We start from the raw sequence: 57671 nt of genomic DNA, 5'->3' as shown, positions 1-57671 counted from the left end.
CCTTACCGGCAAAAACAGAAGGGGATCCGGTCAGCGACGAGTTCCGAGTATTTATCGTCGCGTTTTATCTGGACAACAACCCGGGCAAGGCGTTTTTGTTAGCAACGGTGGTCCGCGAAACCGTCTATGAAAACTACGTTACCGAAAACAGCCGCGGTGTAAATCCGGGCAATGTCGTGTCTCAAAATGCGAGCTTCTCAAGTACGACGGACAGCTTTACCGCACAGGCCGGCAGTGGTCTTGCCGACTTCCTGTTTGTTATTGATAACTCCGGCAGCATGGGTGATGAGCAAACGGCGATCTCGCAGGTTGCAACCGACTTCCAGAACACCATCCAAAACTCCGGGTTAGATTACCGTATCGCGACCGTCACCACTGACAGCAGCACCTTACAGGACAATAACTCTGACGGTGGTATTACCACATCGCTGGAAGAGTTTGAAAATGATGTCCAACCGGGTACCGGGGGCAGCGGAACAGAGTCCGGCATTTACCATGCCGAGCAGGCACTGTTGTCAGTTGCTGAAGGCGATGCGTCCGACGGTTCACTGGCCCTGGAAACCAACCCGATGCCCCGGACAAACGCGTCAATGAACATCATCATGATGTCGGATGAGCCGGAACAGTATTACAGCTATGCCGGTAGCGAGTTTGATATCGACAATAACCTGTTTGTGGACCGCGGTTACGTTGTTCATGCCATTGTTGAGCCCGACACCGAGTACTACGATGCAAACGGCAAGTACAGTGATCTCGCCGGTAAGACCGGCGGCCTGGAAGGTGACATCAATAACCTGAACAGTTTCAGTCAGATGATCATCGATATCTCGATCATTGCCGGCGGCACCACCTCTTCATTCGAGCTGGCCCACAACCCGGTCTCCGAAACCGTAACGGTTAAAATGGACGGTTCTACGGTTCCGCGTTCGCAGAACAACGGCTGGGACATTCCATTCGGCAGCAATAAGATTGTGTTCTTCGGAACCTACGTTCCTGAAGGCGGGGAAAACATTGAGGTGACATACACTTACGTTTCTCCCTAAGTGATCTTAAACAGCCATCACAAAAAAAACGCAGCCATTGAGCTGCGTTTTTTTATTTCGCGGAGTTTTGTGAAGCATCTTCAGATCATTCTCAGGATTCGGCTGTGCGTATCTCCGGAATGATGTACTGGCTTAACAGCCGATGCAGTTGATCGCGATACCCGGAACGTCCCGAAGGCAGGGTTTCCTGTGAGGTAATGGCGACCGTCAGCTCCAGTTCGGGCAATACATAAATCATCTGCCCGCCATAGCCCCAACCATAATATCCCGGGACACCGGCAAAAGGCTGAATGAACCAACCATAACCATACTCACCCCGATGAAAGCGGGATTGGGTTCGCGGCGTCCAGCTCTGTTCAATCCAGGCTTCGGAAATCAGGCGTTCGCCGTCAGACGTCACACCTCCTCGCCGGTATAGCTCACCAAAGGCCAACAGCGATGCGGGCGTCATGCCAACCTGATTGCCGCCCATGGGAATGCCCTGCGGGTCCGTCTCCCAACTTTGTACGCGAACACCGGACCCTGCCAGCCAACGGTTTGCCAGTCGATACGTATGTTCGCCGCTTTCCTGCATCACAATGGCCGAAAGCAGATGGGTACTGCCCGTTGAATACTGCATGTTGCCGCCAACCTCTGCGACAAAGGGACGGGCCAGAGCATTCTCCACCCAGTTATCACTGACCACCCAACTGCCGTAATTCCGGCCGGACGTTCGCTCCAGGCCAGCCTGCATCGACAACAGATGGCCGACGGTAATGTCCTGCAACTGAGGGTCCGGATTGTCCGGCAGCTGATCATTCAGCAAGGCAGCAACCGATTGCTCCACGCCGTCGAGTACGCCTTTGTCGATGGCGATACCGACAATTGCCGACATCAGCGATTTAGAGGCCGACTTAATGTTCGTCACTGCATCGAGGTTTGCGCCGTGATAGGCCTTGGCCCAGACAACTTCGCCCTGGTGAGCGATCTGAATGGTCTTTAAATTCGGTAATTGCTGCGCCGCCTGATCCAGCTCGGAAAAATCGGCAGACTGAGCGTAAGCCCCCAACATCAAACCGAGACAAACCCCGCTGAACCACCCTACTTGAAAACGCCGGACACTCATGACAAAAACAACCTCAATACAGCTAAAAATTTCAACAATGGCATACGGCAAAAAACCGCATTGGGTTTATGCTGAATACATCGCCCGCAACTGTTAAAAGGTCACGACGATGACAACAACGAGCCCCACCACTTTAATTTTAGGGGCTTCAGGCTATATCGGAACCCACCTGACGGCAAAGTTAAGTAAAGATGGCATTCCGGTCCGGGCCGCCGCCCGACATCTGGATGCCCTCCGCGCACGAACACTGAACAATGTAGAACTGTGCCCTACCGATGCTGACGATCCAAAGTCGCTTAAACGAGCTCTGCAAGGGGTGTCTACGGTCTATTACCTGATTCACGCTATGAACCATGGCCGGGGCTTTATGGCGCGTGAACAGCAGTGGGCCGAGCATTTCTCCAAAGCGGCCAGCCAAGCTGGTGTTCAGCATGTGATTTATCTGGGGGCGTTGGCTCCGGATTCCGGGCCGTCCGAACATTTGCAAGCCCGGCGACTGACAGGAGATATCCTGCGACAAGCCGGCCTGACCGTCACGGAGATCCGGGCCGGCATCATCGTCGGGCCAGGTTCCGCGGCCTATGAAGTGATTCGGGATCTGGTTTCGGCTCTGCCGGTCATGATCACACCAAAGTGGGTACACACTCACTCGCCACCCATTGCACTGTCTAACCTGCTGACCTACCTCGCCAAGCTGCCGGAGCATCCGTCACTGCACGGGCAGATCCTCGATGCTGCCGGCCCTGAGTCGTTAAGCTATCAGGACCTGATGCGTCAATATGGGGCTTTGGTCGGCCGGCAACCGCGAATTCTTCCGGTACCGGTGTTAACGCCCAAACTGTCCTCCTACTGGTTACGGCTGGTGACCGCCGTACCGACTAATCTGGCCCGTGCACTCATTGACGGCCTGAGTCACTCGCTGAGTGCAAACGACGCTCCGTTGCGTTCCGCCATACCACAACAGCTGCTCACCTACCGGAAAGCGGTGCAGCAGGCACTGGATGATGAACAAAAAACCGAACTGCTCACCCGTTGGACCGAAGGCGCTATACAGTTCCGGCAGTATCGCAGCGACGTCAGTTTTTATGCCAAGCGTTGCGTTGTCGAGATGGTCGGTGATATCGATCGGGAGACCGTATGGCAACGCATCGCCCGGATCGGTGGCGATAACGGTTTCCCCGCCTGGAATGCGCTCTTTGTCCTGCGTGGCTGGTTGGATTGGGCCGTTGGCGGTCCGGGCCGGACCAAGGGACGGTCCCGGTCACAACCACATCTCGGCGATACCATCGACTCCTGGCGGGTGGTGGCACTGGAACCCGGACAAAGCCTGAGCTTGATGATGGGCATGAAAGCGCCGGGAGCCGGCATCCTCGAGTTTACCTGTCTTGAACACGGCAATGGCTGTCGCCTTCGCATTGCGGCCTATTGGCATCCGTCCGGCATTGCAGGTTTTCTCTATTGGTATGCGCTGTTACCGATACACCAGCCCTTGTTTCAACGCATGGCCCGCCGTCTCCTCGCCCTGTAAGGTCATTGTCGCAAGACAACGCTGGATTCGATCGTTGACCGATCCACTTTACATATCGGTTTAAACATATATATTAAATACCGAATATATAGCAACGTGTCCGACCCTTCATGTGCGCCCGATAATCATGTCGCACATCATCGTGCCTGACCGGGAGATTTCCTATGTTAAGCATCTTCACGGTATTTGCCGATTGGTTTGCCTTTCAACTGCTGTCACTGACACCCGATACCAAGTTGGGTGATTCGGTTCATTTTTTTGTTGAAGATGTCACCAAGATTTATGCCTTGCTGGTCATCATGATCTATACCATTGCGCTGTTCCGAGCGACGCTGAACGTGGAACGGGTACGCAACTTTCTGGTCGGCAAGCATCGGGTGTATGGCTACGTTTTCGGTTCGGCGTTTGGCGCCATCACGCCCTTTTGTTCCTGTTCAAGCATTCCGGTGTTTCTTGGGTTCACCTCCGCTGGAATCCCCATCGGAATCACATTGTCGTTTTTACTGACATCGCCATTAATTAATGAAGTCGCTCTGATACTGCTGCTCAGCCTTCTCGGCTGGAAGTTCACGGTAATTTATGTCGCCGTGGGCATGTTGGTCGGCATACTCGGAGGCGCTTTTTTGGATGCCATACGCGCCGAACGCTGGTTGCAATCCTTTGCGGCCAAAGCCCTGCAACAGGGACAACAAGCGCCGCAAGCCAATACGACCGAGTCAGGCGCCGGATCAACCCGGCTGACTCTGAGGGCACGTCATCAGTTTGCCCAGTCCGAAGCACTCGATATTTTCGGTCGAGTCTGGAAGTGGGTGTTGCTGGGTGTGGGTTTGGGTGCATTGCTGCATGGCTATGTGCCCGACGGTTGGATTGAGCAGCATCTTGGCGATGGCCAATGGTGGTCGGTCCCATCGGCCGTGTTGCTGGCCATTCCATTGTATTCGAACGTGACCGGGATTATTCCGGTCATGGAAAGTCTGCTCATCCACGGGCTGCCCATCGGCACCACCCTGGCGTTTTGTATGAGCACCGTCGCCGCCAGTTTTCCGGAGTTCATTTTATTAAAACAGGTCATGCAATGGCGGTTGCTGGCGACCGTTTTTGCCATGCTGCTGGTATCATTCACACTGGTCGGCTGGCTGTTCAACCTGATTGCTGTTTACCTTTAAGGAGTCATCATGCAAGACATCAAAGTGCTGGGCAGTGGTTGCGCAAAATGCGAAAAAACCGCAAGCCTGATTGAAAAACTGGCACAGGAACAAGGCGCATCGGTTACGGTCGAAAAAGAGACCCGTCCGGAAGCGCTGATCACCTATGGTGTCATGCGTACACCCGCTGTGGTCATCGACGGACAACTGGTTCACAGCGGCGGTATTCCCGCAACGACCGACATTGTCTCCTGGTTTAAGCAGAACTGACCCGAAGCGCGTTATTCACGCACGTTCATAAAGCGTTTGGCCCACTCGCGGTTCTCGTCCAGCGTGGAGTATTTTTCGGACAGTTCAGAGGCGTTGAGCGGGCTTTCATCAACGCCGCGTTGTTCGCGCAAACAGTCGTAAGTGGCTTTAATAGCAGCAAAATAAGCCGCATGGCCGTTCACAACGATGCGGACTCCGTTGCGAGCCAGGCGTTCCCGATCAGCCAGCTCCGGGTTGTCGTACGTTACCAGCATTAACGGCACCAACACATGCTGGCTGATCGCTTCAAGGTGATCAAAATCGCGAATGCCGACCATGCAGATGCCGTCGGCACCAGCCTGCTGATAAGCCTTAACCCGCTCAATGGCGTCTTCTGTCGACAGCTGACCTGCATTGGTCCGTGCAAAAATCGACATCGTTGGGTCAATACGTGCATCGATGGCGGCTTCAATCTTACCCACCGCCTCATCCAGCTCGATCAGATCCGTCGATTTGTGCCCGAACTTGGCCGGTAACAACGTATCTTCAATGGTCAGTGCGGCGACACCGGCGCGTTCCAGCTCGGTAATGGTGCGCATGACGTTCAGTGCATTGCCATAGCCGTGGTCGGCGTCAGCAATAATCGGCAGAGTCGCCACTCGACCAATCCGGGTTGCCTGTTCAACAAACTCCGACAAGGTAATCAGGGCGAAGTCCGGGGCGGCCAACACCTGAAGAGACGCAACCGAGCCACCCAGAATCCCGACTTCAAACCCCAGATCTGCCGCGATCCGTGCTGACATCGGATCAAAAGTGGATGCGGTGTAATAACACCGTTCGCTTTCCAGCAAATTACGGAATTCTTTACGTAGATCGTGTTGCGATGGGGTGGCCAAGTCAGTTCTCCAGAGATGTTCGTTTACGGATTTTCTATTGCCCTCATGATATCGAATGCTCTTCCCGGATAAAGGCCCGACGCTCGATTAAGACTTGTGAATGAAATTTAATTCCGCTACTTCCCGGGCTTTCAGCGCTGTCACAAACGTCTCAATCACTGAGACACCTGTGACATCACTTGTTCCACCCCAACACAAAGACCCTCACAAAGCCATCAAATGCTGATAATCCGGTCTCAACCCTCTTGAGGCTACTGGCGTTTTTTCCGTCTCAGGAAAATAGTAGGCCGTGACAACACGGGACCCCGGCCCGACTTAATTAAAAAGCCTAATCATAGGGACAAGGAGAGAGACGATGTCTACACATTCATGTGACCCAATCGGCCGCTACTGGAGCCGATTGTCGCTCGTAGCACTGATCAGTCTGATCACACTGGCGGCCTGTCAGCCCGATGCCACCGATAAAGGCAACCCGCCCTCAAACCCGGATACTTCCGAGTTAGATACAGACGGTGATGGTTTGTCCGATGCTGATGAGGAAAAACTCGGCACGTCATTAGTGCTGGCCGACACCGATGGCGATGGGCAAAGCGATTATGATGAGTACCTGCTTGGCGGCCTGAACCCCCTGATTGCGGATACACCAAAAGTTGCCATCACCGTGTCTTCGGCACCCACGCTGCAGCTGTTCACGTCGGAAACGACCGATACGAACGAGTCGTTTAACACGACCGTCCAGCTCGCAGAGGGACAAAACTCTAAACTCGCGCAAGCGAACTCGACGGCCACGGCCACAGCGACTGAGCGAGCGATTAAAATCGCTGCTGAAGTTCAGGGTGAGTACAGTGCACTGGGCTATAAAGGCAGTGCCAAGCTCAGTACCGAAGCCAGTGTTTCCGAGGCTGTCAGTCAATCCTACACCAGTAACGTCTCTTCCGAGTCGGCTACCAATGCCAGCCAGCAATATCAGGAACTTGTGGCTACAGCGGAAAACCGAAACGTCACCATCATCGGTTCACGGATCTCGACCAGTATTGAGATCAAAAATAACTCCAACCGAACATTCCGCTTAGCCAACATTGAGGTGCTGGCCAGAGTCAGGATCGCTCAGGCCTATCAAACACTGGCGACGTTGCGACTGGATGAAGACGACCTGGGTTCAGTGGAACTCGCTCCGGGAGGCAGCACCACCAAACTGATGGTGTCCGACGATTCCATCTCAACCGCACTGATGAAACAAATCATGTTGCAGCCACAAGGCATCCAGTTTGTTCCGTCCTATTACGAGATGTATTACGTCACCAACGGTAAGGAAGAAGACAGCTTTGCGGTGCGCGCGGAAGCCATCCAGGCATCCACCTCTCAAATCACCATCGATTACGGCACCGCGGCCAGCGCCTCTGATGCCACGACCAAACAGTATCTGGTAGCAACCAATGTCAACAAAGACCCCGAATCTCTGAAGAACCTGGGGCTTGCCTTTGATGAGACATTGACCACCCTGGGTCAACATCGGATTGAAACGAAGGTCATCGATATTTTCGATGAAGACAGCGGTGAGTTGCTTGGTACCAAAGAAGTCATTGCGAGCCTGGATGGCATCGTATCCGGTAATTCCCTGCAAGAAGGGGTCTGGTACGTGATGTCGTCCAGCCAAAGTTTGGATGATCCTCTGGTGAACATCAGCGACATTGTATTACAACCCAGAGACCGATTAATGGCGGTATTTATTAAAGATACCGACGGCGACGGGCTCCTTGACCGCGAAGAATACCGTATTGGAACTGACCCGAACGTTTATGACAGCAACGATACTGACCAGGACGGGATTGATGATGTCTATGAAGCTGCAGGATGGGAGAACACGGTCACCTCGAAATACTTAGAAAATGGCAACCTCATTGTTAACGAAGAGACCAAAATCGTTTACTCACAGATCGGTTCCAGCGACAGCGATAACGATGGTCTGACTGATGGCGAAGAGTTCATCCTCGGCACCGACCCAAGCAACGCTGACACCGATGACGACGGTCTCAGTGATCTCGAAGAAGTCACGGGCCGCATTACTATTGAAAACAACGGCCGCTACGTTGAGAACAGTAACACCATCCTGGCACGCTGGTCACAAACCTTCATCGATTCGGATAATCGCAGTGTGATGCTCGAAGCCGAAATCATTGAAACCATCGATGAAGAAACGGACTACTTTACGAATCCAAACTCAACGCATACGGATGAAGATTATTATTCCGATTATCAGGAGATTACTAACGAGGACGCCACTGATCCACGTCGACGGGATACTGACGGGGATGGGCTAGGTGACTATCAAGAGCAGGTCACCGGTACAACATATCGGGTCGATGGCGAGACTTTAACCGCTAACAGCAAGCCACTGGATTACGATTCCGATAATGACGGGATCAGTGACTATGATGAAAGTCGATTCTCCAGTAATCCCTTAGCGGTCGACACCGACGCCGATGGTCTCAGTGATCTGGAAGAGCGCGAAATAGATACGTTACTCTACAACAGTGACACGGATTCCGATGGCGTTAAAGACGGCCCTGAAACGTGGCTAACAACATCTCCTTTTGTCCCTGATGGTTGCTATGACCTTCGTTTTTCCAAGATCAGACGCGAAGAAAATGGAACTGACAATGTGGCACTTGCTATCCAAATGTATAAAACATCCTCGGGAAATGAAACAATGTTTTATAGCCGATACGATGAAAAATTTGAAATAAGCCATGTCGATACCTATTTGAACAACTGGCAAGGCACTTCAACCAAAATCAGTCAGGCACAAGTTCTGGGGATGTATGGGAATGTCCGTTATCTCCACAATGAGAATAATTCAGCATCGGATAGAGACTCGTATACGGGAAATCAACTGATCACTTTGACACAAGATGGTGTGATCTATACGGGGAAACTTGATATCAACGACAATAGAGGCTGGGATACCAAAATCTATTACACCTTTCACCGACAAGTGCCTTCGGTTGCGGACAAAGACATAACCATCCCTTGCGGGAACTGAGTCGATTAGAAAACCAGGTCGAGGGCGCTACTTCGCTCTCGACCATGGCACGTCAAGCAAATGAGCCACAGTTACTCAGATGGGCTTCGTCCCTCAGGAAAGCGTTGCCGATATAACCGGGAAAAATACCCCGGGCTGTTAAACCCGACCGCATGCGCGACCTCTGCGACGGTACGATAGGTTTGCTCCTCCATTAAGACTTTTGCTCTGGCCAAACGTTGCTCCCGGATAAACGCCGCCGGTGTCGTTTGCGCGAGTCGGTCAAAATACCGATGTAAGGTCGGCTTACTGACATGCAAAGCCTCTGCGAGTTGACGAGCATCGAACTTATCGTCTTTTATCCGCGCAGCAACAATGTCGTGTGCTTTGGCTAACCATTGTTCATCTGCACTGGGCGTCACCGATGATGCTTCAGCAGACTGAGGGGTTAATGACGGTCGTTTTACCAAGTTGTTTACACGCAATATCAGCTCTTCGCTATCAAAAGGTTTGGCCAGATAGTCATCGGCGTTGTTCGCCAAAGCAAGATTCCGATCGGTATGCTCTGAACGCGCCGACAGAACTAACACAGGCAGTTCCTTCAGCCGCTGATCAGCTCTTAACCTGTTTAATAAATCCATACCGTCCATAACCGGCATCATCAGGTCAGTGACCACCACATCCACCGATTCAGTCTGGAGAACCTCCCACGCCTGCAGACCATCGCCGGCCATCAATACCCGATAATCCTTTCGAAAGTGACCGGCCAGGTATTCGCGCATATCCGCCACATCATCAACCAACAACAAGCAAGGACGATTTTCCGTCTCACCGTCTTCTCTCAGCTCAGGCTGACTCAGTTCATTCACTGGTGGGGTAATCGGGTTTACCGAAAGGTCCATATCAATGACGTTCGTGGCAAACTCATCTTTACTGAAGTGCTGAAAGCCCAGTGGAATACGAACCGTAAAGCAACTGCCGCCCATGGTTGATTCCGTCACCAATACGGTACCGCCATGCATTTCAGTTAACTCGCGTACCAACGATAAACCCAAACCGCTACCCTCGGCACCACTGCGTGCATCTTTCTGCAGTCGATAAAATCGTTGAAAAACCTGTTCTCGCTGCTCCACCGGAATTCCGGGGCCGGTATCACTGACTTCAAACCGGTAAAACCGTTCGGTCTGATCGGCATCGCCTTCAACACTTAACTGAACGGTTATCGCCCCTTGCCTTGGTGTGAACTTTATCGCGTTGGATATCAGGTTATAGACCACTGTCTCCAGTTTACGAACATCGCAAAAAGCGACGGTATCCTCTGCCAGACACTCACAACTAAGCTTCAGCTCGCGCTCCTGGGCCTGGTACTCAAACAACGATACAATTCGCCGGCAGAAGCTGTTGAGCTCGGTGGACTGTACCTGAAGCTTTAGCTGGTTCGCTTCCAGATGCGATAGCATTAATAACTCTTCCATCAGCCGAGCCAATCGTTCTGCACTGCGTTGGGACGTTGCAATCGCCTGCAGCGTTGCGTCATTTTGCTCACCCAGATCTCCATTCAGAATCTGTTTCAGCGGTCCTTTAATTAACGTCAGCGGCGTCCGGAACTCATGGCTGAAGTTCGCCAGAAAGTGAGACTTCATTTGGTCCAGTTCTAATAGTCGATCGTTCTGATCGGATAATATTTGCTGTTTTTCATTCAGTTGGTCCGTACGTTCCTTGACTGTATTTTCCAACTGAATCGCATAGTCTTCTTTCAATTTTGCTTTATCGGTTAACTGGTCAATGACCTGTTGCCGTGCCTGTGCGGTTTGCGCTCGCAAGCCATCAATGTAACTGGCTAACGCTAACGCCAGAAAAAACACCTCAATAACCACACAACTGTATAAAAAATACTGTTCCATCCAGGGGATAATCTGACGGGCAAGTTCAGTTCCTATCATGCTTTGCCAGGGCAGTGAGTAAAGCGTTGTTTCAATACCATAGCCCACTGCGATGAAGATAAAGGAAATGGCAAAGTACACACTTGCCCGATGCCCTTCGCGTATGAGCGTTGCCGCAATGCCACCCAATGCAATAGTGAGCACCACGACTGTAATTTCAAGCCAAAAGCTCAACCAGCCGAAGTGAAACAGCGTCAACGGTAAAATCGCAAGCACCAACCAGATGGCCCGCTGATACCAAAGGCCCAGTTTGGGCCGGAAACGCTTCAACTGCAGAATATTCAGACCAAAGGCAATCAGGCAAATGCTGGCAACTAATGGCGCGATGGTCATGCCACTGATGACCCAGGCCGCTGGCGGTGGCTTGGGCAAATAAAGTAACAGACCTTCATAACAGGCGATGGTAAACACGAAAGAAAACAAATAGAGGCTGTAATAGATGTGACCCTTGACCCCGATACGGACATACAGAATGGCGTTGTACAGTGCCAGGGCTATTAACAATCCAATGAGCGCCGCAAAAGTGAGGTTTTGCGTCAATTGTGTCGACAAAAAGTCAGGCAGTGTATAAAGCCTTGGTGTCAACTCCAGTGCCGCATTGGCTTTGCTGGTCAGATCCATCCGTACCAGAAACTCGGAGGTAGACAGAGGCGGTAGCTGAAGCGAAAACGCCGGCTTACGATAGACAACCTCACGTTCAAACACCGAGTCGGCCAGGTCTATTTCATTCTGCAGCCGAACCTGCGAACCAATCCGTTGATAGAGCTGGGTGTTGTTAATAAAAATGTAGTCCAGATCGAGAATGTAGCTTTCAATCTGTTCCTTCGGGTTTGACAGTCTGAACCGTAGCCAATAGACACCCCGATTGTAGGGTAAGGTAAATCCTGTTTGGCGGTTCTCATCGATGGATTCAAAGGCTGCTATGGCATCATTTGCACTAAACACGCCAGACTCATCGTACAGTACCTGTCCTTGCTGGTTTATGGTTTGGGTACTGAGGCCAGATGGCGTCTGAGCCTGCCCACCAACAATGGCCAGGAGTAATACTCCCAATAACACATAATTTTGCCATCGTCCCATTGCACAGTCCCTCGTCCAGTCTTATGCCGTTCATGCTCACCACCTGCACTGAGCAAAGCGTATCCCGAAAAGCATAGACTTTGCCACGAAGCTCCGCGCGAAGCTATCCACAACCCAGATAGTATGCCTTAGCGACTATCAACGAACCCTTTACTTAACCATCAAAGGTGCCGTTGTGATCTGTCTCTAAAGATTGACAACCGTATCCCAACCAATAAATCGATTCGCTTTTGAACAACTTTATCAATGCTATCATAATGACCCGCTATCGCTGACAGCCCCGCATCAACGCACCTTGTGGCGATGGAACTTTCAGGAGAAAGGATGAAACGAACAGGACTTCTGGCAGCCGCAGTGCTGATACCACTGAGCGCGCCGAGTTGGGCAGCAGAGACCATTCCGCTGTTTGACACACTCAAGCATCAACCGGCTCAAACAACTCTGACGCCGGCGCCTCGACAAGCCGTTAGCCAGGGTACAGCAACGGACCAGATCATCGCGACTCTGCGTAATCGTTTTAACTTACCTGCATCACTGACTTTCAAACCCCTGAACCAGACCGAACAGGCTGGCCGTCGTTTCTATCGGTTTCAATTAGCTTACCAAGCCATCGACATTCTGAATCATGACATTCTGGTTACCGTAAACGATCAGGGCGAAATTACAGGTGGCTATGGCCGACTGTTAAACCACATTGAAACAGATATCCCAACACTGAGTGATAACATACCGCTCCCTACAACTGCCGAGTTACACGCCTTACTGGGCGACTCCGATCCGTCCACAGCGTTTTCGGATATAAATCACCGGCGAGTCATATTCATTGATGAGGCAAATCGGGCACACGATGCGTTGCTGGTTGATGTTACGTACATACGCACAAGTGACCAACATCGGGTTAACCGACAACTGATCCTTAACCAAACCGGTGGATTATTGCAGTCAACTCTCGGCCTGCACTCGATGCTGGAAGGGGAAGTTGTCGGTGGTGCCGGACCGTCCGGGAACCCTAACGCACCCCGGGAGGATTATGAAGCGACAGGACTTGCGTATAGTCCGCCAACAACCTTCGCATTGTCGCAAGAAGACTTTGGCAGCACACGGCTATGCAGCTTTGCAGCAAACGGCGTGATTACCATCGACGCCGGGAACCGCACTGAGGACCTCCCCACAGAACCCTATACCTTTGACTGCACAGACAACACGACCAACACGCACCGCCCTTACAATCATGCCAAGTCCCCGCTTAATGACGTGCATTACCGGGGCCAGATGACGACTGAGATGTATCGGCATTACCTTGGGCATTCGCCTTACTATGACGAGCCCATTCGCCAATACGTTCATTACGGTTACTATGTCGGCAATGCTTTTTTTGACCGGAACCTGGAATCGCTGTTCTATGGAGACGGCCACGAAGCCATGTATCCACCCGTGGAACTGACCATTGTCGCCCATGAGATCGCGCATGGTTTTACTTATGGCGTTGGTACTGAGTACAAAAAATGGATGTCCAAATTTGAGGCTGGCGCCCTAAACGAATCGTTTTCAGACATGGCCGGCCAAGCCGCTGAGTTTTATCTTTATGGCAGCAATACCTGGCAAACCGGCCAGGAAACAAACCGCAACGGGACTCCGGCGCGCTACCTAGACCGGCCATCGCTGGATGGCGTTTCAGTTGAGCACATCGATGACTACAACCGAGGCGTACCGCCTCACTATGCATCTGGCCTGTTCAATAAAGTCTTCTATACGCTTGCCACCAGCAAAATGACCGCACGGCCGACACCATGGAACACCCGCTATGCATTCGAGCTGTTTGCCAAAGCTAACCAGGCCTGTTGGATTGAATCGTCCCTGTTTGAAGAAGCGGCCGATTGCGTTGCACAAACCGTCCCACAGATGACATCGCGCTTTCTTAGTGAAGGCCTTCGTCAACCGGACAACCGTCCATGGACTAACCTCCAACTGGAAAACCAGATCCGCAAAGCCTTTTTGCATGTAGGCATTGACAATGCGATGCCTGAACTGGGCGTTGAAACCGGGTTCAAACCGACAACGCGGTTGTTGACCGTCGACTTTGAAAACCTGACCCGATCGTATGGGACGGCGGTTGCGTCGGACGCTTCGGGCTGGCAATGGCTGTGGGATTTCGGCCACGACGATGCTACCAGTACCGAGTTCAGTCCTGAGCACACCTTCCCCGCCGAAGGCGATTATTGGGTGACGCTGACCGCTACGGATCCGGAAGGACAATCGGATGACATTCGTATGCGGGTCTCTGTAACTGCAGATTACTGCACGGCCAACGGACTCCTATACTCACCAAAAGATGCGTTTACCGCCGCACTGTCCATGAACGGGCAAACACGAACCAGTGGTGCTGACGGTTACAGCGACTATTCCGATGATCCGATTTTCATCCTCCAAAACACAGATCCTGCTTTCCAATTATTGACCGGCGACCATCCGGCGCGTCAGGGCCGGACCAGACAGGTTTATTTCTGGCTGGATGCAGACCAAAACGGTAAGTTTGAAAGCACTGAACGCCTGATCGCTCAAGGCACCGATGGGCTGTTGAGCGGCACATTAGGCTTCATTGGCGAGCTCGATCAGGATTATCGTTTGCGCGTCATTACCGCCGATTTTTATGTTACAGGCTTGCCCTGTGGTGACATTAGATTTGCGGAAATCGAAGACTATACCTTGCGCTGGCAATCCAGCGCACCTGCACAACTCGCCATCGACGCCGTGCCGCTGGTGAATGCGATGCAGTTCGTCAACGCGACCAACCTGCCACAAATAGCTTCCTGGGTCTGGGACTTTGGCGATGGCAGTGACACCACGACAGCAACATCGCCCAAACACAGCTACGCCCAGAGCGGGGCCTATACTGTGACCGCACGTGGTCTGGACAACCAGGGCCAGGAAGTACAGCAATGGCAGGAGACCATCAACGTCGAAACAACCACGCTGGCGTCAATGGAGACGGAAAAGTTTGGTCAGTACGTCTCTGTTGATGGTACCGACTCTACCTACCCTGACAACTCCATCATGCATTGGGATTTTGGTGACGGCAGCGATGAAAAAACGGGGCTCCAAGCTGAACACCTCTACGCGTCTCGCGGTACCTATACGATCACGCTGACCATTACCAACCCCGACAATCCCAGCGGTGTTGTAACCACGGAAGACGTGAACCTGGCGGTTCCGGCGTTTAGCGGTTCAGTTCGTCACCGGACACTGAGCATGGCCGGTCAAGAGTACCAGATTGAACTGACGGTCGCCGGCACTGCACCCAATGACAAAAAATCGAACACTCAGGAGTTTATCTGGACACTCGGTGATGGACGCACCCTGACCACGCCAAAAAACCGATTGGAGACAACCTACGCCGCAGGAAGCTTTACAGGTTCAGTGGAATGGCGCTATCAACAAGCCATCGGACCAGACCCGGATGACTGGCAATGGCGATCCACCACCATGCCGTTTTCCTTAATCCTGAACAGCGACGAAGACTTCCTATACTGTGAATCGGCCCTGACAGGTAATGTTGACTACATCGCGTCCGTTGCGTTTGGTGACACCGAGTTTAACACCGCCAGTGCCAGCGGCCTGATTAATGCCGATTCACCCGTAGAGCTGTCTGCCCAACGCCAACCCATTAAGATTCAAGCCGGAACGACGGAAGATGATTTTGGACCCACCATGTATCGAGCCTGGGTGGATGCTGACAAGGATGGCAAGTTTGACGAGTCCGAGGCCGTTTTCAATCGATTCGATACCTCGGGTTTCGGTCTTGGCAGTGGTCAGGTATCCGGCTGGCTAGACCTATCCCAACTGTCTTTACCGCCCGGCCATTATGACCGCCGCCTGCGTATAGCCATGCAGTACAGCGAGCTTGGGCCACGGGACTTCGGTCCATGCGATTCGGTATATGGTAATAACGGCTATTTCGGAGAAGCCGAAGATTATCGAGTCCTATGGACGGTCTTACCGAATACGGTTTTACGGGCCGAACTATCGGGTGATGTTCTCGTTGTTCAAAACGACACCCCTTGGCATGATCAGTTGGTTTGGCAATGGTCATTCGGTGATGGCCAGTACAGCGCAGAACCAGCACCAGAGCATCAGTATCAGGCAAACGGCGTATATACGCTTTCTGCCAAAATCGAAGACCAAGACGGACACCTGCTTGATCAATGGCAACAAGAAGTCACTGTTGAACGACTAACGGAACCAACAATAGCGCTCAGCGTTGATAAGCGAACTCTCAGCTATGATGCCACGGACAGCCTGATCCCTTATGATTCTGAAGTTTTACTGAACTTTGGTGATGGGCAGTCCACACACAGCCTGCAAGGTCGTCATCAATATAAAAAAGGTGGCCAGTATGAAGTGACCTTGACCATCACCAACGCAGACTATCCTCAGGGGAAGTCAAACACCAGCATTGTCAACATACCGAAACAAAAAGGCGGTTCACTGCCCCCGGCGCTTTTAACGGTAGTTTTTAGCTTGCTCATCACTTTCCGGAAAAAGTCCAACTGACATTTCATCGTAAGCCCGCTTTTTCCCGCGGGCTTTTTAATTCCCTCCTAAAACACCCATAAAAACAAAACTGTTTAATGGATTTTTTAGATTAACCTCTAAAAAATCCAATACCATCTATTTCCTAACTTATTCAAAATTATTTTTCCCCCGCCGCATACCATAGAATTTTTTTTAGACGTTAATCTAAAAATAATTTCCAATAAAAATCACCCATTTTCACTCCATTAAATCCTTTCCAATTGCATCACAAAAACTGGCCAATAATTCATCAACCGTTCATTGTTTTAAGAAAAAAGGTGTTTGATACTGCGGGCGGTTTTGACATTTTCCATACGAACAAAAATCTTTTTGAAAATAACGCCGTTACAAAAAACGCGACAAAACCGTAAGCCAAAAGCTGAAAAGGATTTAACCATGTTTCACTATTTCACGCGGATACTTCACCCACCGCCCGTTCGTTGATGGCATTTTTTAGCGACATCTGAATAAAAGATTCGCGCACACTTCAAATATCTATTTTTTATTCATCACCTTCAGGGATGGACAACAGGATGCTTTTGCCCCAAAAAAATAAGTCAGTCGACATCTATAAATTTTTTCGTCATTCACTGTGTTGTCTTGGAGCCTTAGGCGCAGCGTCCTGGGCGAGTGAGCCATCGAGCATAGAGCGCATTACTAAACAACTGAGTTCAACAGCCAATATCGAATGGCAAGACGTTACACCCGAGCATACCTCTTCTGACATTCGTCGATTACAACCGCGAATGAACGGCAGGCCATTGCAGACCGGAACGATCTCAATCCGGGTGGACAATCAAGGCATCATTACAGATATCTATGGACAATTACCGACGGGGACTCTTAACTCAGTTGAGAAACACCCAAACCAACCAACCGATCAATCAACGTTAAACATTAACCCATCGTTCGATGGCGAAGCGATTGCGCAATCCTATCTGACGAGCCTCTCTGATGTTGGTCAATGGCAAATCGACTCCATTGACGTCAAACCGACGATAACTCTTATCGGCGGCCATGCGGTGTCCACATACGACATCTGGTTTTATGCTGAGAACTCAACCAGCGGTCTGTACACTCGCCCTCGGCTGGTTATCCGCCAGGACACTTTAGACGTTCTGCAAAAACACGAAACACTGAATCATGCGCAACAGGCTGGCAGCGGATTGGGAGGCAATGCCCTGATCCAACAGAGGAACTACTCCTTTATTGAGTCGGCAAATGATGCACTCAGTGCAAACACCTTCCTTGTGCAACGCAATGACGACCGATGCGTCATGCACATCGACTCAAACGGTAACAGTTGGAAAAACCAGGTTGAAGTTCGCCATGGGCAATACGCTACCGATGCCTTTGAGTACCTCTGTAATGCGCAAGGTTATCATGAAGAAAACCGTTTCAACGACATCGGCGCTTACTCACCGATAAACGACGCCGCGTTTCACGCGCAGGTGGCATTTAATTTATACGAGCGCTACGCCAAAACACGCGCCCGCGGTCCGTTAAACGATCCTAACCGTACGCTTCAGGTTCGCACCAGTTATGGCCCGATTGACTCCGCATTCTGGAACGGAGAGTTTATTGCCTTGGGGGATGGGTTTGAATTTTTCTACCCGATGGTTTCGGCCGATTCGCTCGGCCACGAGCTGGCCCACGCCGTTTTAGAAAACTACACCAGCCTTGATCAGACCACCGGCTTTTCATTCGGCATCGCTGAATCCTTTGCCGACATTGCCGGCGAGGCCACCGAATACGCCATCGCCGTGCAGCAGGGCTCAGTTAACGACTGGAAATTCAATGCCGAATCGTTCAAGCCAACCGCCGATGAGGCGGCGCGTTATTTCGCCGACCCGGCAGTCGATGGTCGCTCAATTGCCAGCCTCAAAGACTGGCATCCCGGGGTCATTGGCCATCATCTCGGTGGGGTGTTCAACAAAGCGTTCTACACGTTGGTGACTGACAATGATGGCTGGACCCCCATCATCGGTTATGACCTATGGATGACCGCTGCCACGGACTGTTGGAGCGGACTGATGTCCTTTGAAAGTGCGGCCGACTGTATTCTGGATTCAGCCAGTAACTTCCGCCAGAACAACAGCGACCTGCCCGCAGACTGGTCTGTCGAACGTATTGAAAAAGCCATCATCAACGCGTTTGCCAATGTTGATGTGATGACACAAACCAATCATGTAGATGCTGCGCTGTTCGACTTTACCCGATTTTTTGATCAATACATCCTGAGCAACCATTCGTCGACATCGAATAGCTCAGGCCCAAGCTGGGAATGGGACCTCGATGCAGATGGAGACTCCGATCAAAGCACCCATCGTATTGATCAAAGCGTCCGCCTGATTCGCGACCCGGATCAGGAAGCACAGACGGTCAGCCTGACCATGCGTCAAGGTCACAACGTCCAAACCTACAGTAAAGCCATCCCTCAGGCCGATCGCTATTGCCAACCCTCTGGCTTTGGAGGCAATACAGACTACATCAAGCAGGTCGCACTGAACGGGCAAGCCTGGCCAGCGTCGACGACACAACCCTCAGGATACGCGGATTACTCAGATCTCGCAGCGGTCGAAATGACATTAGGACAAGACAACCATCTGACACTGACACCGAACGACACACTCTACAGCCGGCGCTGGTCTGTGTTCATTGACCTGAACGGTGACGATGACTTCCTTGACGACGGCGAACGACTGATAAGTGAAAAGCAAAAAGGCGAATGGACCGCAACGCTTCAACTTCCGGAAAACGCACAGGCCAATGGAAAAACGACCCGCATGCGGGTTCTTATGGATTGGGCGAACAATACGCGGCCCTGTGCTTACGCAAAAGCCGGTGAATACGAAGACTATCGGGTTCGCTTTACTGAAGAAACGGCGCCTGCTCCTGAGATCACCTTCAATGCTGTGGCCGAAGGTCTCAACGTGACTATCAACAACACCTCTCAACACGTTCCGACCAATGCAGTCTGGGCCTGGAAGGTGAATGACAGCGATACACCCTTTGCCACCAGTTACAACGCCAGCATCACCTTCGAGTCACCCGGAACTTACCGCATTACGCTGGAAATGACCCTTGATGGAAAAACCAGCAAAGCAACCAAAACGGTTGAAGTCTCTGCAACCAATGATGATTACTGTCTGCCGGGTAGCGATTCCGACGATGTCCATCTGACCTTTGTTGCCCTGTCCGGTACCGGCCTTTACGACGAACTGAAAAGCGAAACGGCAGCCGATAACGGGTACCGGTTGTTCGATACCCAAAGCACGCTCGTTTTGACCAAAAAATATTACCTGGATGTAAAAATCGATAAGCCTACTTATGACTTTAATGCTTATAGAGTCAGCGCTTGGATTGATTTTAACCGGGACGGGTCATTCGCCAATGAGGAACGGGTTATGAACCGGAAAATCTCACACAGTCATTTTCAACAATTTGAAGTTCCAACAGAGAGTGGATTAGGCGAAACCCGAATGCGAGTTCTCACTCAGTCCATTGATGTCAGCAACCCAGACCCCTGTCGCTTTATCCCTGATGGCGAAGGCAGCGGTGAAGTCGAAGATTACCCGATCACGCTCAGCTCCGGCTGATTGAATTCCACCGGTCCGGACACTCAGGCAGTGCGTCCGGCATGGAATACCAGGAAAGCTCTGAACCTTTTGTTTTACGAGGCTACCGCTCCGGTAGCCTGTGGCGAACGGCTCAGAGCGGACCGGAAACTCACTCAATCTCAAAGGACAGACCCATGAACAAGAAAACTCTGGCGCTTGCGATTACCAGCGCAGCTCTCGGCAGCGCGCTGACTCTGACGTCTACGGCACTGGCCGGCGATTCCTCCGTTTCAGTTAAACCCTCAATGGGTGACCGGGAGGCCACTTACAAACACATCGCTCAACGCGGACAAAACGGCTTTCTGAACCCGGCCAACAATGAAGATTTCGCGATCATTATGGAACATCTTCGGTATGCTGGCGTCACCCCTGCCGAAGCGCCAATGCACTTCAAGATGGTTGAAGAAGCCCGGCGACAGGCCTTGATGAACCCGCAATTGTTCACCGAAGCAAGCCTGCTGGTGCAGGACCCTACGTTGCACCATTCAGTGCACATGCCCAAAACCGTGACCCATCCGGCTACGCTGGAGAACCGACTGATTGCGGCTGCAACTGTGAACGTCGCTGACAACCTTGTCTACGGATACACGACCACCGTGCTGAAGGATCCCAACGGAGTGCAGATCGGCAAACCGGGCGCTAAACGCGCCTACGCCGGCGAAGCAGACCGCTCTATCGCGCTGACTGATGTTGATACCGACTACATCGCCGCCAACTATGACCCGGACGATCAATTTATTCTGGAATCGTTCGCCATGACTCAGGATACCGACGGTCAGCGACAGTTCCACACCAGCAGAAACGTTATTTTGGCAAAAGCCCTGATGAGTCGCAGTTCCTCCAATGGTGACAACGGTACCCTCACCGTCGAAGCACCGGTGGTAAAACCGGCCCATGCCGGTAACAACAATATTAAAATCTGCCTGAACCGAGACCACGGTGACTGCGATTACCCGCAGATGTATCCAAGCAACACACCCAACTCGCAACTGAAGGTACGACTGCCCATTGCCGGTTCCATCGAAACCATCCACGAAATCATCAAGGTCTATGCTCCGGGCGAAACCGGACAAGGTGTGATTCAGGGTCTCGATACCGGCGTCTGGATTATGGCCGGTGACCCGAATGCCGATGGCGAATGGGCACACATGCGACACCCTGACGATCCTTCAACGACGTTTGTCGATTACGTCAACTTCCGTCCGTTCCTCGATGAGTTCGGCAACGTCACTACTGTCCTGACCTGGGACGTGCCAATGGAAGATGCACTATTCGGCGTTGGCGCAGATAACACTCAGGCGACGTTGTTCAAGCGCTTTGAAAACGTACAGTGGGAAATCCGCCTGCGGGTACAGGCACAGGACACCATTGATATGGATGGTGACTTAAGCACAACCGATGATCGTATTGTTATTGTGCCGCCTTACGACACCGTCTTTGTCGCTGAAAACGCGAGCCTCGATGACGAACTCGACCAGTGGGTTCTCGAGGAGAAACTGCCCTTCCTGTATTTCGAGTACAGCTGTGTTGCCAAGGGCAGCCTGATTGCCATGGCCGATGGTTCCGTGAAGGCCATCGAAGACGTGATGATTGGTGATGTGGTGCTGTCCGACGGCAAAGCCATGCAGGTCACCGATACGTCTATCGGTTATGAAGCCGAACCGATGATTGCCATTACCGATGACCTCGGTCACAACGTCTTACTCACCCGTACCCATCCGGTTCAAACCTCCAATCGCGGCGTCATCTGGGCTGAGGAGGTTCAGGCCGGTGACCAGTTGATGACACAACAGGGCAGCAGCACGGTGACCGCTGTTGAAGAGCAGCTGTTCAACGACACCGTCCATAACCTGGAACTGGAACCTGCCTCCGGCACCAATGAAACCGACGAGCTGATGTTTGCCAACGGCATTGCCATTGGTGACCTCGGCTATCAGTCATCGTTGACGTTTAAAGATAAAGCGCCGTCAACGGTCGAGGCCACACTGGAGCAACTGCCGGAAGCCTGGCATCAGGATTATCTGAACTCGCTGAAGTAATCCGCTCACCAAAGGGCGCCGGTCACCAGACCGGCCCCGCTTTAAACACTGCGCGGTATCACCAATGACGGAAGCGCAGTTGAACCATTTATCTGATAGGTGAATCCATGAGTACATTGAACAGAAAACGTCCCTGGTGCCGGACACTGCCAGGTCGCGTCTCAGCCTTACTGATCGGACTGGCCGGTTGCGCATCCCTGTCGACGGCAACTGAGATTCCAGGGACCGAAAACGATCACATCCCACTGGGAACCGCATATCACAGTGACAAAGCTGGATTTTACGGCTTTCAGAGTGTGAACGGTCAAATCGATGAAACCTACGGCAACACCGAGGCGGAAATCCAGTTCTCTCTCGACGCCGGTTACAAACAACTGCTGAACATGGTGAACGGCAGTGTGGACGCTTCAGTGAAACTGACCGCCGTCAGTGTCGATGCCGGAGGACAATACGCTTCACAAAATGCGGCCGATGAGTACACCGGTACCTACACTGTTTACATCAATCTGAAACCAAAAAAACGATTGCTGGTACCGGCCAATGAGTACGGCTACCAGGCAACCGCAGCGGCCGTAGAACTGGCAAACCTCTATCCGGGCAACAAGCCGGAAGAACTCGGCGATGAGTTTGTCACCGGCATCGAATACGGTTCTTATCTCATCGTCAATATGAAGGTGGAGTACCGCAGTGCCGAAGACAAAAGACGTATTGGCGGGTACCTGTCGGTTGATGTCAACGGCATCGTCAGCGTTGATGGCGATCTGAGCCTGATGGATGAAGACATCAAACGCTCAGTGAAAATCTCCATCTCGGCCAAGCAGGAAGGCGGCAATCCACTGGAGCTGGCAAAAATTATCCCCGATGGTTTGATGCAATGCTCGCTGAACAATCCTGAGCCTTGTTTCAATCTGTTTTCTGAAACTGTCACCTATTTAAAAACCGATTACATCAATCAGTTCCCAACGCTGGACAAATACAATCCGGTCAAGCTGTACACGCAACGCTATCAAACCTCCGGTCCGGGTCTGGCCGTATTGACACCGGTCAGTGGTTACGAAGACATCGGCTATCTGACCAAACTCACCATGAATCGGCTCAGTGACGCCTGGGTGTCTTCAATGCTCGATAAACGGCGCGCGGAGAACATCGTGAACTATTACGGTTCGGCGCTGAGCACGACGCAGAAACAACAGATTGAAGCCATTGTCGATAAAGCACGGGCCAACGCCTACCTCTATGCCGACACGGTCGCATACTGCAACCGAAACCCCTACGGCCCTTACTGTCGGGATCGGGAAACTGAACTGACCGATGGTGGCTACATTCAAACTTACGATGCCGACCTGCTCGATTTGAGCGCCCTTTAACCGGATTAAGGAACCTGACCCATGAAACTCATTAAATGGCTCTGCCTATGGGCTGCTCTGGTTGGTACCAGTGTGGTCGCAACCGCCGAGGACTACCCGAACTACGGCAAGTGGGACGATCAACTGACGCCCATCGAAGCCGTCGGACGTTTCCAATGGCTGCAAAAATGTTATGAAGGACTGCTGATTGAAACCTGGGAACGGATGTACGACGTGACGGACCCGACATCAACTGCCGATAAAATGAATGACCTCAGAAACGCATGGCTTTTTGAAGATGGCCGTTTGAAAACGCATGCGCAATATCTCACCTTTGGCGATGAAGACCATGAGAACCCGGAAAACTGGGTGGCGGGTACGCACCCCAATCAGGTCTGTAAAACCATTCCACGTGGTTATCAGGTGATCGGCCTGCAAACCACTTTCGACTACAAACCTTACTGTGCCATCACATCCGCCAGCTCCGACTATCTGGCCATCAGCCGGGTCACCATCGGTAACTACGAAAACAACAGCGACGCCTCAACCTACTCTAATTTTTCCGGACGGATTGTGACGCTCAATCGCGGCGACAGTTTCAGAGTCAGCGCGACGGAACTGAAAAGCCACGAACGCATCACGGGTACCTGGCATGTTTTTGCTGACTGGAACCGTAACGGCGCGTTGGATGATGCCGGCGAAATGATCGTTCGTAATCAAGCCTCTGCCGATGGCGAGGTGACTTTCAATCTGACTGTCCCGGACGATGCCACACCAGGCTTCACCCGGTTGCGCATTACGACGGATATCGCAGGCGGCTATGACAACCCCTGTTATGACATTCAATACGGTGAAGTCGAAGACTACACCCTGATGGTTAACTAAGGGAGATTCACCCATGACAATTTCATTCCGATCCGGACTGCTGGCAACAGCCTGTCTGCTCAGCGTCCTGACTTCTGCGGCCGACACAACGGTCCCGCAGCGCCAATCGCTGCAATCGCAACGGCTGGATACGTTCAGCAGCACCATTCCAGGCATGGTGAACGATCACATAATTCTCGGTACAGCCTATAACAGCGCAACCGAAGAGTTTCTGAATCACCAACCCATTGCCGGTACCGTAACCGAGCAATATGGTGGCGTTCAGTTTAATTTTACCTACGACACCGACACCAGCTACGACGAGATACTGAGCTCGTTGAATGGCAGCGTCGATGCATCGGTTGCCATTAATGTGGTACAGGTCAACGCTGGCGCACACATTGCAAAAGAGTCGGCCGAGTCGCAGTACAGCAGTTCGTACACCTTTACGGCGAACACCACACCGAAAAAGAAAGTGTTCATACCGGAAGACAGCAACGTTGGCTTTACGCTGAACCCAGTAGGTAACACCATTGCCAATGACTACCAAAGTGAACTCATGGAGCTCGCCGGTGATGAGTTTGTCACCAGCATTGAGTACGGTGCGCAACTGTTCGTTAACATGAACATTGAATACCTGAACAGTCAGGACAAGCGGGACATTGGGGGCTACCTCGGCGTGGATATTGCCGGCGGTGTGGTCAGTGTACAGGGCGAACTGGACTTTCTCGATGAAGAAACCAAAGAGTCGGTAAAGATCACCGTTCGCGCCATTCAGAAAGGTGGGCAGCCTGCTCAGTTGCTGCACATCATCCCCAACAACATCGTCACCTGCTCACTGGCAAATCCTCAGCCGTGTTTTGACCTGTTCAGTCAGGCCATTCAGTACGCGAAAAACGATTTCCGTCTGCAGTTTAACCAACTCTCTGACTACAACGTCATCAGTTACAAAACGACGCGTTACGACCGCTCAACCGCCGACGTTAAACGTCTGGCACCGGAGTATCAGGAAGTCAGCTTTGCACGAAATCAGTTGCTTTATGAACTGACCGATAAGTACAAAAAAGCGTTGATGGACGAGCAGCGGGCGGCCGACATCCTGGCAACCTATTTAAGCTGGGTGCCGGCCGATCAGCGCCAGGGCATTGAAGCCATCAAACGTGATGCGTACAAAAATGCCTGGCTGTATTACGACGCGGCGGAATACTGCCAGAAACATCCTTTCGGAGATCTGTGCGTAGACTACTGGGCAGAAATGCAAAATGTCTGCAACACTACCGGGGAAGGATGCCTGGCCGAATACGACCGGAGCCGTTTGGAAATTCCCGCCCAGGAACGCAAGGTGTACCAGTGTGAACTGGCCCGTCAGCAGGCAACTAACCGAGGGTTGATTTCAGAGCCGTTGTCCCTGTCGTATCGTAAGCTGCGCTGGGCACCGGTTTTTGTTGATGCGAGCCAACCGGACTATGGCATCGTGGAATGGACACCCTGTGAATTTGCTCTGACCACCTACGGTCTGACGTTCGAAAACTAAGGCCCACACACGGCTCTGTTTGCCTTATGTCAGACAGAGCCAACTGTTTACTTGCCAGCCGCCAGCCAATTGCGAGGGACACCATGTCACTGTTTAGGAACCTATGCCTGCCACTGTGCGGGTTGATGCTTGCCAGCACCCTGGACGCCACCGAATACGCGGGCTACCAGATTCAACCCGACCATCTGGGCGTTGGTTTTGACAGCGATATGGCAACCATGCGACAGGCCTGCCTGCAAGGCGATTGGATCGAAACCGGAAATGTTCGCGGTGAACTGAACTACCTCAGTTCTCAGACTGCCGAAGCGTTCATCGAACAAACCTATGGCAAAGTGAAAGGCGGCATCAATCTGATTTTATTTGCCGGTTCGGTCAGTACTTCGCTCAGCTCCCGCGTCACCGAAAACCGACGCAGTGCCTCCTCCAGTATTCGACTGATTTACGACGCCCGCGATCTGTCATTAGAAAACCGGACGCTGACCCCCTTGGGTCAGTCCATGGTTGGTGCCGACCCCATGACGATTCTCAGTACCTGTGGTGACGCCTTCATTCACCACATCAAACTGGGTTCCGAGATCTACGTAACGACGCGACTGCACTTTCGTTCGGTCGAAGAGTATCAGAAGTGGGTGACAAAAATTAAAGTGCGCTTTCTGTTCTATTCCAAAACCAAAACGAAAACCAAAGAATGGCTCAAACTGACCGAGAACGCCGTCTACAGCATCGACGTCAACACGCAGGGCGGTATGACACCAAGACTACAGGAGCTGCTGGATCAAAACCCACGTTACTGCCAAACCGATGCCATGACGGACTGTGAAACCACACTGGAAAAACTGTTCGACTATTTGTTCAGCCCTTCCGGGTATGCACAGGACATCGAAAGCGCACCAAAAACCGTGCTGTCTATGAACACCCAAACTTATCAGGCGTCGGCACACTTTGGACTGGTTGCCGACCCATTAGACCGCGGTGCTCCCTTTACATTTGAAAATGAGCGCCTGTCAGTTCGGTTCGTCAGTAATCAGCAGTCTATCGCTACGCTGGATGCGTTCATTGCCGTTGAAACCGATGACAGTCAACGCGAAGCCTACGAAAACACACGGGCAAAGGCGGTAGAAAACATCCAATGGCTGGATGAGGCGGCCGAAGATTGCCGACAGACAACCCTGCTGGCCTTTTGTCGTCAGCAGGTTGATGCGGCGCTGGCCCGTCAACACAATCTGAATGAGTTCTGAACCAAAGCCGGTGTCAGGGCGCTGCACACCATTGAGTTAACAATGCGTCCAAAGGGGTCGATGGGTTCCATAACTGAGCATAGTCCTTAGCCACTAAGGATTGCAGACGGGTCTCGTGCGACCCCATGACAAGGCTTTGCCCATTCAGAATGCCCTGGCCCACGACCGACATATCGACCGGTTCCAGGTTTGGGTTACTGCCCAGAAACTCAATGGATTTTAAAATAGACGCCCTGGCGGGCGGAAAGTATCGGGACATCACCATCGCACCCTGCCGCCCGGTTAGGTATTTTACGAACTCAATGGCTAACGCCTGATGTTCACTGTGCTGCGAGACAAACAAACCCGCACGCCCAACCATTTCTGCACCCTGCGGCATCGGTGCCAAGCCCCACTCAAAATCAACTGTCTGTAACTGAGACACATCGGAAATCTGGCCGTAGGTCACGGCAACTGATCCCTTAAAAAACTGACGTTCCTGATCCACCGGGACGGTGACATCAAAGCTTGTATAACTGTCCCGATACCAGTTCAGCAGCGCTTTAAAGGCTTCATCATTGAAAGCACAGCCTTCCGGTTGCCAATCTGGACCCAGATCGGATTGAATCAACAAATTGACCCATTCGAATGACCGGCTGCGTTGTTGCGAGCCACCGTGCCGGCCTTCAAAAGCATATACACCCGTCTGCTTTCGGGTATGCGCCGACACCGCCTCAATCATCGTCTGGAAACTTTCGAACTGCCCATCACGTAATGACTGAACCAAGGCCGCATTTAAGTGGTCCTGATTGTAGAACATAACAAAGGGGGAGTTAGAAAATGGGACCGCCAGCAGTTGTCCCTCATGCGAAAACTGCTCCAGCGATGCCAAGGTGTAATCTTCAAGATCATAACGTTCATCGTTTTGCAGAGCACTCATCAATGGAATCGCCAGACCTCGCTCGACCAGCTGAGGGAACTGGCTTTCTGAAACCCAGCCGATATCCGGAAGGCGCGTCGTTGTCGAACTGAACAGGTCGTTATAGTCGCCATAAGGAAGGTACTCCAACTGTACCGTCACCTCCGGATGGCGTTCATTAAAGCCTCTGATCAGTGTCTCCATCACCGCAACATGAGCGGGACGTTTGCTCCAGACCGTCAGGGTTAACTCAGCACTGAACACCAGGCTGCTGACACCCAGCAACAACAAAACCGTCAGTTTCCGTATCATCGTGAATGCTCCCTCTTTTCGGTTCATAAAAAAAGACGGTGCCGGGCACCGTCAAACACGTCAGAGTATTGCTGACTCCAGAGTTGTAGGGCGATTAAAGCCGGACACCATTTTCTTTCAGTGCCTGTTTAACCTCTTCGTAAGGAACGCGATTCACCGCACAGTGATGACGAGCGGCAACGGCCGCTACCGCGCCACTGGCTTGTCCGATAGACATCGCAATCGGGGTCACCCGAATGGCGGCGAAAGCCTCATGATCCGCACTGATCGAACGACCACTGAACACCAGGTTATCGACCTTGCCGGTGAATAGCGTTCGCATCGGGATGTTATAAACATGATCAGGCTGCAAGTGAGTGGATACCGTTTCGATTTTATCAGGTGAGTGGATATCGATCGGATAGGCACCAAACGCGACCACATCGTCAAACGGTCGCTGCTCCAGCAAATCGCTGGCGGTTAACACGTAATCCCCGATCGATCGGCGGGTTTCCCGCACACCCACCTGATAGGGTGTTGAAACCAATCGGGCGTTTTCAAAGCCTATGGCTTCAGATTTCAGGAACTTGAAAATCTCATAGCACTGGCGCCGCCCTTCAACTTCGGCCCGGGTCATGTCGAACGGATTAGTGCCGTCCATACCCTGAATCCGAGAGGAATTACAAACCACGGTACCCGGCTCGTTGGTTTCAAAGAACAGAATAAACTCTCGTGGAATACCCAACTGATGTTGATCACGATAAGCCGGCCAGGTTTTAGAAAACGCCTTCAAACTTAATCGCTTTGTTTCCTTGAGCCGCTTAATGCCTTCTTCGACGCCGAGGTCAAACTCGTAATTGTCCGGGTTGGCGTATACATCTTCCCGAATACGATCGACATCCACACCAGAAATCTTCAGATTCATTGTCATCGGTTGCGTGGCTTCGTCAGTCTCCCGGCCTTTTTTCTGCATAATGCCGGCCTGATTGGCAAGATCCCCATCACCCGTCGCGTCAATAAAATATTGGCCGACAATATCCACCAAGCCGGCTTTATTACAGACAGTGACTTTTTGCACCCTGGACTGGTCAAACGAAACCGAGGCCAGCATGGAGTGGTAAAGAATGTCCGCACCGGCGTCGATGACCATGGTTTCCATGGCTATTTTCATCGCCTCGGCATCAAAGGGCGTCACGGTTGAGCAATAGGTGATCGAATCGATCACATGCCCCGGTGACGCATCCATGGCGATCAGTTTATCAACCAATTCCTGGGCCAGCCCGAACACGACCTGATCGCCGCCAGGATTGTGAAACGTCATCATCGGACTGACGCCCATCATGGTCAACGAACCACCTAAAAAGCCACCGCGTTCAATCAACAGGGTTTTTGCTCCGGCTCGAGCAGATTGCACCGCCGCCATGACACCCGAGGGGCCACCACCTACGACAACGACATCGTACTGTTCTACTTTCATCTTTTATCCTTTAACGCCGGTCATCGCAAAGCTCTGCACAATGTGTCGCTGCGCGATAACGTAAATCAATAACACCGGAATCACCGCAAGCGATGTTGCCGCCATCTGTAAATGCCACAACGGTAAACCGTAGGCATCGGAAAAATTATTCAGTGCCAGGGGCACGGTAAACTTGTCGAGATCACTGACAAACACCAGTGGTTCAAGAAGCAGATTCCAGGAATGCAGGAAAGACAGGATTGCCACCGCCGCCAGCGCCGGACCGGATAGCGGAAGCGCAATGCGCCAGAACACGCCAAATCGGGACAGGCCATCCATAATGCCGGCTTCTTCGACTTCGTTCGGAATCGACATAAAGAACTGGCGCATCAGAAACGTTGCGATAATGCCCTGAGAGCCAAACACCGGAAGCAAAATCAACGGCACATGCGAGTTCATCAGATTCAATGTCGACATGGCAAAGAAGTTTGGGATAATGGTGACCTCTTCCGGCATCATCAGCCCACTGAGCAGCAACAGAAACACCAGATTTGCACCTTTGAACTTGATTTTGGCAAAGGCGTAACCTGCCAGCGAGGCGACAAACATAATTGAGATCGTCACCACCACCGCTATGTACAACGAATTAAAATACTGCTGTGCGAAAGGCTGGTATTGAAAAATTTCGACATAGTTCTCCCAGCGAAACGTTTCCGGAATGATGGTCGGTGGAAACGCGGTAATTTCACTTTGACTCTTCAGTGAACCTGACACCATCCAGATGAACGGAAATACAAAAGGCACCGATACCCCTAACAGCGTGGCATACCAAAGCACCCGATTCAGGTAACGCTTCCAGGGGACATCCGTCATCGCGGCATCTTTGCGATTCGATTTGGAAAAGACCAGGGTACTCATCTTATTGCTCCTTCTGCTTCAGTAGCCACTGACCGACGGTTAACACCAACGTCAAAACAAACAGGATGACCGCCAAAGCGCTGGCATAGCCGATTTCAAAAAACTCAAACGCACGTTCATAGATGTAATACGCCAAAACCAAGGTGCCGCTTTCGGGCCCGCCACCAGTCATCAGATAGATGTGGTCAAAGACTTTCAGCGAACCAACAACCGTCACGATGGAAATTACCAACGTCGTCGGCGCCAACAGCGGCCAGATGATGTGGCGGAACCGTTGCCAAGGTGTGGCACCATCCAGGGACGATGCTTCGACGTAATCAGGAGAAATGGATTGCAGCGCCGCCAGATACAAAATCATGTTCAGCCCCACGTTTTTGATAACCCGGGTCATGATGACGGCAAACATGGCCCAGTTCGGTTCACGCAACCAGTTTGGCCCATCAATGCCAATTAACGCCAACAGCTGGTTAACCCCACCGGATTCTTTCTGCAGAAGAAACGACCAGACAATCGCCCAGGCCGCTCCCGCGGTAATCACCGGTGCAAAATACACGGTGCGGAAAAACACCACGCCGGTAAATTTCTGATTCAACGCCAGGGCCAAAACCAAAGCCAGTGCGATGTTCAATGGCACCAAGCCACCGGCAAAGACCAAAGAGTTACGAACCACCAACCAGAACTCTTCATTTTCAGTAAAGATTTCCTGGTAGTTCTGCAGACCAACGAACGTTGAATCCTGGCTTAAAATGTTCCACTCAGTGACCGAATAGCCAAAAATAGCAATCACCGGAATAATAAAAAAGCAAAGAAAGCCAAACATCATCGGGCTGATAAACAGCCATCCCGACAGCGTTTCTCCGGAAAACAGATTCTTTTTCTGTGAGACAAGTGCAGACATCAGATCACCAAACGTTTTAAGGACGACCGACAGCATTCACCGCTGCCGGTCGCAGTGATGGGGTTATTTTCGAGTCAGTTGTTTGTTGATTCGAGAACAGGCTTCCGTAAACACCGCTTCGATGTCCGCATCCGCTTTCCACAACTTGTCGAAGGTTCCCCGTGTCGCCGATTTAATGACCGGCATGTTGACATGAGACGGCATAACGCTGCCGTTATTGATTTCATTCGCCACAATGCGCATGGCGGACGGCGTCAGCCGGCTGTTTGAGTTCAGGAAAGCATCCGACCCCAAGACCGAGGCACGTGCCGGCGGGAAGAACTCAGCCATACGTGCGACACCCGCTTCGTTGGTCATGTAAGCCAGAAACTCTTCAGCCAACGCCCGGTTTGGACTGTCTTTAAAGACGACAACTGCGGCCTGACCAATGATGGGGGCGCTACCCGCTTTACCAGATGGCATGGGTGCAATACCCCAGTCAAAGTCAGCCTCATCCAATTTTGACGCGCGGGAAATCTGCGTATAGGTCAGGGCGGCCTTACCATTAAAGAAGTCGCCCATTTCTCCCGGAGGGACCGCCGATTGATCTTTAAAGATCATGTCGTGATACACCTGAACGGCCTCAACCGCCGTTGCTGAGTTCAACGTGCAGGTATCGCCCTGCCAGACGTCGCCACCGTAGGATCGCACCAACGGCACCAGCACTTCCCACACGCGCCCGTCATAACCCTGGCCGTCCATGGTTTCAAAGCCATAAATACCCTGTTCAGCGTCCGCAAGGGTATCGGCCATGTCACGCAGCGCACCCCAGGTCCATTCGCCTTTGGCGTGCAGTTCATTCGGATTGTCCAGACCGGCGGCATCCAACAGGCTCTGGTTATAGAAAATCACAAACGGTGAGGTTGAGAACGGAACCCCGTAGACGGCATCGTCTTTCTGCCACAAACCCATTGCTGAAGGTGACAAATCCTCAAAGTTGTAGTTCGCGGTCGCCTGCAGTGTGTCGCTGACATCGGCCAGGATATTAGATTGAATAAAGGTGGGTGCCGTACCTTCCAGCATCCAGCCCATGTCCGGCGGATTACCACCACCGATCTGCAGGGAAATTTTCTGCACGTAATCGGCAAACGGGATGGTTTCGAAAGTGATATTGGTATTCGGATGCGTCGCTTTAAAACCGTCGGCAAATTCGTTCAGCATCGACAGATGGGCTTCACTGCCCGTCCATACGGTAAAACGCAAATCGTCAGCCTGGCTTACCCCGGCGGTCATGCCGAGAGCCAGAGCGGCGGTGGTGAGTTTGATAAAGCGCATAATCATTAAGTCCTCTAATTGTTTTTGTTACTACAAGCGCTGAGCTCGCTCTGAGTTTTTTATTGATGATTAAATCGGGGCAGGCCCGAGGGTCTTTCCAAGACGCAGCTCACACGGCAGCGTCAGTTGAACTTTTGAGTTGGTCAGGTTGGCATCGATCATCTGTATTAATGATACAAACGCCTGGTGACCCATATTGACTTTAGGAACATCGAATCCGCTCCACTCGATGGACAGGTCCATCGCACCCATAGGTTCACCCAAGATAGCGATAGAGATATCGTCCGGTACACGTTTCCCCTGCTGTGCCAGCCGATCAACCAGCTGTTCAGCCACTGGGGTTTCTTCGACAAGAACAGCCGTCAACTGATCGGCGTTGATCCGCTCCACCAGCTCGGCGACAAAGGTGTCGGTGTTTCCCCGTTCGATCCGGTTGTGGCGTTCATCCAACTGATGATCTTGCAGGAACTGTTTAAAACCCTGCTCTCGATCCAGTCGACGCTCCACCAACGGCACGTCGCCAACGTACAGAAACTTACGGTGACCAAGTTCGTAAAGGTGCTCACACAACTCGCAGGTTGCGCCGGTGTAGTCGGCGGCGACATAACTGATGGGCGTCTTCAGGTCCTGCCGGCCGATATAAACAAACCGGTAACCATCCTTCTGTAACCGAATCAGTTCTTTCGGATTGGGATCCCGTCCGAACAGAATGGCCCCATCGGCCATCACCAGGCGATTCACGTCGTTTTCATAAATCCGCTTCTGTTGGTTACGGTTTTTCGACGAGGTATAAAGCAGCAGGTCGTAGCCCATGGTTTCAGCCGCCGTTTCAACACCCAACAGAAAATCACGGAAAAAGTCGTTCGGGTCTTTTGGAAACACCGACTCGAAACTGAACAGGCCGATAATTTTCTTGCGACCTCCCGCCAGAGACTGCGCCACCATATTGGGCACATAGCCCAACTCCTTGATGGCTTTCAGAACGCGCTCCCGGGTTTCTTCACCCACACGGATATTACTGGAGTCGCCTTTGGACACCACAGCAGACACAACGGCCGAGGAGACTTTGGCCAGTCGGGCAACATCGGCTTGAGTTGGGCGTTTCTTTGTGTCCTTCATGCGACTGTGGCACTCTGCAAATTAACTTGATGAAAAAATGATAAAGCGCGTAATCAATTTTAGCAAGTCCCGCACGGAAAAAATCTCAAATAAGCAATAGAAACCACCTAAACCGTACGTTACACCCGAACAAGCTCTCCGCCCCTTCAGTATACGACTGCCAACTTACAGCTCTTAGCCGATCGTTCACTAAAACCAAATAAACCTTTATAAATCAATAATTTATTTAAACCCTACTCACCTAAAAAAGCTCAAACTACCGCTTTTCTTGATCTAAAAGCCCCTATCCCATACCAAACCGCGCCTGATTAATCCTGATCATTTGACAACCTAAGAATCGAACCGTAAGGTAATTAAAAGATTATGCGCATAATCATTTAGTCAAAGAACAGACTGACGGTGCGCTGATCGACTCAAGCTCATAAATACAAAAATAATGAAAACCATGCATCGATCCGGTTTTCATGAGACCTACCAAAACGGAGTCACACTCATGAAAAAACAACTGTCCGCCCTGCTCTGCAGTGCCCTCAGTCTGACGGCCACCTTGGCCTTCGCTGCCAAACCGACGTTCTACCATCAGGGCGTGGTCATCAACACTGACACACTGAACTACAACCCGACTGACGAGGTCATTTTTCCCAGCTTGTTAAAGGTGACCGACCACATCAGCGGTGCCCTTGGGAACTATTACCTTTACTACGCACCGCATGATGCCCCGGGTGGTATTGCGGTGGCTTATTCGAACACCATCGAAGGCCCATACACTGAGTACAGCAACTTGCCACTGATTTCGAACAATGAACCGTCCCGCTGGAATGTCAGCCACATCTCGAGCCCGAATGTGGTCTGGATGGAAGAGTACGGTAAATTTTTCATGTATTACCACGGAGAAAACAACACCACTCGCTGGGCCTGGTCCTGGGATGGACTGAACTGGAACATCGCGCAGGACAACGTTGCCGTGACAACCGCCGATTTTCATAACGCCGGTTTCAGCACTTCGATTTCCGAGACGTCCTATGCGCGGGTGTTCGACTATGAAATCCCAACCTGGGGTGACCGGTACACGATGGTGTTGATGGTCAATGACGGCGGCCAGCGAAAAATCGCTTTGGCCACCTCAGACGATGGTAAAGACTTTACCCCGCGCGATGGCTCCCTGGTGTCGCCGGTTCCCGATGGACAAAGCAATATCTCCGGCGCGTTTTATTGGCAGGACGCGGGCAAGCACTACGTGCTTTATCACGGCAGCAGCAACATCTACTACACCGAAGTCGGTGCCAACTTTAATTTGGAGAACCACCAGGGTGTGTTCTATGACCCGACATCCGGTGGGGCCGAACAGAACAAAGCCGCGGAACCGTATCTGGTGTACGACAATAACCAATGGCATATGTTCTATTCTGTTGGCGCGCGTCTGAGCCAGAACATCGGCTACGCCAACGAGACCAATCCAGCCGTGGACATGATCATAGATAACAACAGTTCCGGCTTTCTCACCAGCAGCAGTGGCTGGAACAGCAGCACCTCAACATCGGGCTACCAGGGCAGCGACTACCTCTATGACGTCGATGCAGCCGGTGGCAGTAACGTCTGGGCATCCTGGCGCCCCACCTTTCCGAACACCGCCACTTACAAGGTTTACGCTCGCTGGACATCGCACAGCAATCGCCCCGACAACATCAAATACAAGGTGTATGCACAGGGTCAGGTGACCGAAGTCTACCGCGATCAGACCATCAACGGAGGCAGCTGGCAATTACTGGGCACCTTCACCTTTGGTGCCGGTACTTCGGATGCCAACCGGGTCACACTGGATGCCGCAAGCGATTCCGGCCATACCATCGCCGACGCGGTCCGGTTTGTTCTGGACTGATCCAAAACACGACACCCATCGGGCGACCCAAAACGGTCGCCCATTCCCAGATAACTTTTACATAGTGAACCACCCTCATGTCTGACCGCTCACCCTGTCATGTCATTTTAGAAAATGCTGTTCAGCATTATCACTGGGGAACCCATGATGGCATTGCCACGTTCCTTGGTCGTCCGGACCTCATTGGTGATCGACCGGTCGCTGAGTACTGGATCGGAGCACACCCACAACTGCCTTCCAAGGTGGCGCAGACCGCCCAACCTCTGCCCGAGTTTTTACAGCAGTATGAACTGTATGACGGTCAATTGCCCTATCTGGTAAAACTGCTGTCCGTTGCCTCGCCCCTGTCTATTCAGGTGCACCCCAGTAAATCGCAAGCCGAAGCAGGCTTTCAACGGGAACAGAACGCTGGCATCGACATCACCGACCGCCGACGCAATTACAAAGACGCCAATCACAAGCCCGAAACCTTGCTCGCCTTAACGCCTTTCCGGGCGATGGTGGGTTTTAGGAAACCGGAACATATCTTTGAAATCATCGACACACTGCCCGACCGGACGATCGTTGATGCGTGCTATCGCTGCCAAACGTCCGAGACCGAAACGACGTTAGCAGCCCTGTTCCATTTCTTTCTGAGTCTGGAACAGCGCACCATTACGGCCTTGGTCGATCAACTCGCCTTAGTGGAATCAACCAACCCGACGCTGTCGTTAGTCAGACAGTTATCACAATGGTATCCGGGGGACGCCGGTGTCCTGATGCCCATTCTGCTGAACCCGATCTCACTGTCGCCGGGCGAATCCTTTTTTGTTCCGGCAGGCATCCCTCACGCGTATCTGGAAGGCGATGCCGTCGAAGTAATGGCCTGTTCTGATAATGTGCTGCGCGCCGGACTGACCTGCAAACACATTGACCTGGATGAACTGACCACGGCGGTGCGCTTTCAACCCTTTGCGCCCGAAATTGATCGCGTGGTCTCCGGCCGCGGCCGGCACCGAATCCCGGTTCCGGTCGATGACTACCAATGCGAAGTTCTAACGATCAACGAACAGGTCCAATCACTGGAACCGACAACACAAAGCGAACTGATGCTGGTCCTTGAGGGAACAGTGACTCTGAGCAATGCACCGCTCGACACCGGCATCAGTGCTTTGTTAATGCCCAGTACGGTAGCACGGACCCTGTCTGGTAACGGGCGCTGCCTGCGCGTTTACCAAAACGCCGAGGAGGGTCAGGTATGACACTGATTTCAATCGATCTCGGCGGTACTCGGGTCAAGATGGGCGCTTTTGTTAATGACCGGCTGGATCGCACAACCGTGCTTACCATCAACAGTCAAGCCGCCATGACTCTGACCCTGAATCAGATTGCTAACCAGGTTCGTCAATGGCAGCACGATGGTTTGCCAGCGATCGATGGTATCGCACTCGCCTTGCCTGGCATTGTTGATCGCGATCGGCAACAGGTGCTACGCATTAACGGCAAACATCAGGATGCTCCGGTAACGGATTTCAGGCAGTGGGCCCGACAAACCTTTCAGTGCCCGCTGCTATTGCAAAACGATGCTATTGCGGCCTTGCAGGGGGAGTGGCAACAGGGCGCCGGAGAAAACCGCCGCAACGTGATCATGCTGACGCTGGGCACCGGCATCGGTACCGGCGCGATTGTGGATGGGCAACTGCTGGCCGGCGCCGGACACTTCGCGGGCAACCTGGGTGGACACTCGCTGACCACGATCGACGGTGCTGTCTGTAACTGCGGTGCCAGCGGTTGTGCGGAAGCCCAAGCGTCCAGCTGGGCATTGCAGACCGACTTTAAACAACTGTGGCAAAGCGCCGATCAAGGCGATACTCAGGCCCAGCAACAACTGCAGCACACCCTGCAGGTCTGGTCTCGGCTGATTCATAATCTGATATTGGCGTATTCCCCCGAACGGGTGATCATCGGCGGAGGGATCGCAGCGCGAGGCTCATCATTATTACGGGACCTGAAAGCACGGCTGCCGGACAATCTGTGGTATCACGCGGATGACATTGATTTTAGGTTAGCTCAACTTGGCGACATGGCGGCCGTCATTGGTGGTGCCGTGGCATTTCAATCCCGCCGGGCAACATCGGACTGGAAAACGTCCGCCTCGCCGGTCAAATGCTGAGCCAGAAAATCGAGCAACAACCCGACATTCGGAGACACCCAGCGAGTTTCGGGATAGACCCCCCAAATGCCTTCACTGTCCGGCCGATAGGCCGACAGCACTTCCACCAGCGTGCCGTCGGACAAACCGTCCAGCACATATTCTTCCGGCAGCTGCACAATGCCAATGTCTTTGCTGGCGGCATCTAACAAGGAGCGCCCGCTGTTGCAGCGCAAACTGCCGCTGACGGTGACCAGTTTTTCCTCGTCCTGAACCCGGAAACGCCATTGCCCAACCGACCCCAGCAGACAGTTGTGTCGCTTCAGTTCCGCCAGAGTGTGAGGCTCACCACAGCGTCGCAGATAGCCCGGACTGCAGCAGGTGCGCACCTGACGCGTCGCCAGTTTACGTGCCCGCAGTCGACTGTCCGACAGCCGGCCCAGTCGAATGGCCAGATCAAAGCCGGCATCAACGATGTCCAGCTGAGTATTGGTCAGTTCCACATTCACGGTCAGTTCGGGGTACTGCACCTGAAAGTCATTCACCTGCGGCATCAGAAACTGTTCGCCGTAGGTGATCGGCGCGGTGAGGTTTAATCGTCCACGGGGCGTCGCCTGCAAAGCCTGCAGATCGTTTTCGGCGGTTTCAAAACCGTCCATCAACAGTCGACACTGATGGTAATAGCGTTGCCCCAGTTCAGAAACACGTACCCGCCGGGTGCTGCGATACAGCAACTGGGTCGCCAGCCGCTGCTCCAGCTGATTCACCTGCCGGCTCACCTGAGCCGTCGACACCTTCAGTCGCTTGGCGGCGGCGGTAAAGCTTCCGGTTTCTACAACACTGACAAACTCGGCGATACCCGCCCAATCCGGGATGAAGCTCATTGTTACACACACGTAATAAAGATTTTAATTTTTGGATATTATCAACACCGAGGCATCAATGTAAGGTTTTCGGACCCTTCAACACACAGGAAATCCGTTCCATGACTGCTGAAACCCTAACCTGTCGAGCCGCTGTCGCCTGGGCGGCCGGCGAACCGTTAAAAGTCGAAACCGTTCAGGTCGCCCCACCCAAAGCGGGCGAGGTGCGCATTAAGGTCGTGGCCTCCGGTGTTTGCCATACCGATGCCTTTACCCTTTCCGGAGATGATCCGGAAGGCATCTTCCCGGCCATTCTTGGTCATGAGGGCGGCGGTATTGTCGAGGCCATCGGTGAAGGCGTCACCAGCGTCAGCGTTGGCGACCACGTCATTCCGTTGTACACGCCCGAGTGCGGTGAGTGTAAGTTCTGTCTGTCCGGTAAAACCAATCTGTGTCAGAAAATCCGTACCACCCAGGGTCAGGGCCTGATGCCTGATGGGACCTCCCGTTTTTCCATCGACGGCCAACCGATTTTTCATTACATGGGCTGCTCTACCTTTTCGGAGTACACCGTTCTGCCGGAGATTTCGCTGGCCAAAGTGAACCCACAAGCGCCACTGGAAGAAGTGTGTCTGCTCGGCTGCGGCGTGACCACGGGCATGGGTGCCGTGATGAACACGGCCAAAGTTCAGTCCAGCGATACCGTGGCGATTTTCGGTCTCGGCGGTATTGGCCTGAGTGCCATCATCGGTGCCACCATGGCCGGTGCCAGTCGCATCATTGCCATCGACATCAACGAAAGCAAGTTCGATTTGGCGAAGCAGTTGGGCGCGACCGATTGCATTAATCCGAAAGACTATGACCAGCCTATTCAAGAGGTCATTGTTGAACTGACCGACGGCGGCGTCGACTATTCCTTTGAGTGCATCGGTAATGTCGACGTGATGCGTTCCGCGCTGGAATGCTGTCACAAAGGCTGGGGCGAATCGGTGATCGTCGGCGTCGCCGGCGCAGGTCAGGAAATCTCGACCCGACCATTCCAGTTGGTTACCGGTCGCGTCTGGCGCGGCACCGCTTTCGGCGGCGTCAAAGGTCGCAGCGAGTTACCGTCTTACGTTGAACGCTATCTGGATGGCGAGTTCAAACTCAGCGACTTTATTACACATACCATGCCACTGGACGAGATAAATGAAGCCTTCGATTTAATGCATGAAGGCAAAAGCATTCGCTCCGTTGTGCACTTCTAACCCATCGCCTGTACGCTGCCCGGAAAACCTTTCGGGCAGCCGTTACGTTAAGGATGTTTTATGACGCTTGAACTTGAACAACAGATAAAAAGCGCGGGTGGCTGGCTAAAAAAATATCGTCACCAAGCCAGCAGCACCGGCTGTCAGATGCGATTCAATCTGTTCCTGCCGCCTCAGGCAAACGAAGGCAATGTCCCGGTACTCTATTGGTTGTCCGGCTTAACCTGCAACGAAGATAATTTCATGCAAAAGGCGGGTGCGCATCGTTTAGCTGCAGAGCTGGGTATTGCTCTGGTCGCCCCGGATACCAGCCCTCGTGGTGACGCAGGCAAAGATGCTCAGGGCCGCGACATTATGGATGCCGATCGCTACGATCTCGGTCAGGGTGCCGGCTTTTACGTAAACGCCACCGAGCCGTCCTGGTCGGCGCACTATCAGATGTATCAGTACATCGTTGACGAGTTGCCGGCCCTGCTTGCCGAGCACTTTCCGATTACGGATCGTAAAGCGATTGCCGGCCATTCCATGGGCGGTCACGGCGCCATTAGCATCGCCTTGAAAAACCCCGATCAATACGCGTCTGTGTCGGCGTTCAGCCCTATCACCAACCCAAGTCGGGTGCCGTGGGGCGAAACCGCATTGACGACCTATCTGGGCACCGATAAAACCCAATGGCAGCAATACGACAGCGTTGAGTTGTTAAACCGCATTACCGATCCAACTGGTTACCCTCACCTGCTTGTGGATCAGGGCTTGGCCGATGAGTTTCTGGAAGAGCAACTCAAACCTCAGCAGTTGGAAACCGCTGCACGTCAGTCGGACTATCCACTGACACTGCGTCGTCATCCGGGGTATGACCACAGCTATTACTTCATTGCGTCGTTCATCGATGATCATTTGCATTTTCATGCACATCATCTGTTCGATGACCCGTCCGACGCATGACGCCAACTGTCTGACGACGGCACGTCAACGGGCGGCGGTTTACCACGCCCGTTTTTCCAAACCCGACCTGTACTTCAACAAAAAGGGCTGACCCGGTTTCGCCGAACGCCCTATCGGTTAGGTCGTACGGCACTCACTTGAGAGTGGGTTAACACGCGTTTGTCCGATCAGTTCACATTAAGTTCGGTTCATTCTGGATCCACCCCTTAAACAAACCACAACCTTTCTGAAATTCCGCCTTTTTTCCTCCCCGCTCAATGATCAAATCCTGTTCGATTGGTTTTAAGCTGACGCTCGGGCTGTGTTGTTGGTCGGCCCAGATCAACCACGCTGCATCCGCAGTACCGTGCAGTGACGACAAATACAATAAAGGAGATACACGGTGTTTTCATTACGAACCGGCGCAGCCATGCTTGCGCTCACGACCACGCTCGCCAGCGCGCCACTCATGGCCGATGTTGGCGGTCACAGTGGCGGCGGTGTCCGCTTTCACGGTGGCGATGAAATTATTCTGCAAGGGTTCCACTGGAATATTGTCCGCACAGCGGAATACCAGTGGTACAACATTCTGCAGGGCATGACACCCATGATCAGAGACGACGGTTTCACCGCCATTTGGTTACCACCACCATGGCGAGATCAATCGTCCTGGCAACCCAGCACCAATGTTTGGTTTGGCGGCGAAGGTTACTTCTGGACCGACTTCAACAAAAACAGCCGCTACGGTTCCGATGCGCAGTTACGATCGGCCGCCAGTGCATTGAAAAACAACGGCGTGAAAGTCATTTACGATGTCGTTCCGAACCATCACAACCGAGCGCATGGTGGCGACGAGATGGACCTTGCCAATGGTCAGGGACTCTACCGAAACGATTGTACCTACTGTGATGATGGCGACGCCTTTGTGAATGGCGACTCAGATTTCAACACGGCCCATCCCGACGTTTACAACCTGTTCAGCAATGAACTGGCCAACCTGAAAAACAACTATTCCGCCGGCGGCTTCCGTTTTGATTTTGTGCGCGGCTACAACCACAGCCGAATTGATGGCTGGATGAGCGATGCCTTTAACGATGGTTACTGCGTTGGTGAGCTCTGGAAGAGTCCGTATGAGTACCCCGCCGGCGACTGGCGTTCAACCGCGGGCTGGCAGGACATCCTCAAAGACTTCTCCAACAGCTCGAAATGCTCCGTGTTTGATTTCGCGCTGAAAGAGCGCATGCAAAACAGCGACGTTCGGTCCTGGCAGTATGGTCTTAACGGTAATCCGGATGTGCAATGGCGCGAAGTGGCGGTCACCTTTGTCGACAACCATGACACGGGCTATTCACCGGGTGATTTAGCGGGTCAGCATCACTGGCCACTGCCTGACGCTCAACGCAAAAAAGCCTATGCGTACATCATGATGAGCCCGGGAACACCGACCGTGTACTGGCCTCATATGTATGATTGGGGACTGCGTGATTACATCCGTCATCTGATCAGTGTGCGTAAGCAGGCGGATATTCGTGCCTGGTCCTCCGTCAGCTTCCAGAACCAGTTCAGCGGACTGAATGGTGTCACGCAGGGTGTGAACAAGAAGGTGGTGTTCGCCATCGACTCGAACCTATCCAACCCGAATCAGGTCACCAGCGGCAGTTTCTCGATGGTGATGAATGAAGGTGGCGTACGAGTCTGGAAAGAAAACTGAGTAAAATCAATATGACCGGACCCGATTGAGGGTCCGATCATTCCAACCACGATCCACATGGTTCATTCGCCAGCCGATACCTACAGTCACTATGACAACAGGTAAAATCAACGAGCGTTTTTCAGTATTCGACTCGGTGTAAGTGTGCAGCTAGCCAACTAAAGCCACGCAAACCGTGGGCTAAGTTCATTTTAATACAGATACACCACACCTGATTCATTGGCACCTTTGATGGTTTGGTCGCCATTAATCCCGACCGCACCGTTGTCATCAAAGTCTGTGCCTACGGCTAGCGTGCTACCATCTTGGTTTAGGTCCAATGCACGACCAAACTGATCGCTCCGGCCGGGATTGCTTGCTTTCACAAAAGCCCTTTGAACCCATGTGTCATCGATGCGGTCAAAGACATACACTGCACCCGAATTTTCCAGGCCATTATTGTCTTCAACTTCTTTGAGGAACGGGGATGAACTGTCTTCGCCGTTTGCAGATACGGCGATCATAGTGCCGTCATCGCTGATGCTTACGGCTCGACCAAATAAATCGTTCCCACCAATGGTATTGGCTTTCACATAGGCTTGTTTATTCCATGTGACACCATTGCGCACGTAGACATAAGCGGCCCCTGCATTTCCGCGACTGTTATCCGACTCATTTAAATTACCACTGTCTTCACCGCGAGCACCCACCACCAAGGTATTCCCATCTCCACTGAGGTCAATCGCGTCGCCGAAGAGATCGTTTGATTGGCTATTGCTGGCTTTAATGTACGCCTGCTCTGACCATTGTTCTCCGTCGATGGCAAATACATAAACAGCACCCGATTTTCCCTGCCCGTTGTTGGTGCCATCACCATTGATCACAGTAGAGTTACTGTCTTCAAACTGCGTACCTACGGCAATCGTATTGCCGTCGGCACTGATACGGACATTGGCTCCGAACAAGTCATCACCCTGCGTATTGCTCGCTTTGATATACGCTTTTTCGACCCAGCTGCCATCGACAAAATCAAACACGTACACAGCTCCGGCATTACTTGCGGCATTGTCAGTTGCACTCACCGTACTGACACCTGTTGTGTTACTGTCTTCGCCGAATGCACCAACGACCATACGAAGACCGTCCGCGCTGATCGAGACGGCTTGGCCAAACTGATCGCTGCCTCCGGAGTTACTCGATTTTATATACGATTGCTGGCTCCATTGGCCTACATCGCGAGTGAAAACATACACGGCACCTGAGTTTCCGGCACTGTTGTTTTGTTCTGCGATGTCGCTTGGATCTACGCCCTGACCATTACTGTCTTCATCGATGGCGCCGACCACTAAGATGTTACCGTCAGCACTGACGCTCACCGCATTGCCGAAGTGATCATTTGCGTCAGCATTGCGGGCTTTTATGTAGGCTTGCTGGACCCAACCACTTTCTGATTTGCTGTACACGTAAACCGCACCAGACGCGTTACGACTGTTGTTATCCTCGACACCGCCTACGGTAATGGATTGGCTATCTTCGCCCGGCGCACCGACGACCAGTGTTTGGCCATCGGCACTGAGACTCATGCCTGCACTCGATGAATGCTCATCCTTCAGCAGTCCGCCGAATCGATCATTGGTTTGCGCATTCGAGGCTTTAATGAAGCCAACGGTTTTGACCAACTCATCTGCATTGTCCTGGACAAAGGCAATGTCCGAAAACCCGGAGCAACTTTCAGCGTTACAGGCTTGCAACATGTATTGTGCAAACATAGCGCGATGCAACGAAGTCTCGACCTGGATGATTTCTTCGCCTTGTGGAATATTGTCGCGAATAACTGAGAACCCGGACTGACCATCGATGTTCTCTAACAGTTTGTAAAAGGTGGCGTTCGCAGAATCGGTCCAGGTAAACTCAAAAGTTTTTATACCGCCACTCTTCACTGTAAAATCTACAGGGCTGTCCAGCGAAACTGGATCGCCGCCACCGGTATCACCGCTGCCACTGTCGCCCCCATTGTTCTCTCCTCCATTGTTCTCTCCTCCATTGTTCTCTCCCCCAGTGTTTCCGCCCCCGTTGTTACCGCCCGTGTCGGTTTCTCCGGTATCAGGGTTGCCGTTAGATGCTGGGTTGTCAGTTGGACCACAGGCGACCAACAGAGTCGCCAAAAAGAAAGCGCCGGCAAGCAACCTAATGCGTGACGTTGGGCTCATTTCAGGATTAATCGTTTTCATAATTCCACTCTCAAAATAACTACGTTCTGGTTTACGGTTAGAGCCCGAACTGACGTCTTTGGTCACAACATTGAAAATCGAGTCGTTTCCAGCAATCTCGTTTCAACTAACTCTGTTTCAAGCTCTAAACTCGTGAGTTGCTTTCCTAAGAAACGAACGCAGACCTATCATTGGATGCAGAGAGGTAAAAAAAATATTGAGGTATGGAGACTTACAGAGCAGTATCAGTGACCGTTACCGTACTGACGTCACTTTATTTTTCTGCTTCATGCGAATTAGGAAACCGCCTCGGCGCTATAGGGGTATTTGCCTTCGACCCGAACCGGCCCAACCCGTATCAGGACACCAGTAGCCGTTTCTCGATGATGATGAATGAAGGTGTCGTATGAGCCTGGAAAGAAAGCTAAAACATAAAAAAAGACCAAACCCGACGATGGGGTCCGGTCCTTGACCGTTTATTCCACTGAAGACTCGTCCTCTTCTGTCACCAACGCGAACCCACTGCCATCAAATACCACTATGTTGCCGTTTTCCTGATCTGCGACCAACAAGCGATGATCGAAGGCATAGACCCCGGTAGGATACCCGAAACGATGACCAACAGTTTCGAACTCATCATCCGTCACGGTACTGAAATCTGCCTGCCCAATCACCTGATCGGCCGGAACCCCGCTTTCAGTCGGCCAGTCATTCCAAACCAGGACTCGATTGTTCCCGCTGTCGGTTACATAAATCTGGCGGCCGTTGGAATGAACACCTTCGTAGTTGTCACACAAACCAGCAGCGGTTGATGTTTCCGCATCCAGGTTACAATCGTTACTGATAAAATCCGGTTGGCCCAGGACAAAATCTGCCGGTTGGTTGTTCGCCGTCGGGAAGGTGTTCCAGCCCAACACTCGATTATTGCCCCCATCGACGACCAACACCTTAGTGCCGTCAGACCAGACGCCAGATGGGTAGTCCAAGGCAAACTCACTAAGGCCATCATCACAGCTGACAAAGTCAAACTGACCAAGCACAAGGTCAGGTAAAGTGCCCGATTCCGTCGGGATCTGACTCCAGATTAAAATACGATTATTATCACCATCCGCCACCAGCAGTCGGTCGTTTACAGCATTCAAACCTTCTGGACTTGAAAACCGTTCCGCCGAACAGGCGTCAGCTTCACTCTCTTCCGCGAAGCCGGGTTGACCCAGTACGATGCCAAAATTCAGTTTTTCAGACGTCGGTATGTCATCAAAGAGATAAACAAGGCCATCGCTATAGTCCACAAACAGAAGTTGACCGTTATAAACGAACGGTGTCTGTGGGCCGCTAATCTCCTGCTGTGCAACCTCCTGAGTCTCACTGTCGAGAAAATCCATAGCGGTGATGACATGGTCAGGCTCGGCATCCGGCGTGGCTGGTAGCGAATTAAAGAAATACAGCGCTGGTTCATCATAGTCGGCAAGCCAGATACCCTTCTCATCGATGAACGGGTTACCGTAATAATCACGCTCGGCCTCCACTAACTCACCGAATAGCTGTTCAGCCTGTGGATCGATACCAAAGGTCAGGTTGATACGCGCAGTGACCGTAAAACTGGCCATGTTCCCATCCACATCGGCCACATGGAGTGTGATCGTGTTATCACCCCCTCCCCAGATGGGGTCGGGTGTCAGTTGAACGGTGGTGTTCTCGTCCAACCAGTTGGCGGTAAAGTTAGTGATCTCCGCACCATGCTGAGTAATCTGAAACGATTCAATGTCCACCGGCTCAGAAAACGTCAGCGTGACCATTTCATCGGCCAGCAACACCGTACCCGGTGCCAGTTCAGTGAGGAGTCTCGGACTTTCAGTATCCGACGGTTCATCAGGGTTACCTGTATCCGACGCTTCATCAGGGCTACAGGCCGAGATGAAAAATGTCGCGGCTAAGGCTGGTAAAAATAGTTTTCGAGGGCTCATACGGCGTCCTTTCTCAATGGTCAATGAAGTTAATGACCGCACAGAAGAGGAACTCGCCGAAATCTGTACGGTGCTTTCGGTATAGAAACGCCGCGCAGAGCCCAATTAGATGCAGCCAGGGAGATAATCAGCCACTCCCTTACAAAGCCTTTACAAAAATAAAGTTAACCTTCCGCATCCATAAGAAAGGTGACTGTCGTTCCCCTGTCACGCCGGGCATCGGGACTTTCCCGGGCCTTTCATTCGCACATCAGACGTTTCGTGATTGCATTGAAGACTGAACAGGCGGATCATTGATCAAAAAACAGACAGGTCCGTTTACTGTCGCAATGCGCTTCGCAAATCACGACGATCGACACATTTAGCAGGACCCGGATCTTTGAACAGTCAGACCGCACCAACACTCAAGTTTTCGCTTCTCGGCGAGCCTCGGCTCTACCGACACGGCCGACCCGTTGATTTACCACCTTCCAGAAAAACACGGGCATTGCTGTGTTTTCTCGCGCTGACCGGGCGACCGCATCGCCGCTCGCGGTTGTGCGAGATATTCTGGCCCATGCCGGATGATCCGCGCGGTGCACTGCGCTGGTCATTATCGAAAGTCCGGCAACTGGTGAATCAACCGGACGATGAACGCCTGTCCGCTGACCGTGAACGGGTCTCATTGCTCATGGACGGGGTAGAAATCGACGTACATCAGATCAGCCAACAACTGAAGCGTGAGCGTCTGAGCTTGACCGAACTGGAGGCGCTATTAAGTTCACTGGAAGAGCCCTTTCTAGACGGTATCGACTTAGTTGAAGAGCAAATCTTTCAACAGTGGTTAACAGCCGAACGTCGGGAAGTTATTCGTTTGCAGGGTAAGGCGCTAAAACAGCTGGTGACGCACCCGGAAGCCGATATTGAACGACGCCTGCATTGGGCGCGACAATGGGCTGACATCGAGCCAATGAGCCCAGATTCTGCGACCTGTTTGTTGAGTGAACTCAAACGTCATGGTTATATGCAGGACGTTGCAGACCTGACACAAACCTATACCGATCGATTCCGCAATGCCGGCATCGCCTGGTCACACGATAGCGTACCTTCAAACCCGACAGAAAAGCATCGACGCCGGGATCTGCTTTCGCAGCAGAAGATTGCGTTTTGCCAGGCGGAGGATGGCGTCCAACTCGCCTATGCAACGGTCGGTAAAGGCTCACCGATCATCAAGGCGGCTAATTGGTTAAGCCACCTTGAACACGACTGGGACGCCCCAATCTGGAGTCCGCTGTTCCGTGAGCTGGCCACCGAGCATCGCTTTATCCGCTATGATGAACGAGGCAACGGCTTGTCCGACTGGAACGTTGACGACATCAGTTTTGAATCGTTCGTCTCGGACCTGGAAGCCGTGGTCGAGGCAACCGCCATTGATCGCTTTTCTTTGTTGGGCATTTCACAAGGTGCCGCCGTATCGATTGAGTACGCCGTCCGTCACCCGGAACGGGTTTCTTGCCTCATTCTCTTTGGTGGCTACGATGCGGGTTGGCGGGTTGATGCGACAGAAAACGTGATTGCTGAACGCGAAGCAGTCATGACACTCACGCAAGCGGGCTGGGGTCGAGACAACCCAACCTATCGACAAATTTTTTCTTCCACCTTCATGCCCAGTGCCAACACCGAGGAACTGGCCTGGTTCAATGAGTTTCAACGCCTGACCACGTCTCCGGAAAACGCTGTCCGGTTCCTTTCTGTGTTCGGAGACATTGATGTGCGCGATAAACTGGCGCAGGTCTCGGTTCCAACGCTGGTGATCCATTCGCTCGGAGACTGCCGCATTCCAGCGTCCGTTGGCCGAAATATTGCCGAACAGATTCCCGCGGCTGAGTTTGTCGGCCTGGACAGCGATGGTCATCTACTATTAGGGCGTGAATCGGCGTCTCGGGCCTTTGTCGATGCCGTCAAAGCTTTCACTAAACGTCATGCCTGATAACAAGGTGCTCGCTCTACATGCGCTAGTAAACTAACTCTTGGTGAGCACACGACTTAACCTTTTGCGACGAACCTCTCATTTCTTACTGTATTTAACGATCCATTCAAACGATGACTCACACGATAACCGCTTAGCCTAATCGTCATCTTGAGGGCTCGGTCTTTCGAACCAGAGCCCTCCTTGTTTACAAATCACGCAATGCAGCAGGGAAAGGACGCTTATGTCGCTGATATCAAAACGCCAATGGCAAGTGGAGGTGAATCAGCTTTTAGCCGCTCTTAGAAAGGGTCACCACGCCGCCTTCAACGAACTCTATTCAAAAACGACCGATCGACTTCACCACCTGGTCATCAGCATTGTTCAGGATGAACACATTGCCGTCGATGTACTGCAGGAAGCCTACATCAATGTCTGGACCCACCGGCATCGGTTTGAACTCATTAATGGAGACGCCTGGAGCTGGCTTTGTCAGGTGTTTCGGAATAAAGCCATCGACTACTACCGGACACATAAACGCACCCTTCGCGCTACCGAAAACAGCGCACGGCCTGAGCCCTACAGGGAAAGCACGCAGGAATGGGAAAACACCATCGACCTGAAACGCATCCTCAACCCATTAAATGCCAAACAGCGGCATTCGCTGATTTCATCCTATGTGCTTGGCTACAGCCATCAGGAACTGGCCGATGAGTTCAACGAACCACTGGGCACTGTGAAATCGCGCATCCGCCGAACCCTGAAACAGCTGGAATCTCATCAAACCTGCCTGCAATAACGAATACATGACGATGTTGCGGCTTAGCGCATCATCGTCATGCAAATATCTATCTTTTTAGAACGGTCACTTGGCGTCATCGACCATTTGAATGGTTTTGTCTTCCACTTCTTTGGCAATCTTCGCCAGGTTTTCATCCTGAGAAAGCGAAGCGAGCATTTGCTCCGGCTTAATCAGCCCGATCTTCGTGATGCCTTTTTGGGTAAACACGGAAATACGACATGGCAGTGCCATGTTCAGTCGCATGTCAGTCGCCATCACCTTGGCCGCCTGACCCGGATTACAGACTTCGAAGACTTTGCACTGCTCATCAAACTCAAGGCCTTTGCTGCGCAGGGTCCCGCCTAAATCGTGGACATGCAGCACACCAAAGCCGTGTGCCTTCACCGCCGTATCGAGGTCGGCTGCGGCTTGTTCGAATGATTTGTCAGTTTCAACGATGTAATACATAGGGTCGCTCCTTCTGAGATTGAATCGGTTCGCTCATGTGCGACAACGGACAGCGAGCCGGTAGACAACTCTACTCTACGCCTTACCGACAGGACATGAAACCGACAACGCTCAATTGGTTTTAGACCCTGCGAGATCGTGGTTCTTTAACCAGTTCGAAACCTGTTCAAAGGAGACTTCCGACCCTTCCAGATAACGAGAAAGCAGCACGCCGTACATCAGGCAGCGCATGATGTCGGCATCATCACCGTCATACCATTGTGCAATGACCGACTTGAACCGTTCATTGGCAATTTTCATGGCTTTGTCGTCCTGTTTCTCCTGTTCCGATTTTCCTCGCAGATAATCGATTAATAAAACCAGTTCGCCTTCGAAAGCCGGTTCGACTTCAGCGGCAAACGCCATCAAACGCTCGGCGGCGGTACCCGCCTGTTTGGCCACCGCCTGCTCTGGCTCAAACCGGGTGGCCGCCTCGGTGGCGGCCTCAAACAATGCCTGCTTGGTTGGAAAATAATGGTAGAGCGCGCTTTTGGATATGCTCAGTGCTTCAGCAATACTGCGCATCCCTAATCCTGAAAAACCATGCTTGGAAAACAATACCGCCGCCTGGTCAGCAAGCTCCTGCCGTACACGGTCGTGATCCACGATTTTAGGCATAAAGTCACTTATTTCGTCCATTTGGTCGAAATTATATTGACTCAACTCGGGTACGTCCATTATTTTTATAGTCCAACTGGACTATTTAAGGAGTCGTGATGACACATTCGAATCCAACACCCAACGGCGGGGTGAACCGAACACACGGTCACTCAACCCTTCAAAAAACAACCTTTGCATTATTGCATGCACTGAGCGTGGGCTTTCTGGCGTACTTAGTCTTCTTTGACGGCCTGACAACGCTGGTCAGTCTTCTGAATGAGCAATGGACAGTTAAAAATGAAGATCGCCTGATCCTCATCTTCGCCTGCGCTGCGCTCTACTTTGTTCGCCATTTGGTGACGTTGCTCTACCTGTTGGTACGTAAAGTGGACTGGGGTGAAGTCGTCGGCCTGTCGATATTTATCGGTTTATTTGAAATCGGATTTGCGGTGCTTGCCAGTGGCATTTTTTCCAATCACCCCACGCCACTCTCTTGGATTGATGGTGTTTGGATAATACTGTTACTCGGCGGCTCTTACCTAAACACGGGCTCGGAACTGCAGCGAAAATGGTGGAAACGACGACCAGAAAATCAGGGGCATTGCTATACCGGAGGATTGTTCCGCTATGCCATGCACATCAATTATTTTGGCGACGTCGTGTTGTTTACCGGCTGGGCACTGCTAACCGGAGCTTGGGTGGCGCTGATATTGCCGGCGTTTATGGCCGTTTCATTTATTGGATTTCATATCCCCGGGCTGGATGCTTACCTGAGCAATCGCTATGGGGAGGCCTTCGACCGCTACGCAAGTAACACCAAGAAGCTGATACCTTGGGTTTACTAAAGAGGGATTAAACCGATTAAGTTGACGCCAGTTTGCGGCAAAAACCTGATTCAGAGATTCGATCTGTGCCAATAACCAGGGTAAGTCAGCGAGACTGACCCGGTTGGTACACTCCGATGGGAATCGACGTTTGTCCTGGTCTGGGTGGAACAAATGATCATGGACAAAACCGTTTCAATGCCATGGACTAAGGGCGGCGCTTTTTAACCAATACCAGTCGACCCGCATAAAAAAAGATTAGACCGATACCGACGATCGTTAAACCGTGCTTAGCCATATTCGCGATACCAAGCCCTTGTGCAACAAGGCTATTCTGATCAGGAAAGCTGTGAATGGTGCTTAACAAGAAAAGATTTTCACTCACATCACACAAACCAATACCTAATGGCACCAGCACCCAGTATCTGGCCAGCGAATGGTGCAACTCATTGGCTTTGAGTAGCTCAATCAAAAGCAATGCGTATGCAAAGCTGTAAATCAGCGGAAAGAGCATGTCGAGGGTGGCTTCATTTATAAAATATAAGTCGCGACCGGCTGAGCCGATATCCGATAGGAACTGAGCGATTGTTTCTGGCGTCAATCCAACGCGCACATCTAACGGTTGTAGCGTTGGTGAAATCTGAGGATAGATGATCCATACAATGATCGCTTGAACGAAAAAGTTTACTGCCAGAAAAACTCCGGCTTTCTTCCAATTTGAAAACGCAAACAACCTATCCACTGTTGTACTCCGTAAGTTGACTCGAGTTGAGCCCATGAATGCACGACTCATTGGTACGCATTCATTTATAAATAGGGTGACTAGTCGATAATACAAGCGCAAGACTTAACCGATAGCGACATTCGACCGAGTTGAGCACAGAAAGGAGTGAGAAGTGAGCAGATGCTTGTGTTTGCTCACTTCTAAAATAGACCATTGCTGACCTACTTTTATTCATGGCACTAAGGGCATCCGAGCTGGGGTGCGGCAAAACAGATCATTTTAGAAATCGTCTCTCATACGACCGGTGACCCGGGGTCACCGATCATTCAGAGAAGATTTAATTACAGAGAGTTCAAAAACGCGATCAAGTCGGCTCGTTGCTGAGTACTCAACTCATTGACGTATCGATCACGAGACTTCTGCGCTTCCCCGCCGTGCCAGACGATGGCTTCTTCCAATGTCCGCGCTCGGCTGTCGTGCAAAAAGCCAACCGGGTAACCGTCACCGGCGACCGCCTTCGCATAGCCAATGCCCCAAAGTGCCGGAGTCCGCCAATAGCGGCCCTCGGCTAGGCCTTCCACCAGTTTGTCGCTGAGGTCTTCTCCCATGTCGTGCAGCAACAGATCGGTATAAGGCCGAATGGTTTGGTTGCGCACCTCTTCAAACGCGGAGTTGTTGCCGGTTTGAACTTCCATCACATGGCAGGCATTGCAGCGAATGTCTGTAAATACCGTTTCGCCGCGGGCGATGGCGATTGGGTCCACATCCAGAGGTGGCAGTGGTGTGACCCCTTTCGGAAAGCCGCTCTCAACACTGCGTTGTGCCGGTACCGCAAGCAGATGCAGATACTGAGTCATCAGTGTCAGGGCGTCTTCAGTAAGACCCGGGTCTTGATAGGTCGTATTACAGTTGGCAGGCCCGCCTAAACAGGCTCGGCTTGGAAACACCGGCGATGTAACCGCCATATCCAACAAGGCCGCTCCGGCCACCTGATGACGCAAACTGACTTTGGCGGCTTTCCAACCGTAACGCCCGACCCGAACTAAAGGCTGACCAAAGGCGTCGGTCACTTCCGGGTCATAAATCAGGTTCGCGATGCCTTTGACACCATCCGGGTCATCGGTCTTTATGAAGGACAGGATGGTGTCATCGGGTATGGCTTCCAGTAACCCCATACCGATGAGCGGTTGCGCGGACCGTACAGAAAAGACTTCCGGTCTCGGACCTTCGAAGGCATAGGTGGGCTGACTCAGTTCAACAACTTTCCCGTCGTTTAAGGCCACCTCTTTGGTCTGGAAACCATCCACCCAGACACCGCCACCCCAGTTCTCTAATTCTCCGGTGGTCAGCGATCGAGCATTCATTTGCATGGCCTGACCATACAAAGCATTTGGGGCTTGTTGACCATTGCCATCGGTTTCATCGCTGGCGACACGAATGGCCATGGTGTCCAGTTTTTGGTTCAGCACGGTCGGCGCAACCCCGCGACCGTTATTAATGTGGCAACCAAAGCAAGACGATTGATTAAAGCGGGGCCCTTGCAGGTACATGCCGTCGTCGTTGCGGTCATTATTGGCTTCGTTGTGCTCACCGGTCCACAGGTTGGTGTGCAACCAGCGACGACCTTCAACAAAACGCTGCATGTTTTCCATACCGATGTTGCTGTGAGGCTGCTGATAGATGAACGAGGTGTTGTCGGCGTAATCGTAAGATACTGAACCTAGTCCACCTTGCAGCGCTTCCTCTGGCAAGGGTTCATTCATTAAGCGCGGTTGCACGCCGTACCAGGGACGCAAGCCCTCGCCCATGACGTAGGTTAACTCGTTGGTGTAGTAGCGAACGGCTCCGTCATCACCAACGGCGTCCATAGCTTCGCGGGTAGAGAAGAACGAACCGGTAAACTCAATCACATCACCTTTAACCAATGCTCGCGAGGGCACAGTTTCACCACTGTTGACCAACACTCCGTTCGCATCAGCCACAAGCTTACCGTGACGAGGATAGCGATCGAACACCACGCTGCAGCCATCGTTAGCACCGATGACTCCCGCATATCCGGAGTTCGGGTTTTTCAGCCCATCGAGAGGCGGCTTAGCCACCACCTTGCAATCAGCACGGCCAGAGCTGTAGGTCGAATCATCAAGGAGATCGCCCGGGCTCATCCAGCCAAAGCCGGTCACACCGGTGGTGTCAAACCGTCGCACAAACGAATGGCCGCCGCCGCGTTGATCCTGTTGATAATACTGGTTGACGACAATGCTGGGCTCCGTCACCCCCGGCACCAGAGTGTTGTCGATAAACTCCACGCCCCAGGTGCGGTTTTTAAAGTAATTGCCGACAAAATTAAGATGTGCACCCGGTCCTTTATCCTGCGGATTACCGAAAGCGTCGACGGTTTCATTGTTACCATACCCAATTTCATTCCACTCTTCGCCACGCTCACGCGCATGACGGGACCGGGCCATCATCCCAAAGCGAGTGACCAATCGGCCATCCGGCAACTGAAACTGAATGCGATCAATAGGGTCGATCGGATTTTCCAGCGCGACCGGTGTCAGGTCTTGCGCATAATCCGGGTACGCCAAGCGCGATGTTGCCATTGCAGGCACGGTGTTTTCCAGGCTTGGGGATGCAAACTGAGCTTCAAAAATGGAGTAACCATAATGGGTCGCACGCTGAATACCTTGCAGTTTGACGTAGCGCGCGTTGGCTTTCAGGTTAAAAAACTTTTCTTCACCACCGTCACTGCCAACGGTATAACGCAATTGATACCAGGTGTCGTCATCGTCGGAGATGTAAACCGCGTACTCGTCCGCATGAGCGGCTTCCCAGTTCAGGGTTAATGAACCAATGGCCGTCTTTTCACCGAAATCGAACTGAATCCAGGCGTCATCTACCGAGGCGCTTTCCCAGCGGGAACCCAGGTCATCATCAATGGCTTTATCGGCGGTGTTATTACCGTTCGCTGCAGTGCTTGAGGTCGCCGCAACAGGCGTAACCTTTGATGCGGTTGATGGCAACACATAGTCCACAGGCAATAGCATGGAATTCGGCGGCGATGGTAACGAGGGCGCATCGGAACTGGGTAGAGCAACGGTTCTTTCGGTGGTAACACCCTCAAAAATGGGCTCTTGATCGTCGACAACAATGGGATCGTTACCCTGATTTCCGACCCCATTGTCAGGAACGGAGTTATCCAGTGGTGACCCGACGTCACAACTGCTGAGCAACACAGCCGCAAGCGGGCTGACGGCAAAGCCAACCCACATCCTGCGGCGTCGCTCCGACTTATCTTGATGGTGCATGTCCATTTCAATCTCTCCTTTGTACGGTTAGCCGGTATGGCCGGCAATTTATAGTTCTGTTAGTTGGACCCAGTTGATGGCGTATCCGGCCTCACTCGTTTTGATGGTCAAGGTAGGTTCGCCTTCAGGCATCACCATCTGGCCAGTAAACGTCTGCCATTGGTTAAGACCCCCAGTGTTTGCAATGGCGAGTGTGGTTACAGGTTGATGATCGATAAGCAAGGTTAAGATCCGCTCTGCGCCGGCATTCGCCGCACGCACGGTGACCCTGACCGTGGCTTCCTGTTCGGACCGCAGATCAAAGTCGATAAACCCGGAGCTGTCTGTCCACACAATGTCGACATATCCTTGGTTGTCAGAAGTTGGCTGATGCGCGTATCCCTCGCCACGATGTCCGCCTTCGGCTTGCAGGCGTTGATTCACAGCAAACCGGTAATCGGATGCGGGGATATGCGTATAAAGCCCACCCAACGGCGTCAGTTCGCCGTCGGCATCTAAAATGTCCAGATAAGGGTGTTGGTCCTTCCCTTCGTCTGTTCGCCCGATAAACCAGGCGTAGCGATACACTTCCGGATTGTTTTCCAGCCAGCGGGCGGTATTAGCCAGATAATTCATCTGCTCATTCACGGTGGCAGGGCCACCCTCATCCCATGAAGCCCATTCGGTTAACCAAACCGGCTTGCCGTAGCGCTCGGTAAACTGACCCACAAACCACTTCACCGCCGACGGATACTTCATGTAACTGTGAACCGCCAGGTAATCCACCTGGCAATCAGAGCAGGCTTCAAAGAACGCATCCAGATAAAGAAACGGGGAACTGTCGTCCTCGACGCCGGGAATGTCGACACCGCCGGGACTGAAATTGACCGCCGGACCGACAATTTTCAAATCGTAATCGTGCGCAATGGTTTCCAATCTTGGCCAGTGCTGCGCCACTTGTGCCGGTGTCAAGTTGGCCTGGTCGCGAAAGTTAGGTTCGTTAAAACCCAACAAAAAGCGAACATCGGGGTGCGCATCCAAATACTGACGCAGTTGGGTTTCGTCAAAGTTTTCGTCCCAGGCCATGGGAACAAACTCGACACCCATGTCCTGATAAGACGATAGTACCGCTGCCTCTGGTCGCGGCCCCCAGTTGTACCACCACTGCATCCCCTGGCTGAGTACAGCTAAATCCTGAACGGAATGCTCACCATACGCCAAGCCACGTTTTACGCTGAACTGGCCGTTGGTCAACGGTGGCTGATCACTTGTGGGGTCATCGGTTCCGTTGCCAACATCACCGGGTTGCGGACCATCAAACTCCACATGACAGCCGGCTAACCCGAGTAGGGAACCAAGCAGAACTGCTTGGAAAGTTATTGAACAGAGCTTCATAGTGGAATGACTTTGCTGTTAGCGACACATCGACATTAAACAACAAAACTTTTTGAAAATAGCTATCGTTCCCCATTTTTGAACGGTGGGTGCCGAGTGATTTAAAATGTGAGATGGAGCTCTCAGAATGCTGCGCGGGGAGAACAAAGGCTGGCAGTCATTGGATCTATCGAAAGAGGCCAATCAGTCATGATCAGTCAGGGACTTCTTTGTCTACTTGATCTATTTTCCAACTAACTCAGACTCTGCAGCAAATCATCCTAATCAAAAAACATCATTCTAAGGTTTATCGAAGTTTACCCACCACATATAACAACGAAAAAACTATTGTACGACCACGACCTCAAATAAGCTCAATATAGCTGGTACATTTCTCAACACGATATAGACGTACAACTTCAGCACTTTTCCAGCCTACTCGATCACAACCTCAGCTATTTGACTAAGCTGATGACAACGTTCAACTCTCGCACTCCTGTGGGACTGGAAGTATCAGGTTTTCTTCTTAGACGATGCTTATAAGCCGGAGTATAGAGCGCCTTTTTTAAGGAATTTATTAGTCTCTGACCTTTCAATTCA

At 52.1% G+C, this 57671-nt stretch carries 38 protein-coding genes (1 of these 38 only partly in view); 21 read left to right on the top strand and 17 right to left on the bottom strand.

What is annotated here, in order from left to right; translation table 11 throughout:
* A protein-coding gene (locus MED297_RS01725) for a hypothetical protein (protein ID WP_008041778.1) crosses the window boundary here: on the top strand, window positions 1-1043 show its 3' portion. 541 nt of this gene lie to the left of the window's left edge; only the last 1043 of its 1584 coding nucleotides appear in the window; the start codon falls outside the window, past its left edge; its stop codon occupies window positions 1041-1043.
* Window positions 1044-1134: 91 nt separating this feature from the next.
* Here the strand turns inward: MED297_RS01725 and MED297_RS01720 are convergent, their stop codons facing one another.
* Entirely contained in the window at window positions 1135-2148 is a 1014-nt protein-coding gene (locus MED297_RS01720) for a serine hydrolase domain-containing protein (protein WP_050762844.1), read from the bottom strand.
* Window positions 2149-2257: 109 nt separating this feature from the next.
* Between MED297_RS01720 and MED297_RS01715 the strand changes: the two genes are divergently transcribed.
* The 3 genes from MED297_RS01715 to MED297_RS01705 all read left to right on the top strand — a co-directional run bounded on the left by MED297_RS01715 (window position 2258) and on the right by MED297_RS01705 (window position 5091).
* Window positions 2258-3676 carry a DUF2867 domain-containing protein gene (locus MED297_RS01715; RefSeq protein ID WP_008041775.1) on the top strand — a complete coding sequence of 473 codons (1419 nt, stop codon included), beginning with the start codon at window positions 2258-2260 and terminating at the stop codon, window positions 3674-3676.
* A gap of 164 nt (window positions 3677-3840) precedes the next feature.
* A complete protein-coding gene (locus MED297_RS01710; protein ID WP_008041774.1) occupies window positions 3841-4842 on the top strand; it encodes a permease in 1002 nt (333 codons plus the stop codon).
* A gap of 9 nt (window positions 4843-4851) precedes the next feature.
* Window positions 4852-5091, top strand: a complete 240-nt coding sequence (locus MED297_RS01705; RefSeq protein ID WP_008041773.1) for a thioredoxin family protein — start codon at window positions 4852-4854, stop codon at window positions 5089-5091.
* Window positions 5092-5102: 11 nt separating this feature from the next.
* Here the strand turns inward: MED297_RS01705 and MED297_RS01700 are convergent, their stop codons facing one another.
* Window positions 5103-5966, bottom strand: coding sequence for an isocitrate lyase/PEP mutase family protein (locus MED297_RS01700; protein WP_008041772.1), 864 nt, complete (start codon window positions 5964-5966; stop codon window positions 5103-5105).
* 355 nt (window positions 5967-6321) lie between these two features.
* On the opposite strand from MED297_RS01700, the gene MED297_RS01695 reads away from it, so the two are divergent.
* The gene (locus tag MED297_RS01695; RefSeq protein WP_008041771.1) at window positions 6322-9009 is read left to right on the top strand and encodes an EF-hand domain-containing protein; all 2688 of its coding nucleotides are present in this window, start codon (window positions 6322-6324) and stop codon (window positions 9007-9009) included.
* 71 nt (window positions 9010-9080) lie between these two features.
* Here MED297_RS01695 and MED297_RS01690 read toward each other — a convergent pair whose 3' ends face one another.
* Window positions 9081-12011: an ATP-binding protein gene (locus tag MED297_RS01690; protein WP_008041770.1), complete on the bottom strand. Its 2931-nt coding sequence runs from the start codon at window positions 12009-12011 to the stop codon at window positions 9081-9083.
* Window positions 12012-12335: 324 nt separating this feature from the next.
* Between MED297_RS01690 and MED297_RS20960 the strand changes: the two genes are divergently transcribed.
* From MED297_RS20960 to MED297_RS01655, 7 genes are all read left to right on the top strand, one after another.
* On the top strand, window positions 12336-16562 hold the full coding sequence (locus MED297_RS20960; protein ID WP_008041769.1) for a PKD domain-containing protein: 4227 nt from the start codon (window positions 12336-12338) through the stop codon (window positions 16560-16562).
* A 554-nt stretch (window positions 16563-17116) separates the two neighbouring features.
* On the top strand, window positions 17117-20182 hold the full coding sequence (locus MED297_RS01680; RefSeq protein WP_161599256.1) for a GEVED domain-containing protein: 3066 nt from the start codon (window positions 17117-17119) through the stop codon (window positions 20180-20182).
* 155 nt (window positions 20183-20337) lie between these two features.
* Window positions 20338-22242 carry a Hint domain-containing protein gene (locus MED297_RS01675; RefSeq protein ID WP_008041761.1) on the top strand — a complete coding sequence of 635 codons (1905 nt, stop codon included), beginning with the start codon at window positions 20338-20340 and terminating at the stop codon, window positions 22240-22242.
* A gap of 107 nt (window positions 22243-22349) precedes the next feature.
* On the top strand, window positions 22350-23609 hold the full coding sequence (locus MED297_RS01670; RefSeq protein WP_008041760.1) for a hypothetical protein: 1260 nt from the start codon (window positions 22350-22352) through the stop codon (window positions 23607-23609).
* A gap of 21 nt (window positions 23610-23630) precedes the next feature.
* Window positions 23631-24473, top strand: coding sequence for a GEVED domain-containing protein (locus tag MED297_RS01665; protein ID WP_008041759.1), 843 nt, complete (start codon window positions 23631-23633; stop codon window positions 24471-24473).
* A gap of 13 nt (window positions 24474-24486) precedes the next feature.
* The gene (locus tag MED297_RS01660) at window positions 24487-25986 is read left to right on the top strand and encodes a hypothetical protein (protein ID WP_008041758.1); all 1500 of its coding nucleotides are present in this window, start codon (window positions 24487-24489) and stop codon (window positions 25984-25986) included.
* An 83-nt stretch (window positions 25987-26069) separates the two neighbouring features.
* The gene (locus tag MED297_RS01655) at window positions 26070-27224 is read left to right on the top strand and encodes a hypothetical protein (protein WP_154650813.1); all 1155 of its coding nucleotides are present in this window, start codon (window positions 26070-26072) and stop codon (window positions 27222-27224) included.
* A 13-nt stretch (window positions 27225-27237) separates the two neighbouring features.
* Here MED297_RS01655 and MED297_RS01650 read toward each other — a convergent pair whose 3' ends face one another.
* The 6 genes from MED297_RS01650 to MED297_RS01625 form a co-directional block, all read right to left on the bottom strand.
* Window positions 27238-28434: an ABC transporter substrate-binding protein gene (locus tag MED297_RS01650; RefSeq protein WP_008041755.1), complete on the bottom strand. Its 1197-nt coding sequence runs from the start codon at window positions 28432-28434 to the stop codon at window positions 27238-27240.
* A 94-nt stretch (window positions 28435-28528) separates the two neighbouring features.
* Window positions 28529-29890 (bottom strand): FAD-dependent oxidoreductase, encoded by a 1362-nt coding sequence (locus MED297_RS01645; protein ID WP_008041752.1) that lies wholly within the window; start codon window positions 29888-29890, stop codon window positions 28529-28531.
* Between the two features lie 3 nt (window positions 29891-29893).
* Window positions 29894-30787, bottom strand: coding sequence for a carbohydrate ABC transporter permease (locus MED297_RS01640; RefSeq protein ID WP_008041750.1), 894 nt, complete (start codon window positions 30785-30787; stop codon window positions 29894-29896).
* 1 nt (window position 30788) lies between these two features.
* Window positions 30789-31685, bottom strand: coding sequence for a carbohydrate ABC transporter permease (locus MED297_RS01635; protein ID WP_040556531.1), 897 nt, complete (start codon window positions 31683-31685; stop codon window positions 30789-30791).
* Window positions 31686-31748: 63 nt separating this feature from the next.
* Window positions 31749-32999, bottom strand: coding sequence for an ABC transporter substrate-binding protein (locus MED297_RS01630; RefSeq protein ID WP_154650812.1), 1251 nt, complete (start codon window positions 32997-32999; stop codon window positions 31749-31751).
* Between the two features lie 69 nt (window positions 33000-33068).
* Entirely contained in the window at window positions 33069-34118 is a 1050-nt protein-coding gene (locus tag MED297_RS01625) for a LacI family DNA-binding transcriptional regulator (protein WP_008041745.1), read from the bottom strand.
* A gap of 493 nt (window positions 34119-34611) precedes the next feature.
* On the opposite strand from MED297_RS01625, the gene MED297_RS20955 reads away from it, so the two are divergent.
* The 3 genes from MED297_RS20955 (at window position 34612) to MED297_RS01610 (ending at window position 38149) form a co-directional block, all read left to right on the top strand.
* Entirely contained in the window at window positions 34612-35997 is a 1386-nt protein-coding gene (locus MED297_RS20955; RefSeq protein ID WP_154650811.1) for a golvesin C-terminal-like domain-containing protein, read from the top strand.
* Between the two features lie 77 nt (window positions 35998-36074).
* Complete coding sequence (manA, locus tag MED297_RS01615; RefSeq protein WP_008041740.1) at window positions 36075-37238, top strand: mannose-6-phosphate isomerase, class I; 1164 nt, start codon at window positions 36075-36077, stop codon at window positions 37236-37238.
* Entirely contained in the window at window positions 37235-38149 is a 915-nt protein-coding gene (locus MED297_RS01610; RefSeq protein ID WP_008041737.1) for an ROK family protein, read from the top strand. The genes manA and MED297_RS01610 overlap by 4 nt, the downstream gene beginning before the upstream one ends.
* On the opposite strand, the gene MED297_RS01605 is transcribed toward MED297_RS01610, so the two are convergent.
* The gene (locus MED297_RS01605) at window positions 38092-39012 is read right to left on the bottom strand and encodes a LysR family transcriptional regulator (RefSeq protein WP_008041735.1); all 921 of its coding nucleotides are present in this window, start codon (window positions 39010-39012) and stop codon (window positions 38092-38094) included. The two genes, MED297_RS01610 and MED297_RS01605, sit on opposite strands and share 58 nt — an antisense overlap.
* 101 nt (window positions 39013-39113) lie before the next feature.
* On the opposite strand from MED297_RS01605, the gene MED297_RS01600 reads away from it, so the two are divergent.
* The 3 genes from MED297_RS01600 to MED297_RS01585 all read left to right on the top strand — a co-directional run bounded on the left by MED297_RS01600 (window position 39114) and on the right by MED297_RS01585 (window position 42873).
* Window positions 39114-40238, top strand: coding sequence for an S-(hydroxymethyl)glutathione dehydrogenase/class III alcohol dehydrogenase (locus tag MED297_RS01600; protein WP_008041733.1), 1125 nt, complete (start codon window positions 39114-39116; stop codon window positions 40236-40238).
* 60 nt (window positions 40239-40298) lie between these two features.
* Complete coding sequence (fghA, locus tag MED297_RS01595; RefSeq protein ID WP_008041726.1) at window positions 40299-41183, top strand: S-formylglutathione hydrolase; 885 nt, start codon at window positions 40299-40301, stop codon at window positions 41181-41183.
* 382 nt (window positions 41184-41565) lie between these two features.
* Entirely contained in the window at window positions 41566-42873 is a 1308-nt protein-coding gene (locus MED297_RS01585) for a glucan 1,4-alpha-maltotetraohydrolase domain-containing protein (protein WP_008041723.1), read from the top strand.
* Window positions 42874-43064: 191 nt separating this feature from the next.
* Here the strand turns inward: MED297_RS01585 and MED297_RS01580 are convergent, their stop codons facing one another.
* Both MED297_RS01580 and MED297_RS20950 read right to left on the bottom strand, forming a co-directional pair.
* Window positions 43065-45083 (bottom strand): hypothetical protein, encoded by a 2019-nt coding sequence (locus MED297_RS01580; protein ID WP_008041722.1) that lies wholly within the window; start codon window positions 45081-45083, stop codon window positions 43065-43067.
* A 455-nt stretch (window positions 45084-45538) separates the two neighbouring features.
* Window positions 45539-47029, bottom strand: coding sequence for a hypothetical protein (locus tag MED297_RS20950; RefSeq protein WP_008041721.1), 1491 nt, complete (start codon window positions 47027-47029; stop codon window positions 45539-45541).
* Window positions 47030-47408: 379 nt separating this feature from the next.
* Here MED297_RS20950 and MED297_RS01570 point away from each other — a divergent pair, with 379 nt between their 5' ends.
* Both MED297_RS01570 and MED297_RS01565 read left to right on the top strand, forming a co-directional pair.
* Window positions 47409-48998, top strand: coding sequence for a bifunctional AfsR/SARP family transcriptional regulator/alpha/beta hydrolase (locus tag MED297_RS01570; protein WP_040556385.1), 1590 nt, complete (start codon window positions 47409-47411; stop codon window positions 48996-48998).
* 223 nt (window positions 48999-49221) lie between these two features.
* The gene (locus MED297_RS01565) at window positions 49222-49776 is read left to right on the top strand and encodes an RNA polymerase sigma factor (RefSeq protein WP_008041719.1); all 555 of its coding nucleotides are present in this window, start codon (window positions 49222-49224) and stop codon (window positions 49774-49776) included.
* A gap of 66 nt (window positions 49777-49842) precedes the next feature.
* Here the strand turns inward: MED297_RS01565 and MED297_RS01560 are convergent, their stop codons facing one another.
* Both MED297_RS01560 and MED297_RS01555 read right to left on the bottom strand, forming a co-directional pair.
* The gene (locus MED297_RS01560) at window positions 49843-50226 is read right to left on the bottom strand and encodes a DUF302 domain-containing protein (RefSeq protein WP_008041718.1); all 384 of its coding nucleotides are present in this window, start codon (window positions 50224-50226) and stop codon (window positions 49843-49845) included.
* 111 nt (window positions 50227-50337) lie between these two features.
* Window positions 50338-50883: a TetR/AcrR family transcriptional regulator gene (locus tag MED297_RS01555; RefSeq protein ID WP_161599255.1), complete on the bottom strand. Its 546-nt coding sequence runs from the start codon at window positions 50881-50883 to the stop codon at window positions 50338-50340.
* A 98-nt stretch (window positions 50884-50981) separates the two neighbouring features.
* On the opposite strand from MED297_RS01555, the gene MED297_RS01550 reads away from it, so the two are divergent.
* Window positions 50982-51710 carry a DUF1295 domain-containing protein gene (locus MED297_RS01550; RefSeq protein ID WP_040556383.1) on the top strand — a complete coding sequence of 243 codons (729 nt, stop codon included), beginning with the start codon at window positions 50982-50984 and terminating at the stop codon, window positions 51708-51710.
* Between the two features lie 187 nt (window positions 51711-51897).
* On the opposite strand, the gene MED297_RS01545 is transcribed toward MED297_RS01550, so the two are convergent.
* The 3 genes from MED297_RS01545 to MED297_RS01535 form a co-directional block, all read right to left on the bottom strand.
* Complete coding sequence (locus MED297_RS01545) at window positions 51898-52431, bottom strand: hypothetical protein (protein ID WP_154650810.1); 534 nt, start codon at window positions 52429-52431, stop codon at window positions 51898-51900.
* Window positions 52432-52754: 323 nt separating this feature from the next.
* Window positions 52755-55724: a di-heme oxidoredictase family protein gene (locus MED297_RS01540; protein WP_008041707.1), complete on the bottom strand. Its 2970-nt coding sequence runs from the start codon at window positions 55722-55724 to the stop codon at window positions 52755-52757.
* A 42-nt stretch (window positions 55725-55766) separates the two neighbouring features.
* Window positions 55767-57023: a glycosyl hydrolase gene (locus MED297_RS01535; protein WP_008041706.1), complete on the bottom strand. Its 1257-nt coding sequence runs from the start codon at window positions 57021-57023 to the stop codon at window positions 55767-55769.
* Window positions 57024-57671: the final 648 nt, after the last annotated feature.

Source organism: Reinekea blandensis MED297 (assembly GCF_000153185.1).
Classification (GTDB): domain Bacteria; phylum Pseudomonadota; class Gammaproteobacteria; order Pseudomonadales; family Natronospirillaceae; genus Reinekea; species Reinekea blandensis.
The sequence above is the reverse complement of the archived record's forward strand: the minus strand, read 5'-3'. Positions and strand labels throughout refer to the sequence as shown.

Coding starts and splice junctions, on each gene's coding strand:
- MED297_RS01610 (WP_008041737.1), top strand. CDS start 37,235: ATGACACTGATTTCAATCGATCTCGGCGGTACTCGGGTCAAGATGGGC.
- MED297_RS01555 (WP_161599255.1), bottom strand. CDS start 50,883: ATGCCTAAAATCGTGGATCACGACCGTGTACGGCAGGAGCTTGCTGAC.
- MED297_RS01675 (WP_008041761.1), top strand. CDS start 20,338: ATGAACAAGAAAACTCTGGCGCTTGCGATTACCAGCGCAGCTCTCGGC.
- MED297_RS01625 (WP_008041745.1), bottom strand. CDS start 34,118: ATGAAGGACACAAAGAAACGCCCAACTCAAGCCGATGTTGCCCGACTG.
- MED297_RS01710 (WP_008041774.1), top strand. CDS start 3,841: ATGTTAAGCATCTTCACGGTATTTGCCGATTGGTTTGCCTTTCAACTG.
- fghA (WP_008041726.1), top strand. CDS start 40,299: ATGACGCTTGAACTTGAACAACAGATAAAAAGCGCGGGTGGCTGGCTA.
- MED297_RS01605 (WP_008041735.1), bottom strand. CDS start 39,012: ATGAGCTTCATCCCGGATTGGGCGGGTATCGCCGAGTTTGTCAGTGTT.
- MED297_RS01680 (WP_161599256.1), top strand. CDS start 17,117: ATGCTTTTGCCCCAAAAAAATAAGTCAGTCGACATCTATAAATTTTTT.
- MED297_RS01560 (WP_008041718.1), bottom strand. CDS start 50,226: ATGTATTACATCGTTGAAACTGACAAATCATTCGAACAAGCCGCAGCC.
- MED297_RS01650 (WP_008041755.1), bottom strand. CDS start 28,434: ATGATACGGAAACTGACGGTTTTGTTGTTGCTGGGTGTCAGCAGCCTG.
- MED297_RS01580 (WP_008041722.1), bottom strand. CDS start 45,083: ATGAAAACGATTAATCCTGAAATGAGCCCAACGTCACGCATTAGGTTG.
- MED297_RS01705 (WP_008041773.1), top strand. CDS start 4,852: ATGCAAGACATCAAAGTGCTGGGCAGTGGTTGCGCAAAATGCGAAAAA.
- MED297_RS01670 (WP_008041760.1), top strand. CDS start 22,350: ATGAGTACATTGAACAGAAAACGTCCCTGGTGCCGGACACTGCCAGGT.
- MED297_RS01550 (WP_040556383.1), top strand. CDS start 50,982: ATGACACATTCGAATCCAACACCCAACGGCGGGGTGAACCGAACACAC.
- MED297_RS01660 (WP_008041758.1), top strand. CDS start 24,487: ATGACAATTTCATTCCGATCCGGACTGCTGGCAACAGCCTGTCTGCTC.
- MED297_RS20955 (WP_154650811.1), top strand. CDS start 34,612: ATGAAAAAACAACTGTCCGCCCTGCTCTGCAGTGCCCTCAGTCTGACG.
- MED297_RS20960 (WP_008041769.1), top strand. CDS start 12,336: ATGAAACGAACAGGACTTCTGGCAGCCGCAGTGCTGATACCACTGAGC.
- MED297_RS01715 (WP_008041775.1), top strand. CDS start 2,258: ATGACAACAACGAGCCCCACCACTTTAATTTTAGGGGCTTCAGGCTAT.
- manA (WP_008041740.1), top strand. CDS start 36,075: ATGTCTGACCGCTCACCCTGTCATGTCATTTTAGAAAATGCTGTTCAG.
- MED297_RS01665 (WP_008041759.1), top strand. CDS start 23,631: ATGAAACTCATTAAATGGCTCTGCCTATGGGCTGCTCTGGTTGGTACC.
- MED297_RS01720 (WP_050762844.1), bottom strand. CDS start 2,148: ATGAGTGTCCGGCGTTTTCAAGTAGGGTGGTTCAGCGGGGTTTGTCTC.
- MED297_RS01635 (WP_040556531.1), bottom strand. CDS start 31,685: ATGTCTGCACTTGTCTCACAGAAAAAGAATCTGTTTTCCGGAGAAACG.
- MED297_RS01640 (WP_008041750.1), bottom strand. CDS start 30,787: ATGAGTACCCTGGTCTTTTCCAAATCGAATCGCAAAGATGCCGCGATG.
- MED297_RS01565 (WP_008041719.1), top strand. CDS start 49,222: ATGTCGCTGATATCAAAACGCCAATGGCAAGTGGAGGTGAATCAGCTT.
- MED297_RS01695 (WP_008041771.1), top strand. CDS start 6,322: ATGTCTACACATTCATGTGACCCAATCGGCCGCTACTGGAGCCGATTG.
- MED297_RS01655 (WP_154650813.1), top strand. CDS start 26,070: ATGTCACTGTTTAGGAACCTATGCCTGCCACTGTGCGGGTTGATGCTT.
- MED297_RS20950 (WP_008041721.1), bottom strand. CDS start 47,029: ATGAGCCCTCGAAAACTATTTTTACCAGCCTTAGCCGCGACATTTTTC.
- MED297_RS01645 (WP_008041752.1), bottom strand. CDS start 29,890: ATGAAAGTAGAACAGTACGATGTCGTTGTCGTAGGTGGTGGCCCCTCG.
- MED297_RS01630 (WP_154650812.1), bottom strand. CDS start 32,999: ATGCGCTTTATCAAACTCACCACCGCCGCTCTGGCTCTCGGCATGACC.
- MED297_RS01540 (WP_008041707.1), bottom strand. CDS start 55,724: ATGGACATGCACCATCAAGATAAGTCGGAGCGACGCCGCAGGATGTGG.
- MED297_RS01690 (WP_008041770.1), bottom strand. CDS start 12,011: ATGGGACGATGGCAAAATTATGTGTTATTGGGAGTATTACTCCTGGCC.
- MED297_RS01600 (WP_008041733.1), top strand. CDS start 39,114: ATGACTGCTGAAACCCTAACCTGTCGAGCCGCTGTCGCCTGGGCGGCC.